The 56,133-nt window shown below is 71.6% G+C and carries 55 protein-coding genes and 4 tRNA genes (1 of these 59 cut by a window edge); 39 read left to right on the top strand and 20 right to left on the bottom strand.

The genetic code is table 11. The features are described from left to right. The 4 genes from cysT to L2K70_RS16165 all read left to right on the top strand — a co-directional run. Positions 1 to 886: sulfate ABC transporter permease subunit CysT (gene cysT / locus L2K70_RS16180; RefSeq protein ID WP_268930632.1), on the top strand; the 886-nt coding region annotated here is incomplete at its 5' end. After that, complete coding sequence (locus L2K70_RS16175) at positions 879 to 1,736, top strand: sulfate ABC transporter permease subunit (protein WP_236403487.1); 858 nt, start codon at positions 879 to 881, stop codon at positions 1,734 to 1,736. The genes cysT and L2K70_RS16175, both read left to right, overlap by 8 nt. Further along, the gene (locus L2K70_RS16170; protein WP_236403485.1) at positions 1,733 to 2,710 is read left to right on the top strand and encodes a sulfate/molybdate ABC transporter ATP-binding protein; all 978 of its coding nucleotides are present in this window, start codon (positions 1,733 to 1,735) and stop codon (positions 2,708 to 2,710) included. The genes L2K70_RS16175 and L2K70_RS16170 overlap by 4 nt, the downstream gene beginning before the upstream one ends. A 58-nt stretch (positions 2,711 to 2,768) precedes the next feature. After that, positions 2,769 to 3,422 carry a cobalamin B12-binding domain-containing protein gene (locus L2K70_RS16165; protein WP_236403483.1) on the top strand — a complete coding sequence of 218 codons (654 nt, stop codon included), beginning with the start codon at positions 2,769 to 2,771 and terminating at the stop codon, positions 3,420 to 3,422. A gap of 154 nt (positions 3,423 to 3,576) precedes the next feature. On the opposite strand, the gene L2K70_RS16160 is transcribed toward L2K70_RS16165, so the two are convergent. Continuing rightward, on the bottom strand, positions 3,577 to 4,068 hold the full coding sequence (locus L2K70_RS16160; RefSeq protein WP_236403481.1) for a YajQ family cyclic di-GMP-binding protein: 492 nt from the start codon (positions 4,066 to 4,068) through the stop codon (positions 3,577 to 3,579). 94 nt (positions 4,069 to 4,162) lie between these two features. Between L2K70_RS16160 and L2K70_RS16155 the strand changes: the two genes are divergently transcribed. After that, positions 4,163 to 4,244 (top strand) — tRNA-Tyr (locus L2K70_RS16155). Between the two features lie 61 nt (positions 4,245 to 4,305). Here the strand turns inward: L2K70_RS16155 and L2K70_RS16150 are convergent. Further along, positions 4,306 to 4,797, bottom strand: coding sequence for a MarR family winged helix-turn-helix transcriptional regulator (locus tag L2K70_RS16150; protein WP_236403479.1), 492 nt, complete (start codon positions 4,795 to 4,797; stop codon positions 4,306 to 4,308). 37 nt (positions 4,798 to 4,834) lie between these two features. Here L2K70_RS16150 and L2K70_RS16145 point away from each other — a divergent pair, with 37 nt between their 5' ends. Genes L2K70_RS16145 through L2K70_RS16130 form a run of 4 tightly spaced genes read left to right on the top strand, consistent with a single transcriptional unit; the run spans position 4,835 to position 8,796 of the window. Beyond that, on the top strand, positions 4,835 to 5,236 hold the full coding sequence (locus L2K70_RS16145; protein ID WP_236403476.1) for a nuclear transport factor 2 family protein: 402 nt from the start codon (positions 4,835 to 4,837) through the stop codon (positions 5,234 to 5,236). A 43-nt stretch (positions 5,237 to 5,279) separates the two neighbouring features. Beyond that, complete coding sequence (locus L2K70_RS16140) at positions 5,280 to 6,521, top strand: AGE family epimerase/isomerase (RefSeq protein WP_236403474.1); 1,242 nt, start codon at positions 5,280 to 5,282, stop codon at positions 6,519 to 6,521. Beyond that, a complete protein-coding gene (locus L2K70_RS16135; protein WP_236403471.1) occupies positions 6,518 to 7,447 on the top strand; it encodes a carbohydrate kinase family protein in 930 nt (309 codons plus the stop codon). The genes L2K70_RS16140 and L2K70_RS16135 overlap by 4 nt, the downstream gene beginning before the upstream one ends. Beyond that, entirely contained in the window at positions 7,444 to 8,796 is a 1,353-nt protein-coding gene (locus L2K70_RS16130; protein ID WP_236403469.1) for an MFS transporter, read from the top strand. Before L2K70_RS16135 ends, L2K70_RS16130 begins: the two co-directional genes overlap by 4 nt. Here the strand turns inward: L2K70_RS16130 and L2K70_RS16125 are convergent. The 5 genes from L2K70_RS16125 to L2K70_RS16105 all read right to left on the bottom strand — a co-directional run bounded on the left by L2K70_RS16125 (position 8,793) and on the right by L2K70_RS16105 (position 12,810). Then, positions 8,793 to 8,993, bottom strand: coding sequence for an RNA polymerase subunit sigma-70 (locus L2K70_RS16125; protein ID WP_236403467.1), 201 nt, complete (start codon positions 8,991 to 8,993; stop codon positions 8,793 to 8,795). The two genes, L2K70_RS16130 and L2K70_RS16125, sit on opposite strands and share 4 nt — an antisense overlap. Positions 8,994 to 9,131: 138 nt before the next feature. Further along, a complete protein-coding gene (locus tag L2K70_RS16120) occupies positions 9,132 to 9,812 on the bottom strand; it encodes a histidine phosphatase family protein (protein WP_236403464.1) in 681 nt (226 codons plus the stop codon). Positions 9,813 to 9,824: 12 nt separating this feature from the next. Beyond that, positions 9,825 to 10,733, bottom strand: a complete 909-nt coding sequence (locus L2K70_RS16115) for a phosphodiesterase (RefSeq protein ID WP_236403461.1) — start codon at positions 10,731 to 10,733, stop codon at positions 9,825 to 9,827. Positions 10,734 to 10,765: 32 nt separating this feature from the next. Then, a complete protein-coding gene (gene fahA, locus L2K70_RS16110; protein ID WP_236403460.1) occupies positions 10,766 to 11,977 on the bottom strand; it encodes a fumarylacetoacetase in 1,212 nt (403 codons plus the stop codon). Then, positions 11,974 to 12,810: a hypothetical protein gene (locus L2K70_RS16105; protein ID WP_236403459.1), complete on the bottom strand. Its 837-nt coding sequence runs from the start codon at positions 12,808 to 12,810 to the stop codon at positions 11,974 to 11,976. The genes fahA and L2K70_RS16105 overlap by 4 nt, the downstream gene beginning before the upstream one ends. 64 nt (positions 12,811 to 12,874) lie before the next feature. Between L2K70_RS16105 and L2K70_RS16100 the strand changes: the two genes are divergently transcribed. From L2K70_RS16100 to L2K70_RS16090, 3 genes are read left to right on the top strand one after another with little or no spacing between them, the layout of a single operon-like run. Continuing rightward, entirely contained in the window at positions 12,875 to 14,110 is a 1,236-nt protein-coding gene (locus L2K70_RS16100; RefSeq protein ID WP_236403535.1) for a homogentisate 1,2-dioxygenase, read from the top strand. Positions 14,111 to 14,143: 33 nt separating this feature from the next. Continuing rightward, positions 14,144 to 15,559, top strand: coding sequence for a glucose-6-phosphate dehydrogenase (gene zwf / locus L2K70_RS16095; protein ID WP_236403458.1), 1,416 nt, complete (start codon positions 14,144 to 14,146; stop codon positions 15,557 to 15,559). Then, on the top strand, positions 15,552 to 17,396 hold the full coding sequence (locus tag L2K70_RS16090; RefSeq protein ID WP_236403457.1) for a glycoside hydrolase family 15 protein: 1,845 nt from the start codon (positions 15,552 to 15,554) through the stop codon (positions 17,394 to 17,396). The genes zwf and L2K70_RS16090 overlap by 8 nt, the downstream gene beginning before the upstream one ends. 21 nt (positions 17,397 to 17,417) lie before the next feature. On the opposite strand, the gene L2K70_RS16085 is transcribed toward L2K70_RS16090, so the two are convergent. Beyond that, on the bottom strand, positions 17,418 to 19,052 hold the full coding sequence (locus L2K70_RS16085) for a sulfatase family protein (protein WP_236403456.1): 1,635 nt from the start codon (positions 19,050 to 19,052) through the stop codon (positions 17,418 to 17,420). A gap of 92 nt (positions 19,053 to 19,144) precedes the next feature. On the opposite strand from L2K70_RS16085, the gene L2K70_RS16080 reads away from it, so the two are divergent. After that, the gene (locus L2K70_RS16080; RefSeq protein ID WP_236403454.1) at positions 19,145 to 20,407 is read left to right on the top strand and encodes a multidrug effflux MFS transporter; all 1,263 of its coding nucleotides are present in this window, start codon (positions 19,145 to 19,147) and stop codon (positions 20,405 to 20,407) included. A gap of 156 nt (positions 20,408 to 20,563) precedes the next feature. Here the strand turns inward: L2K70_RS16080 and L2K70_RS16075 are convergent, their stop codons facing one another. Beyond that, positions 20,564 to 22,480, bottom strand: coding sequence for an ABC transporter ATP-binding protein (locus L2K70_RS16075; protein ID WP_236403452.1), 1,917 nt, complete (start codon positions 22,478 to 22,480; stop codon positions 20,564 to 20,566). Further along, a complete protein-coding gene (locus L2K70_RS16070) occupies positions 22,477 to 24,357 on the bottom strand; it encodes an ABC transporter transmembrane domain-containing protein (RefSeq protein ID WP_236403449.1) in 1,881 nt (626 codons plus the stop codon). Before L2K70_RS16070 ends, L2K70_RS16075 begins: the two co-directional genes overlap by 4 nt. Before the next feature lie 104 nt (positions 24,358 to 24,461). Here L2K70_RS16070 and L2K70_RS16065 point away from each other — a divergent pair, with 104 nt between their 5' ends. From L2K70_RS16065 to L2K70_RS16005, 13 genes are all read left to right on the top strand, one after another. After that, positions 24,462 to 26,873 carry an FdhF/YdeP family oxidoreductase gene (locus L2K70_RS16065; RefSeq protein WP_308195831.1) on the top strand — a complete coding sequence of 804 codons (2,412 nt, stop codon included), beginning with the start codon at positions 24,462 to 24,464 and terminating at the stop codon, positions 26,871 to 26,873. Between the two features lie 58 nt (positions 26,874 to 26,931). Beyond that, positions 26,932 to 27,873, top strand: coding sequence for a pirin family protein (locus tag L2K70_RS16060; protein ID WP_236403446.1), 942 nt, complete (start codon positions 26,932 to 26,934; stop codon positions 27,871 to 27,873). Between the two features lie 62 nt (positions 27,874 to 27,935). Beyond that, positions 27,936 to 29,675, top strand: coding sequence for an MFS transporter (locus tag L2K70_RS16055; protein WP_236403443.1), 1,740 nt, complete (start codon positions 27,936 to 27,938; stop codon positions 29,673 to 29,675). After that, positions 29,654 to 29,887, top strand: a complete 234-nt coding sequence (locus L2K70_RS16050; RefSeq protein WP_236403441.1) for a DUF2652 domain-containing protein — start codon at positions 29,654 to 29,656, stop codon at positions 29,885 to 29,887. Before L2K70_RS16055 ends, L2K70_RS16050 begins: the two co-directional genes overlap by 22 nt. Positions 29,888 to 29,892: 5 nt before the next feature. Beyond that, on the top strand, positions 29,893 to 30,192 hold the full coding sequence (locus L2K70_RS16045; RefSeq protein ID WP_236403440.1) for a hypothetical protein: 300 nt from the start codon (positions 29,893 to 29,895) through the stop codon (positions 30,190 to 30,192). Positions 30,193 to 30,243: 51 nt separating this feature from the next. After that, positions 30,244 to 30,831: a DNA-3-methyladenine glycosylase I gene (locus tag L2K70_RS16040; RefSeq protein ID WP_443689378.1), complete on the top strand. Its 588-nt coding sequence runs from the start codon at positions 30,244 to 30,246 to the stop codon at positions 30,829 to 30,831. 11 nt (positions 30,832 to 30,842) lie between these two features. Next, positions 30,843 to 32,258 carry an amidase gene (locus tag L2K70_RS16035; protein ID WP_236403437.1) on the top strand — a complete coding sequence of 472 codons (1,416 nt, stop codon included), beginning with the start codon at positions 30,843 to 30,845 and terminating at the stop codon, positions 32,256 to 32,258. Between the two features lie 47 nt (positions 32,259 to 32,305). Further along, positions 32,306 to 32,378 (top strand) — tRNA-Thr (locus L2K70_RS16030). Between the two features lie 38 nt (positions 32,379 to 32,416). Then, positions 32,417 to 32,493, top strand: a tRNA-Met gene (locus L2K70_RS16025). 50 nt (positions 32,494 to 32,543) lie between these two features. Then, on the top strand, positions 32,544 to 32,714 hold the full coding sequence (gene rpmG / locus L2K70_RS16020; RefSeq protein ID WP_236403433.1) for a 50S ribosomal protein L33: 171 nt from the start codon (positions 32,544 to 32,546) through the stop codon (positions 32,712 to 32,714). An 89-nt stretch (positions 32,715 to 32,803) separates the two neighbouring features. Further along, entirely contained in the window at positions 32,804 to 33,202 is a 399-nt protein-coding gene (locus L2K70_RS16015) for an FAS1-like dehydratase domain-containing protein (protein ID WP_236403430.1), read from the top strand. After that, positions 33,199 to 33,609 (top strand): MaoC/PaaZ C-terminal domain-containing protein, encoded by a 411-nt coding sequence (locus L2K70_RS16010; protein WP_236403428.1) that lies wholly within the window; start codon positions 33,199 to 33,201, stop codon positions 33,607 to 33,609. The genes L2K70_RS16015 and L2K70_RS16010 overlap by 4 nt, the downstream gene beginning before the upstream one ends. Then, entirely contained in the window at positions 33,602 to 34,663 is a 1,062-nt protein-coding gene (locus L2K70_RS16005; protein ID WP_236403427.1) for a UDP-N-acetylmuramate dehydrogenase, read from the top strand. Before L2K70_RS16010 ends, L2K70_RS16005 begins: the two co-directional genes overlap by 8 nt. A gap of 87 nt (positions 34,664 to 34,750) precedes the next feature. On the opposite strand, the gene L2K70_RS16000 is transcribed toward L2K70_RS16005, so the two are convergent. After that, positions 34,751 to 35,779: an adenosine deaminase gene (locus L2K70_RS16000; protein ID WP_236403426.1), complete on the bottom strand. Its 1,029-nt coding sequence runs from the start codon at positions 35,777 to 35,779 to the stop codon at positions 34,751 to 34,753. Between the two features lie 115 nt (positions 35,780 to 35,894). Between L2K70_RS16000 and L2K70_RS15995 the strand changes: the two genes are divergently transcribed. The 6 genes from L2K70_RS15995 to L2K70_RS15970 all read left to right on the top strand — a co-directional run bounded on the left by L2K70_RS15995 (position 35,895) and on the right by L2K70_RS15970 (position 39,702). Next, positions 35,895 to 35,967 (top strand) — tRNA-Trp (locus tag L2K70_RS15995). A gap of 51 nt (positions 35,968 to 36,018) precedes the next feature. Further along, complete coding sequence (gene secE, locus L2K70_RS15990) at positions 36,019 to 36,276, top strand: preprotein translocase subunit SecE (protein ID WP_308195830.1); 258 nt, start codon at positions 36,019 to 36,021, stop codon at positions 36,274 to 36,276. A 107-nt stretch (positions 36,277 to 36,383) separates the two neighbouring features. Next, a complete protein-coding gene (nusG, locus tag L2K70_RS15985) occupies positions 36,384 to 37,205 on the top strand; it encodes a transcription termination/antitermination protein NusG (RefSeq protein ID WP_236403425.1) in 822 nt (273 codons plus the stop codon). A 216-nt stretch (positions 37,206 to 37,421) separates the two neighbouring features. Continuing rightward, positions 37,422 to 37,850 carry a 50S ribosomal protein L11 gene (gene rplK, locus L2K70_RS15980; protein WP_236403423.1) on the top strand — a complete coding sequence of 143 codons (429 nt, stop codon included), beginning with the start codon at positions 37,422 to 37,424 and terminating at the stop codon, positions 37,848 to 37,850. Positions 37,851 to 37,914: 64 nt separating this feature from the next. Further along, a complete protein-coding gene (rplA, locus tag L2K70_RS15975; RefSeq protein ID WP_236403422.1) occupies positions 37,915 to 38,637 on the top strand; it encodes a 50S ribosomal protein L1 in 723 nt (240 codons plus the stop codon). A 180-nt stretch (positions 38,638 to 38,817) separates the two neighbouring features. Further along, on the top strand, positions 38,818 to 39,702 hold the full coding sequence (locus L2K70_RS15970) for an SCO4651 family lipoprotein (protein WP_236403421.1): 885 nt from the start codon (positions 38,818 to 38,820) through the stop codon (positions 39,700 to 39,702). A gap of 84 nt (positions 39,703 to 39,786) precedes the next feature. Here the strand turns inward: L2K70_RS15970 and L2K70_RS15965 are convergent, their stop codons facing one another. Then, positions 39,787 to 40,776, bottom strand: coding sequence for a DnaB-like helicase C-terminal domain-containing protein (locus L2K70_RS15965; RefSeq protein ID WP_236403417.1), 990 nt, complete (start codon positions 40,774 to 40,776; stop codon positions 39,787 to 39,789). 289 nt (positions 40,777 to 41,065) lie between these two features. Here L2K70_RS15965 and rplJ point away from each other — a divergent pair, with 289 nt between their 5' ends. The 3 genes from rplJ to L2K70_RS15950 all read left to right on the top strand — a co-directional run bounded on the left by rplJ (position 41,066) and on the right by L2K70_RS15950 (position 43,198). Next, a complete protein-coding gene (gene rplJ, locus L2K70_RS15960) occupies positions 41,066 to 41,731 on the top strand; it encodes a 50S ribosomal protein L10 (RefSeq protein ID WP_236403416.1) in 666 nt (221 codons plus the stop codon). 76 nt (positions 41,732 to 41,807) lie between these two features. Continuing rightward, complete coding sequence (gene rplL, locus L2K70_RS15955) at positions 41,808 to 42,203, top strand: 50S ribosomal protein L7/L12 (RefSeq protein WP_210650059.1); 396 nt, start codon at positions 41,808 to 41,810, stop codon at positions 42,201 to 42,203. A 146-nt stretch (positions 42,204 to 42,349) separates the two neighbouring features. Then, on the top strand, positions 42,350 to 43,198 hold the full coding sequence (locus tag L2K70_RS15950; protein WP_236403415.1) for a methylenetetrahydrofolate reductase: 849 nt from the start codon (positions 42,350 to 42,352) through the stop codon (positions 43,196 to 43,198). Positions 43,199 to 43,244: 46 nt separating this feature from the next. Here L2K70_RS15950 and L2K70_RS15945 read toward each other — a convergent pair whose 3' ends face one another. Genes L2K70_RS15945 through L2K70_RS15925 form a run of 5 tightly spaced genes read right to left on the bottom strand, consistent with a single transcriptional unit; the run spans position 43,245 to position 48,217 of the window. Beyond that, positions 43,245 to 43,913 carry a DUF1638 domain-containing protein gene (locus L2K70_RS15945; RefSeq protein WP_236403413.1) on the bottom strand — a complete coding sequence of 223 codons (669 nt, stop codon included), beginning with the start codon at positions 43,911 to 43,913 and terminating at the stop codon, positions 43,245 to 43,247. Then, a complete protein-coding gene (locus L2K70_RS15940; RefSeq protein WP_236403412.1) occupies positions 43,846 to 45,834 on the bottom strand; it encodes an ASKHA domain-containing protein in 1,989 nt (662 codons plus the stop codon). Before L2K70_RS15940 ends, L2K70_RS15945 begins: the two co-directional genes overlap by 68 nt. Positions 45,835 to 45,841: 7 nt before the next feature. Then, positions 45,842 to 46,717 carry a dihydropteroate synthase gene (locus L2K70_RS15935; protein WP_236403411.1) on the bottom strand — a complete coding sequence of 292 codons (876 nt, stop codon included), beginning with the start codon at positions 46,715 to 46,717 and terminating at the stop codon, positions 45,842 to 45,844. A gap of 52 nt (positions 46,718 to 46,769) precedes the next feature. Continuing rightward, positions 46,770 to 47,435, bottom strand: coding sequence for a cobalamin B12-binding domain-containing protein (locus tag L2K70_RS15930; protein WP_236403408.1), 666 nt, complete (start codon positions 47,433 to 47,435; stop codon positions 46,770 to 46,772). Next, positions 47,432 to 48,217, bottom strand: a complete 786-nt coding sequence (locus L2K70_RS15925) for an IclR family transcriptional regulator (RefSeq protein WP_236403401.1) — start codon at positions 48,215 to 48,217, stop codon at positions 47,432 to 47,434. The genes L2K70_RS15930 and L2K70_RS15925 overlap by 4 nt, the downstream gene beginning before the upstream one ends. Positions 48,218 to 48,333: 116 nt before the next feature. Here L2K70_RS15925 and L2K70_RS15920 point away from each other — a divergent pair, with 116 nt between their 5' ends. After that, positions 48,334 to 49,773: a trimethylamine methyltransferase family protein gene (locus L2K70_RS15920; protein ID WP_236403397.1), complete on the top strand. Its 1,440-nt coding sequence runs from the start codon at positions 48,334 to 48,336 to the stop codon at positions 49,771 to 49,773. 106 nt (positions 49,774 to 49,879) lie between these two features. On the opposite strand, the gene L2K70_RS15915 is transcribed toward L2K70_RS15920, so the two are convergent. The 3 genes from L2K70_RS15915 to purU all read right to left on the bottom strand — a co-directional run bounded on the left by L2K70_RS15915 (position 49,880) and on the right by purU (position 53,326). Further along, positions 49,880 to 50,629, bottom strand: a complete 750-nt coding sequence (locus L2K70_RS15915) for an alpha/beta fold hydrolase (RefSeq protein WP_236403395.1) — start codon at positions 50,627 to 50,629, stop codon at positions 49,880 to 49,882. A gap of 91 nt (positions 50,630 to 50,720) precedes the next feature. Beyond that, complete coding sequence (locus L2K70_RS15910) at positions 50,721 to 52,400, bottom strand: formate--tetrahydrofolate ligase (RefSeq protein WP_236403392.1); 1,680 nt, start codon at positions 52,398 to 52,400, stop codon at positions 50,721 to 50,723. A 47-nt stretch (positions 52,401 to 52,447) separates the two neighbouring features. Next, the gene (gene purU / locus L2K70_RS15905; RefSeq protein ID WP_236403388.1) at positions 52,448 to 53,326 is read right to left on the bottom strand and encodes a formyltetrahydrofolate deformylase; all 879 of its coding nucleotides are present in this window, start codon (positions 53,324 to 53,326) and stop codon (positions 52,448 to 52,450) included. A gap of 82 nt (positions 53,327 to 53,408) precedes the next feature. On the opposite strand from purU, the gene L2K70_RS15900 reads away from it, so the two are divergent. From L2K70_RS15900 to betA, 3 genes are all read left to right on the top strand, one after another. Further along, complete coding sequence (locus tag L2K70_RS15900) at positions 53,409 to 54,224, top strand: IclR family transcriptional regulator (protein ID WP_236403386.1); 816 nt, start codon at positions 53,409 to 53,411, stop codon at positions 54,222 to 54,224. A 134-nt stretch (positions 54,225 to 54,358) separates the two neighbouring features. Then, positions 54,359 to 55,849 carry an aldehyde dehydrogenase family protein gene (locus L2K70_RS15895; RefSeq protein ID WP_236403383.1) on the top strand — a complete coding sequence of 497 codons (1,491 nt, stop codon included), beginning with the start codon at positions 54,359 to 54,361 and terminating at the stop codon, positions 55,847 to 55,849. A 13-nt stretch (positions 55,850 to 55,862) separates the two neighbouring features. Continuing rightward, positions 55,863 to 56,133: the 5' end (the start) of a choline dehydrogenase gene (betA, locus tag L2K70_RS15890; protein WP_236403379.1), read on the top strand. Its footprint extends 1,451 nt past the window's final position; only the first 271 of its 1,722 coding nucleotides appear in the window; its start codon is at positions 55,863 to 55,865; the stop codon falls past the right edge of the window.

Raw genomic sequence — 56,133 nt, 5'->3', positions numbered from 1 at the left:
CCCCCCCCCCCCCCCGCGCGCCCCCCCCCCCCCCCCCCCCCCCCCCCCCCCCCCCCCCCCCCCCCCCCCCCCCCCCCCCCCCCCCCCCCCCCCCCGGCCGCGTGCCCTCGGTGCCAGCGCGAGCCTCGGCCTCGGCGTCGGACTGCTCTGGTTCAGCCTGCTGGTGCTGATCCCGCTGTCCGCCGTGGTGGTCGAGGCCTCCGGCGGCGGCTGGGGCACCTACAAGTCCGCGCTCACCAACTCGCAGACCGTCAACGCGCTGCAGCTCACCGTCGGTGTGGCGCTGCTGACGACCGCGATCAACATGGTCATGGGCACGGTCATCGCCTGGGTGCTGGTGCGTGACCGGTTCTGGGGCAAGCGCGCGCTCGACCTGATCATCGACATCCCCTTCGCGATGCCCACGATCGTGGCCGGCCTGGTGCTGCTCGCGCTCTACGGCAGCCAGGGCCCGCTCGGCGTCGAGTTCGAGAACACCCGCAAGGCCGTGTTCCTCGCCATCGCCTTCGTGACCCTTCCCTTCATCGTCCGCACCGTGCAGCCGGTGCTGGAGGAGATGGAGACCGAGGTCGAGGACGCCGCCGCGTCGCTCGGTGCCAACCGGCGGACCATCCTGCGTCGCATCGTGCTGCCCACGCTGGTCCCGGCCATCTTCGCGGGCGCGGCCCTGTCGTTCGCCCGCGGGATCAGCGAGTACGGCTCCCTGGTGCTGCTGTCCGGCAACCTGCCCAACCGCACCGAGGTGACGTCGTACCGCATGGCCTCCCTGCTCGAGGGCGGCAACCGGCCCGCCGCCGCTGCCCTCGCGACGATCATGCTGCTGGTCGCCCTCCTGGCGATCGTGGCGCTCGACATCACCCAGCGAAGGCTGGCGCGCCGTGGCTAGCGTGAGCACCGCGGTCGGGAACCGCTCGCGTACGACGACGTGGCTGCTGCGCATCCTCGTCGTCGGCTACCTCCTCATGCTGGTCGCCTGGCCGACCGGCCTGATCGCGAAGAACACGTTCGAGGACGGCTTCGGCGGCATGCAGCGGGCGCTGGAGGACCCCGACGTCATCCACGCCCTGATCCTGACCGTGAAGGTCTCGGTCATCGCCGTCGCCATCAACCTGGTGTTCGGCGTGGGCATGTCGCTGCTGCTGGTGCGCTACGACTTCCTTGGCAAGCGGGCCCTGTCGGCCCTCATCGACCTGCCGCTGTCCGTCTCGCCCGTGGTCGTCGGCCTGGCGCTGGTGCTCGTCTACAACCCGCGCTACGGCTGGCTGGGCGAGGGACTGCACGAGCGCGGCATCGACATCGTCTTCGCGACGCCCGGCATCGTCATGGCGACCTGCTTCGTCGTGCTCCCGCTCATCATCCGCGAGGTGGTGCCGGTGCTCGAGGAGCTCGGCGACGACCAGGAGCAGGCGGCCCGCAGCCTCGGCGCCAACGGCGCGCAGACGTTCTGGCGCATCACCCTGCCCGGCATCAAGTGGGCGATCGTGTACGGCGTCGTGCTGAGCCTGGCGCGCTCGCTGGGCGAGTTCGGCGCGGTCAAGATCGTGGCCGGTCGCAGCATCGGCAACATGGAGACCGCCACCTTGCTAGTGCAGCGGGAGTACCAGAACTTCCACGAGGACGTCGCCTACTCGGTGTCCCTCCTGCTCGTCGTGGCGTCGGTCCTGTGCCTGATCGTCGTCGCCATCCTGCGGCCCAGCGAGGGCTCGCACGCAGATCCCCAGAAGGAGAACAAGTGAGTATCGAGGTCCGCAACCTGAACAAGCGGTTCGGGGACTTCGTCGCCCTCGACGACGTGAGCGTGTCCCTGCCCTCCGGGCAGCTGACGGCGCTCCTCGGCCCGTCGGGCGGTGGCAAGTCGACCTTGCTGCGCATCATCGCGGGGCTCGACTCCGCCGACTCGGGCTCCGTGTCGATCGAGGGCACCGAGGCCACCCACCTGCCGCCGCAGAAGCGCAACGTGGGCTTCGTGTTCCAGCACTACGCGGTGTTCAAGCACATGACGGTCGCCAAGAACGTGGCCTTCGGCCTCGAGATCCGCAAGCGGCCCAAGGACGAGGTCGTGAAGCGGGTGGACGAGCTGCTCAAGCTCGTGCACCTCTCGCAGTTCTCCCACCGCATGCCCTCGCAGCTCTCGGGCGGCCAGCGCCAGCGCATGGCTCTCGCCCGCGCCCTCGCGGTCGAGCCGACCGTGCTGCTGCTCGACGAGCCGTTCGGTGCGCTCGACGCCAAGGTCCGCAAGGAGCTGCGCGACTGGCTGCGCCGCCTCCACGACGAGGTGCCGGTGACGACGGTCTTCGTGACGCACGACCAGGAGGAGGCCATGGAGGTCGCCGACGAGATCGTGGTCATCAACGAGGGCCGCGTCGAGCAGGTCGGCTCGCCCGACCAGCTCTACGACGAGCCGGCCAACGACTTCGTGATGTCGTTCCTCGGCGAGGTCACCCACCTCGGCGGGGTGTCGCTGCGCCCCCACGACGTCGAGGTCGACGCGGCCCCCACGGCCGCGGGGAGTGTCGAGGGCACGGTCTCCCGGCTGGTCCGGATCGGCTTCGAGGTGCGGCTCAACGTGCTCACGGTCGACGGCGAGGAGGTCTCCGTTGTGCTCACCCGCACCCATGCGCGATCGCTCGGCCTCGAGGAGGGCAGCACGGTGTTCCTCACCCCTGCGGATGGCGCCACGGTGATTCCGCGGATGGTGGCGGCAAGCTGAGCACCTCCGCCCCTGCAAAGGGGGTCCCGGCGTTGCGCACGGCGGCTAGCGTGCGCTCGTGACCATCACCACGACCACCGGCGAGCTGTGGGCCGCGGTCGAGACGTTCGACGCCGAGTCGGCCGAGATCGCCCTCGCCCGGCTGTTCTGGGACGTGCCCCTGTCCGGAGCCGTCACCGGCGTCGTGCTCCCGTTCCTGCGGGAGGTCGGTGACCGCTGGGAGGCAGGGACCTTGTCCGTCGCCCACGAGCACTTCGTGAGCGACATGCTGCGGCGCAAGCTCTCGGCGCTGTCGTCCGTCCCGCCCCAACGAGTGCTCGAGGACGCGACCGCGCCCTCGCCCGTCGTGCTGCTCGCCTGCCCGCCGGGTGAGCGCCACGACCTCGTGCTGCTCTGCGTGGCGCTGCTGCTGCGCGAGCGCGGCGTACGCCCTCGCTTCCTCGGCGCGGACACACCGATCCCGTCCGTGGTGACCGCCGCGCACGCCGCGGGGGCCGATGCGGTCGTGATGGCGGCCACCCGGTCGACGGCGTTCACCGCGCACTCCCAGTCGCTGCGCAAGCTCGCGCAGGACCGCCCCGTCTACCTCGCCGGCCGCGGTGCCGACGAGCAGACCGTCGCCGAGATCGGCGCGATCGCGCTCCCCGACGACCCCGTACGCGCCGTGGTCTTCCTCGTCGGCGAGCTCAACGAGGCCAGCCGCGGCTGGTGAGCCGCATCCGGAAGCCGGTCGGTGACTAGACCACCGGCGTGACGCCGTAGCGCGGGGGCGCGACGACGGTTGACCGGGCAGCGCGCGCACTCTCCAGGGGGACGCGCGCCAGGCTCCGTCGGCCGCACCCTCCCAAGGCGGTCGACGGAGCCGCTCAGCGGTAGTTGGTGAACTGCACCGCGAAGTCGTAGTCCTGCGCCTTGACGAGCTGCTGGACGGCCTGGAGGTCGTCGCGCTTCTTCGACGAGACCCGCAGCTCCTCGCCCTGCACCTGCGCCTTCACGCCCTTGGGGCCCTCGTCGCGGATCAGCTTGGAGATCTTCTTGGCGTCCTCGGAGGTGATCCCCTCCTTGAGCACGATGTCGATCTTGGAGACCTGGCCGGACTGGCGCGGCTCGGAGGTGTCGAGGATCTTGAGGCTCTGGTTGCGCTTGATGAGCTTGTCCTGGAAGACGCTGAGCACGGCGCTCGCACGGTCGTCGGCCGAGGCGGTGATCTCGATCGCCTTCTCGCCCTTCCACTCGATGGAGGCGCCGGTGCCCTTGAAGTCGAAGCGGGTCGCGATCTCGCGGGCGGCCTGGCTGAGCGCGTTGTCGACCTCCTGGCGGTCCAGCTTGCTCACGATGTCGAAGCTCGAGTCGGCCATGGTGGGTGCCTCCTTGGTGGAATTCACGGGGACTGCCGGGGGTGCCCGGCGATTCGTGGCGGTGTCCGTGCCTTGCTATTGTTCCGCACGCCCCGGCAGGTTGCCCGAGCGGCCAAAGGGAGCTGACTGTAAATCAGCCGGCAACGCCTACAGAGGTTCGAATCCTCTACCTGCCACTGGACGGATCCTCGCTCCAGTCGCCAGACCCCCGCACCCGTGCGGGGGTCTCGTGCGTTGTCAGGCGTCGTCGGGGTCCGGCACGGAGCGCGTCCGGACCCGGTCCTCGAGCCCGGTCACGCCCAGCAGTGCGACCAGGGTCGCCCTGGCTGCTTCGAGGTGCTGCGTGCCGACCCGGGCCACCACCTCGGCCTCCATCTCCGCGCGTGCCCGGCGTCCGCAGGCCAGGACGTCCCGGCCGGCAGCGGTCAGCCGCACCCGACGCGCGCGCTGGTCGTCCGGGGTGGTCACGCGCTCGACGTAGCCGAGTCCCTCGAGGTCGCGCACCTGCTTGGACGCGCCCTGCTGCGTCATCCCCAGCGACTCCGCGAGCGCGGAGATCGTCGGCTCGTCCTCCACGAGTCGCTGGATGACGTACCCGTGGGAGGGCCTGACGCCGACGTGGCCGGCCGCCGCGATGCGCTCCAGGACGGAGCGGGCGACGCCGCTCCCTGCGATCGAGGCCAGCGTCGGCAGGTCGAGGTCGCGGGGCTCGATGGGAGCGTTCGACATATTGACAACCTAACTTGTGCAACTTAGGTTGTGCAATATGACCGAGAACGAGCGCAGCATTCGAGACCTCTACGCCGCGATCGAGTCCGGGGCCACCGGCGACGAGCTGCGCCGCTTCTGGCACCCCGACGCCGAGCAGGTCGAGTACCCCAGCGTGATGCGACCGCACGGACACCGCCGCGGGCTCGACGAGATGATCGCCGGGTCCGAGCTCGGGCTGACGATGATCCGCGACCAGCGCTACGACGTGCACACCGTCGTCGAGCAGGGCGACGAGATGGCCGTCCAGCTCACCTGGACCGCGACCGTCGCCCGGGACCTCGGCACGCTGGCGGCAGGCACGCCCCTCGTCTCCCACGTCGCAGCCTTCTATGTCTTCCGCGACGGCCTGGTCCTCCGCCAGAGCTCGTACGACTGCTACGAGCCGATCGCCGGCTGACACCGTGTCGCCGACCTGCGCCGCGGCTGCTTGACTCACCCGGGTGAGCGATCTGGTGCCTCCCTCCGACGACTGGCTGGACGCCGAGTGCCGGCGCCTCCTCGACTTCGGACGACGCGTCGTGCACCCGGTGGGCGGGGCCGCGTGGCTCGACGACGACGGCGAGCCCGACCTGGCGCGGCCGGTGCACACCTGGATCACCAGCCGCACCGTCCACGTGTTCTCGCTGGGCCACCTGCTCGGGGTCGAGGGGTGCGCGCCGATCGCCGCGGCCACGCTCGACGGCCTGCGCACGACGCTCCACGACGCCGAGCACGGGGGCTGGTTCACCGCGGTGGACGCGACCGGCGCCCCGACCGGCACCGCGAAGTCCTGCTACGACCACGCCTTCGTCATGCTCGCCGCATCCTCGGCCGTCGTCGCCGGCATCCCCGGAGCACCGGCGCTGCTCGCCGACGCCACCGCCGTCTTCGAGCGACACTTCTGGGAGGAGCCGGTCGGCCGGGTCGTCGACGAGTGGGACCGGTCCTTCTCCCAGTCCGCCCCATACCGCGGACTCAACTCCTCCATGCACTCTGTCGAGGCGGTGCTGGCCGTCGGCGACGTGACCGGCGAGCGGCGGTGGCACGAGCGTGCCGGGCGCATCGCGTCGTACGTCGTCGCGCTGGCCGAGGCGCACGACGGCCGGCTGCCCGAGCACTTCGGCGCGGACTGGTCGGTCGACCTCGAGCTCAACCGCGACCGGCCCGACGACCCCTTCAAGCCCTTCGGTGCGACGATCGGCCACGGGCTGGAGTGGGCGCGGCTGCTCCTCCACGTCGACGCCACGCTCGGCGACGACGCCCCGGCGGGGCTCCTCGAGACCTCGCGCCTGCTCTTCGCCCGCGCGGCGGCCGACGGCTGGGACGTCGACGGAGCGCCCGGCTTCGTCTACACCACCGACTGGGACGGCATGCCCGTCGTCCGCAACCGGATGCACTGGGTCGCCGCCGAGGGCATCGCCGCCGCCGCAGCCCTCCACCGGCGTACGAGCGAGGAGGCGTACGCCGACCGCTACGCGCAGTGGTGGGCCTACGTCGTGGAGCACCTGCGCGACGCCGACCGAGGCTCGTGGCACCACGAGCTCGACCCGCGCAATCGCCCACAGGCGTCGGTGTGGCCGGGCAAGCCGGACCTCTACCACGCGGTCCAGGCGACCCTCCTGCCGCGACTCCCGCTGAGCCCGAGCCTGGCGAGCGCACTGGCTGTCGGCCGGGGTCGGGCCAGCGGCATGATGGGGGCATGACGGACGCACAACCGCAGGTCCTGGTCATCGGCGAGGCGCTCGTCGACGTCGTCCCGGACGGCACCGGCCAGCCGCAGGACTTCCCCGGCGGGAGCCCGGCCAATGTCGCGATCGCCCTCGCCCGGCTGGGGCGCGACGTACGACTGGTGACCCTGCTCGGCGACGACGACCGGGGTGCGGCCGTGCGCGCGTGGCTCGAGGCGAGCGACGTCACGGTGCTGGCCCGCCCCACCGCCAGCGGCCGGACGTCGAGCGCCGCCGTCACCCTGGACGACACCGGAGCGGCGTCCTACGTGTTCGACCTCGACTGGCACCTCGGCGAGGTGGGGGAGGTGGGCGACGTGCTCCATGTCGGGTCCATCGCCACGGTGCTCGAGCCGGGCGCCGACTCCGTCCTCGACGCGGTCCGCGCGCACCACGGCCGCGCGCTCGTCTCGCTCGACCCCAACGCCCGGCCGGCCATCACGCCCGACCGTGCCGGCCCGGTCGCCCGGGTGGAGGAGCTCGTCGGGCTCTCCGACGTGGTCAAGGTCAGCGACGAGGACCTCGCCTGGCTGCACCCGGACGACGACCCGGTCGCGACCGCCGCCCGCTGGGCGGAGGCCGGGCCCGGGTTGGTGGTCGTCACCCGCGGCGGCGACGGCGCGGTCGCCGTACGGCCCGGTGGGGGGACGTTCGAGGTGCCGGGCGTGCCCGTGGTCGTGGCCGACACCGTGGGCGCGGGCGACACCTTCAGCGGCGTCCTCCTCGACGCGCTCCTCGGCCTCGGCGTGCGCAACGGAGCCGACCTGAGGGCGCTGTCGGACCGCGACGTGCTCGGTGCCGTGACGACGGCCGCGATCGGTGCCGCCGTGAACGTGTCCCGTCCCGGCGCGAACCCGCCCTCGCGGGCCGAGCTCGACGCCGCCCTCGGGACCGGGGAGTGACGCAGTCACGACAGCTGGAGCAGGTCCACGACATCGGGAAGCGGCGAGCCTGGGTCATCTGGGCCGTGTCGCTGGCCGTCTACGTCCTGGCGGTCTTCCACCGCAGCTCGCTCGGCGTCGCCGGGCTCATCGCGGCCGACCGCTTCGACATCACCGCGACCAGCCTGGCGACGTTCACGGTGCTGCAGCTCGTCGTGTACGCCGGCATGCAGGTGCCGGTCGGCGTGCTGCTCGACCGGTTCGGCTCGCGCGCGATGCTGATCTGGGGGCTGGTGCTGATGACGGCCGGCCAGCTCGCCTTCGCCTTCGCCGAGTCGTTCGCGGCGGCCGTCGCCGCCCGGGCGGTGCTGGGTGCGGGCGACGCGATGATCTTCGTCAGCGTGATCCGCATCGTGACGGTCTGGTTCCTGGTGCGGCAGGCGCCGATGGTCACCCAGCTGACCGGGCTCACCGGGCAGCTGGGCGCGATCGCCGCGGCCGGACCGCTGTCGTACCTGCTCCACACCCTCGGCTGGACGCGCGCCTTCGCGCTGACGTCCAGCGTCGGCGTCGTCCTGCTCGTCGCGGTGCTCGCGCTGGTGAAGGACTCGCCCTACCGGCGCGGTGACGTGGTGGCGATCAAGCTGCGCGCGCTCGCGCAGTCCGTCCGGACGGTGTGGGGGAACCCCGGCACGCGGCTGGGGATGTGGTCGCACTTCGTCTCGCAGTTCTCCGCGACCGTCTTCGCGCTGCTGTGGGGCTACCCGTTCCTGGTGCAGGGGCTCGGCTGGTCGGCGGGAGCGGCCAGCACGCTGCTGATGGCGATGACGGCGTGGGCGGTGGTCAGCGGGCTCGTCACGGCGCGACTCGTCGCGCGGCTGCCCTACTACCGCTCGTTCATCGTGCTGGGCGTGGTGGCTGCCATGGTCGCGGCGTGGACGGCGGTGCTGCTGTGGCCCGGTGCGGCGCCGACGTGGCTCGTGGTGCTGATGGCCTTCGCTGCCGCCAGCGGCGGGCCAGCGTCGATGGTGGGCTTCGACCTCGCGCGGTCCTTCACGCCCGCGCACGCGATCGGTCGTGCCAACGGCCTGGTCAACGTCGGCGGCTTCACCGCCTCGCTGCTGGTGATGGCGCTCATCGGGGTGATGCTCGACCTGTCGGCGAGCGGTGGCATGGCGTCGTACACGCTCGGCGACTTCAAGCACGCGATGGCCGTGCAGTACGCCTTCTGGGCGCTCGGCGCCGTCCAGGTCCTGCGCTACCGCCGCCGCGGCCTCGCGCACCTCGCGCGCGTCCACCCCGGCTCGGTCGAGCAGATGCGTGCCGGGCAGCCCTTCGTGCACCCGGGCATCGGGACCGAGGGCGTCTAGCCGACCTTGCGGTACTTCCGGTGCATCGTCTGCCGGGTGACGCCGAGCAGCGTGCCGATCTCGGCCCAGCTGAGGCCCGAGTGTCGAGCCCGTCGTACGGCGACCTCCTCGCGCCGCGCGATCTCGCGCTTGGCCTCGCGGACCGCGGCCAGCTCGTCGTACACGCCGCCGCCGTCGGTGCCCACCGATGTCCTCATGACGTCAGCATATGCTGACGCACCAACCCAGGCTCCGGTGAACTTGTCGGCCGAGTCCTACGGTTGTCAGCCGAGATCTCGGCCGACAACCGTGGTGGTCACCGGACATCCGGTGACTCCAGATCCGGCCGACCCCGCTCAGCCGACCGCGCCGTCGTCGTCGGGGTCGAGGTCGCCGGTGGGGTCCTCGGCGGTGGGGTCCTCCAAGAGCTCACCGCCGACGGGGTGGCCCTGCCACGAGACCATCCGCCAGCCCGAGTCGGGGTCACCGTCGAGCACGATGAGGGCGGTGTTGTGGAGCGGCTGGGTGGCCGGGGGAGCATCGGGGTGGGGCTCCATGCGGGTCGAGGCCCAGGTGCGGAGCGCGGCACCGTGGCTGACCACCAGTACGGCGTCGTGGCCGGCCTCGACGATCGTGCGGACGGCGCGGTCGAAGCGGGCCAGGAACTCCTCCCCGGTCTCGCCGCCGGGCATGCGGTGGTCCAGGTCGCCGCCCAGCCACGTCGCGACGGCACCGATGTAGCCCGCGACGGCGTCGTGGTCGGACCGCATCTCGTAGTCGCCCGCCTGGATCTCCTCCAGCCCGTCGAGCTGGGTGAGTGGCAGCCCGCGATCCGCCGCGGTCGGGGCGGCCGTCTGGTGCGTCCGCACCCGGCTCGAGACGTAGACGGCGTCGATCCGCTCGTCGGCGAGCGCCCGGGCGGCGGCGGCCGCCTGGGCGCGCCCGAGGTCGGTGAGGTCGAGGCCGGGGTGTGCGGTGTCGAGCTCGCCGGAGACGTTCGCGTGCGTCTGGCCGTGCCGCATCAGCAGGAGTCGCAAGGGGAGGGATCCTCAGGAGTTGAAGGGGGAGGTCTTCGACGAGGCCAGCTCGACGGCCTCTTCGAGCGAGACGCCCTCGAGCGCCTCCTCGATGTCTGTGCCGACGTGGCTGACCTCGGTGCCGCGCTCGAGCGGGACGAGCGTGTGCACCAGGCGGTCGTCGTAGGTGTGGACCATGGTGAAGGCCTGGTTGGCGTCGACGCCGGAGACGAAGCGGTCGACCGGAGCCGGGTCGCTGGTGTAGCAGGTCGCCGAGGTCACCGAGACCGGCACGCCGGCGAAGGTCGACCACGTCGACAGGTGGAGGTGGCCGGCCAGGATGCCGCGCACGTCGGTGCCGGTGATCACGTCGGCCAGCGCCTGCTGGTCGTGCAGCTCGATGAGCTCGGCAGCCCGGAGCATCGGGAGCGGCAGCGGCGGGTGGTGCATGGCGAGGAGGGTGCCGTGCTCCGCGGGGGTGGCCAGCTCCTCGGCCAGCCACGCCAGCTGCTCGGGCTCGAGCGTGCCGTGGTGGTAGCCCGGCACGCTGGTGTCGAGGGCGATGATCCGCAGCCCGTCGACGTGGTGGACCCGGTCCTGGAACCCGTCGTCGTCGGAGTCGAAGAGCCCGCGCGCGAAGGGCGCTCGCTCGTCGTGGTTGCCCATCGTCCACACGACGATCGCGCCCATCGCGGCCGCGGCGGGCTCCACGATCGAGCGCAGGGTCGCGTAGGCGTCAGGCGCGGCCTGGTCGGCGAGGTCGCCGGTGAAGACGAGCGCCTGCGGAGAGGGTCGTACGGCGCCGAGGCGCTCGATCGCGCGACGGAGGTTGGCGACGTTGTCCACGACGCCGTAGTGCAGGCCGCCCCCGGTGATCAGGTGCGGGTCGGAGAGGTGTGCGATCGCGTGCCGCGGGGCGGCGTACTGGCCGAGCTGTTTCACGCGCGCCAGCCTAGGCGTCGGGCACGAGTGGACTAGCGCGCCGGCAGGATGCGACCGGAGACCTCGCCGAGGGTGATCCGGCCGCCCCCGGTGCCGGGCGCGGAGTAGCGCAGCACGACCTCGTCGCCGTCCTCGAGGAAGGTCCGCTCACGACCGCCGGCGGTGAACGGCTCCTTTCCGCCCCAGCTCAGCTCCAGCAGCGACCCGCGCTGGTCACGCTCCGTGCCGGAGATCGTGCCCGATGCCCAGAGGTCGCCCGTGCGCACGCTGGCGCCGTTGACCGTCGTGTGCGCGAGCATCTGGGCCGGTGACCAGTACATCGCCCGGTACGGCGGCCGCGCGACGACCTCGCCGTCGAGCACCACCTCGACCTCGATGTCGAGCCCGGCCGGGCCGTCGACCACCAGGTAGTCGAGCACCTCGGGGTCCTGGCCGGGCAGGTCGGTCCAGGCGGCGTCGAGCGCGGCGAGGGGCGTCACCCACGCGCTGATCGAGGTGGCGAAGGACTTGCCGAGGAAGGGACCGAGCGGGACGTACTCCCACGCCTGGATGTCGCGCGCCGACCAGTCGTTGACGCCCACGACGCCGAAGGTGTGCCGGGCGAAGTTGGCCGTGCCCACCCGCTCGCCCATCGCCGAGGGCACGCCGACGACGAACCCGAGCTCGGCCTCGATGTCCAGCCGCTGCGAGGGTCCGTAGGTGGGGGACTCCTCGGTCGGCGCCTTGCGCTGCCCGCTGGGACGTACGACGTCCGTGCCCGACACCACGACCGTGCCGGAGCGCCCGTGGTAGCCGACCGGCAGGTGCTTCCAGTTGGGCAGGAGCGGCTCGTCGTCGGGGCGGAACATCCGCCCGACGTTGGAGGCGTGGTGCTCGGAGGCGTAGAAGTCGACGTAGTCGCCGACGGTGAACGGCATCAGCATCCGCACCGAGTCGACCGGGGAGAGCGCCGGCTCGACGAGGTCGCGCTCGGTCTCGTCAGTCAGCAGGCCGGTGATCCAGGCCCGGGTCGAGTCCCAGACCGCCGGTCCGGCGGCCATGAACGGGTTGAGCGTCGGCTGGTCGAGGAGCGCGTGCGTGTCGACCATGTCGGCCGCCGCGACGATGCTCAGGTCGAGCACGAAGTCGCCGATGCGCACCGCGACGCGCGGGTGCTCGCCGGAGCGCGCGAAGACGCCGTAGGGGAGGTGGTCGACGTCGAAGCCGGAGCCGGCGGCTCCGTCGACCCAGGTCCGTGCCGTCATGGGGTGTCCACCACTTTCTCCACCAGTCCGAGTGAGATGAGGTCGTCGAGGGGCTCGGTCACCGAGCAGGAGCCGAAGGAGGTGAACCACCGGCGCGCCGAGGAGATGTCGGCCGCGGCCAGCGCGGCGCCGTCGCGCTCCTCGAGGGTCGCGGTCGCGTCGTCCACCGATCCGCCGTCCCACAGCACCTGGGTCGCGACGAGCACGTTGAGGAACCCGTGTGCCCCTCCGCCCTCGGGGGCGTGGCGCACGGCGCGGTGCAGCCCGGCGGTCGCCTTGAAGCGCGTCTCGCGGTCGAGTGCGGCGTCGATCCAGGCGGCGACGGTGGGCGACTCGGGGATGAGGTCGTGGTCGACGTGGCCGAGCCGGAGCTTGAGCCGGTGCTCGCAGGCCGCGACCTCGTCGGCGGCGGCGAGCCACGACGCGGTCGGCGGACCCGGGACCTCGATGAAGATCGGTACGTCGACCTCGGCGGCGCGGGCGGCCGCGTCGATCCGCCGGACGTTGCCGACGGGATCGTCGCTGTCGCGCACGGCGATCTCGACCGCGGCGACGTCCAGTCCGAGCCTGCGGGCCGCGCCCAGCGGGCCCGCGAGCTGCCCGGCGCCACCGGTGACCACGACCGACAGGGGTGCGGCGACGCCGCGGACCAGCGGCAGGTCGGTGTCGCGGAGCACGAGGCTCCCGACCAGGTCGCCGTACCACTCCTCGCGGCGTTCACCGTAGGTCGCGGTCGCCTCGTGGAGCGGGGCGTCGCCCGGCGGGAAGATCGCTGCGTCGTCGATCACCGCGTGCCACTGCGACGGAAGTGGGTGTGTCGGGGGAGCTGCCACGCCGCTACTCTAGCCATCGGATAGCGGACGCGAGCGTCCGATGATCGGACGAACGGAGCGGTTGATGGCCCACTACCGAGCAGTCGGACGGCTGCCCCGCCAGCGCCACACCCAGCTGCGCGACGAGGACGGCCACCTGTTCCGCGAGGAGCTCATGGGCGAGGAGGGCTTCTCGTCCGACTCCTCGCTGCTCTACCGCCGGGGCGTGCCGAGCGCGATCACCGACAGCACCGTCTGGGAGCTCGCCGACCAGTCGCGGACCCCCAACCACCCGCTCAAGCCCCGTCACCTCAAGCTCCACGACCTCGAGACCGGGACGTGCCCGGTCGAGGGACGGCGCCTGGTCCTCGGCAACAACGACGTGCGCATCGCCTACGTCGTCACCGGCACCGACCCCTCGCCGCTCTACCGCAACGCCATCGGCGACGAGTGCGTCTACGTCGAGTCCGGCTCGGGACGGGTCGAGACGGTCTTCGGCACCGTGGCCTACCGCGCGGGCGACTACGTGATCGTCCCGCGGGCGACCGACCACCGCTGGGTGCCGGCCGAGCCGTCGCGCCTCTACGCGATCGAGGCCAACAGCCACATCCACCCGCCCAAGCGCTACCTGTCGCGCTTCGGGCAGATGCTCGAGCACGCGCCCTACTGCGAGCGCGACCTCCACGGACCCGAGGGCCTCGACGAGCTCGTCGAGTCGTGCCGCGACCTCACCGACGTCGAGGTGCTCGTGAAGCACCGGACCAGTGCGGGCATCGTCGGCACGCGGCTGACGTACGCCACCCACCCCTTCGACGTGGTCGGCTGGGACGGCTGCCTCTACCCCTACACGTTCAACATCGAGGACTACATGCCGATCACCGGCAAGGTCCACCAGCCGCCGCCCGTGCACCAGGTCTTCGAGGGCTGGAACTTCGTGGTCTGCAACTTCCTGCCCCGCAAGGTCGACTACCACGAGCTCGCGATCCCGGTGCCCTACTACCACTCCAACGTCGACTCCGACGAGGTCATGTTCTACGTCGGCGGCGACTACGAGGCACGCAAGGGTTCCGGCATCGACGTCGGGTCGATCAGCCTGCACCCCGGCGGCCACGCCCACGGCCCGCAGCCCAGCGCGATCGAGGCCTCGCTGGGCGCCGAGAGGTTCGACGAGTCCGCGGTCATGGTCGACACCTTCGCGCCGCTCGAGCTCGGCGAGGGCGGCCTGGCCGCGGAGGACCCGGCCTACGCCTGGACCTGGGCCGGTCGCGGACCCGCCGCGGACGGCGACGACGGTGGACCGGCGGTGTTCAGCAACAGCTGACCCCCTCCTTCGGGTGGTCGTTAGCGTGGCCGCATGACGACCGAGCTGGCGCCCTGCGCCTTCGTCCTGTTCGGCGCCCGCGGCGACCTCGCGGCGCGCAAGCTCTTCCCGGGCCTCTACCGGCTGGCGGCGGCGGGGCGGATGCCGCGCGAGTACGCCGTCATCGGGAGCGGCCGGCACTCGCCGGGGTCGGACGACGACTTCCGGTCCGAGGTGCGCGACGGGCTGCGCGAGTCCGTGGACGACCTCGACGACGACCTGGTGCGCGACCTGCTCGACCGGGTGACGTTCCGGACCTCCGACGCCGACGACGGCTCCGAGCTCGCGGACCACGTGCGCGAGGTCGAGGCGTCGCTGGGCGACCCCGGCGACGTCCTCCGCCTGGTCTACCTCTCGGTCCCGCCCACGGCGATGTCCGGGATGGTGGCGATGCTCGGCCGCGAGGGCCTCGACGAGAGGGCGCGCCTGGTGATCGAGAAGCCGTTCGGCCTCGACCTGGAGTCCTTCGACGACCTCGACCGTGACGTGCACGAGGTCTTCGACGAGGACCAGGTCTTCCGCATCGACCACTTCCTCGGCAAGGAGGCCGTGCAGAACCTGCTCGCCCTACGCTTCGCCAACGCCCTGTTCGAGCCCGCGTGGGACCGCCGCAGCATCGCCTCCGTGCAGGTCGACGTGCCCGAGACGCTCGCCATGGAGGGCCGGGGCTCGTTCTACGAGTCCACCGGAGCCCTGCGCGACATGGTCTCGACGCACCTCTTCCAGATCCTCGGCGCGGTGGCCCTGGAGGACCCCGGGGAGTGGTCCGCGGACGCCGTACGACGCGCCCGGTCCGCCGTGTTCGCCGACGTCCGCCCGCTCGACCCCGCGCGGGTCGTGCTGGGCCAGTACGACGGCTACCGCGACGAGGACGACGTCGACGAGGACTCGACCGTGGAGACGTTCGTCGCGCTCGAGGCCTGGGTGGACAACGACCGCTGGCGCGACGTCCCCTTCCTGCTGCGCACCGGCAAGGCGATGGCCGAGACCCGTCGTACCGTGACGCTCCGCTTCCGCCACCCGGACTCGACAGTGTTCGCACCCGTCCCGGCGGTCGACGAGCTGGTGCTCGAGCTCACCGACGAGGCCCAGGTGCACGTCGAGCTCCTCGGCAAGCGGCCCGGTCCCGAGATGGAGCTGGCGCCGGCCACCATGCGGCTCGACCTCGGCGAGGAGCTGCCCGACGACGACCCGCTCGAGGCCTACGAGCGGTTGCTGCTCGACGTGATGGAGGGTGACCACACGCTGTTCGCCCACGCCGACGAGACCCGGCGGCTGTGGGAGGTCTGCCAGCCGGTCCTCGACGACCGGCCCGACCCCCTGCCGTACGACGAGGGCTCGTGGGGACCGGACGCCGCGCTGGAGCTGCCGCCGGGCGGCTGGCGCCTGGGCGGGCCTGACGGTGACTGAGCACGACGGCCCGGCGATCGCCGAGCACGGCCTCGTCGGCGACCTGCGGACGGCGGCGCTGGTCGCCACCGACGGCACCATCGACTGGTTCTGCCCCGGGCGGTTCGACGCGCCGAGCGTGTTCGCCGCCGTCCTCGACCCGGACGCCGGGCACTGGCGGCTCGGGCCGGACGACCCCGAGGCGCGCAGCCGGCAGTACTACCACCCCGAGACCAACATCCTCGTCACCCGCTTCATGACCGACCGCGGGGTCGTCGAGGTGCAGGACTTCATGCCCGTCCTCCGCGCGCACGACGAGACGCACCGCCAGCGGCTGGTCCGCCGGGTCGTCGGGCTGCGCGGGTCAGTGGAGCTGACGATGCACATGGCGCCGCGCCCCGACTACGGCGCGACCGAGCCCGACCTGGCCGTCGAGGACGACGTCGTGCGTTTCGCCGACGGCGACGTCCACCTCGCGCTGTCCAGCACGGTCGACCTCGACGTCGACGACCACGCCGCCACCGCGCGCCTGGCCCTCGGCGCCGGCGAGGCCGCGCTCTTCGTGCTCGAGGTGCTCGAGCCGGGCGAGGAGCCGCGCGGCTGCAGCGAGGACGACGTCGAGGAGCTGTTCGACGGCACCGCCGCGTTCTGGCGGGGCTGGCTCGCGCAGAGCACCTACACCGGACGCTGGCGCGAGTGGGTCGACCGGTCCGCGCTCACCCTCAAGCTGCTGTGCCACGAGCCCACGGGCGGCATCGTCGCGGCGCCGACCACCAGCCTCCCCGAGAGCATCGGCGGCACCCGCAACTGGGACTACCGCTACGTCTGGGTCCGCGACGCGGCCTTCAGCGTCTACGCGCTGCTGCGGCTCGGCTTCACCGCCGAGGCCGCTGCGTTCGTCCGCTTCCTCTCCGAGCGGCTGGGGGAGGCCGAGGACGACGACGACCTCGGCCCGCTCCGGGTGCTCTACGACCTCGACGGCACCCATCCGCACGAGCGGGTGCTCGACCACCTCGCCGGCCACCGCGGCTCGCGCCCGGTGCGGGTGGGCAACGCCGCGGTGGACCAGCTGCAGCTCGACGTCTACGGCGAGCTGATCGACTCGGTCTACCTCTTCGACAAGCACGGGAGGGGCATCAGCCACGACGCCTGGAGCGACCTGCGCCGCATCGTGTCGTGGCTGATGGACAACTGGGAGCGTCCGGACGCGGGCATGTGGGAGATCCGCTCCGGACCGCGCACCCACACCACGTCGCTGGTGATGAGCTGGGTGGCGGTGGAGCGGATGATGCGGGTGGCGCGCCGGCGTGGACTGCCGGGCGACCTGACGGAGCTCGCCGCCACCCGCGACCTCATCTACGCGCGGGTGATGGAGGACTGCTGGAACGACGACCTTCAGGCGTTCACCGCCTTCCCCGACAGCGACGTCCTGGACGCCGGGACGCTGCTGATGCCGATGGTCAAGATGCTCGCGCCGGACGACCCGCGCTTCCTCTCCACGCTCGAGCAGGTCGAGCAGCGGCTGGTGACGGACAGCCTCGTGCTGCGCTACGACCCGGAGCTGTTCGGCGACGGGGTGTCGGCGGCACAGGACGGTGACGGCGCCGACGCCACCACGGCCGAGGAGGGCACGTTCTCGCTGTGCTCCTTCTGGTACGTCGAGGCGCTCACGCGCGCCGGGCGCCTGGACGACGCCCGGCTCGCGCTCGAGAAGATGTTCACCTACGCCAACCACCTCGGGCAGTACGCCGAGCAGGTCGGCCTCAACGGCGAGCAGCTCGGCAACTTCCCCCAGGGCTTCACCCACCTGAGCCTGATCAGCGCGGTGATCAACCTCGACCGGATGCTGGGCGACTGACCCGCGGCGTCGAGGCCCTCGTCAGGACCGCAGGCGCGCCGGCATCGGGGCCTGGCACGCCCCGCCGGTGCAGTTGCGGAGCCTGGCCAGCGTCTTGGCCAGCGCGGCCTGGTCGGCGGCGTACGCCCTGGTCCCGGCGACGTTGGTCAGCTGTCCCGGGTCGGTGCGCATGTCGTAGAGCTCGACCTCGTCGCTGGCGTGCTCCACGTAGAGGTAGCTGCGCGTGCGCACGCCCTGCGAGAAGCGCTGGGCCGTCGGGCCGGGGTCCTTGGCCGAGAGCCGCGGCCCCGACTCGTCGAGGTCGGCGACCACGTCGCGCGGCCCGGTCTCGGTGAGGACGGCGCGGTCCCATCCGCGGTCACCCGTGCGGGCGACGTCGAGCATGTTGCGGCCGTTGAGCGGGAAGTCGACCGTCGTGCCCGCGGCCGCGAGGATCGTCGGCGCGAAGTCGATCGACGTGAACGGGTCCGTGCGCACCTCGCCCGCCGGGATCCCGGGGCCGCGGACCAGCAGCGGCACCGCCAGCGCAGGCTCGTACGGGAGGATCTTGCCCTGCCGGATGCGGTGCTCGCCGAGGAAGTAGCCGTTGTCGGAGGTGAAGGCGACGATGGTGTCGTCGAGCTCGCCGGTCGCCTCGAGCGCGGCGATGGTGCGCTCGACCTGGTCGTCGACCACGGACAGCGCCTCGGCGCGCTGCCGCGCGGTCTCGAGGAGCCCGGCCTGCTCCGCCGCGTTGAGCGGCGGCAGGTCGCGGATGAAGAACGGCTTGTCGCTGACGTCGTCCTCGCCGGCGGCGCCCGGCGCCTCGGTCAGCACGGCGTCGAAGCGACCGCGCACCTCCGCGGGCCGGGCGGTGGTCTGGAAGCGTGTCGTCGCGCCGTCGTCGCGCTTGATCGGCTTGGGGTCGTCGGGCTCGCCCGGCTGCCCGTGGTGCGGCGCGACGTAGTTGGCCCAGAAGAAGAACGGCACGTCGTCGCCGGCGTTCTCGGTGATGATCTGCGTCGACAGGTCCCCGAAGACGTTGCTCTGGTAGCGGCCGGGCTCGAGGTAGAACTCGCCGTTGTCGTTGAGGGTGGTGTTGAAGAAGCGGTAGGTGCCGCCGTCCTTGTCGGGGAACTCCGGCCCCGGCCCGCCGTCGATCGCACCGCGCCAGTCCGACCAGCCCGGCGGGATGTACGTCGTCGAGGTCGGCGAGCTCCCGTCGGGTGCCGGCTGGGCGCCGTACCCGTTGAGGTACTTGCCGAGGAAGGCGGTCTCGTAGCCCGCGCGCTGCAGCCACACCGGGAGCGTCTCGGCGTCCTCGAGGACCTTGAAGCCCCACGGCTCGGCGTGCGACCAGACCTCGTGGTTGTGGGTGTAGAGCCCCGTCAGGAACGACGAGCGGGCCGGGCAGCAGAGCGGGTAGGGCGAGAAGCTGTTCTCGAAGGTGACGCCCGCGTCGGCGAGGAGCGCGCGGGTCTTCGGCATGTGGACGAGCTCGTCCTCGCGCATGTCGTCGACCGTGATCACGACGACGTTGGGCTGTCCGGCGGACAGCGACGCGGGTGTCGCGGCGGGGGCGGCGGTGCTCGCCGGTGTCCCCGTGCTGCCAGGCAGAACAATGGCGAGCAGTGCGGTCGCGGAGGCGACCGCGGTCGCCGTGAGGTGTCGAGGCATGGATGCCCTTCCCGAGACGAAGGTGACATTGTCGACTGAGATACTACGATTCAGGGGTGGCGATGACGGGCGGGCGGCCGTCGGGTGATCTCATGGCGGACGTGACACCACCTCGGGACAGCGCCTCCACGCTCGCGCCCCGAGTCGTCGCACTGATCCCGTTCGTGCTGGCGATGCTGTCGATGATCGGGCCGTTCAGCATCGACACCCCGTTCCCGGCGTTCGCGCGGATGGGGGAGGAGCTCGCGGCCTCGACTGGGCAGCTCCAGCTGGTGGTGACCGTCTACATGCTGGCCTTCGCCGCGATGAGCGTCTTCCACGGCCCCCTGTCCGACGCGATCGGCCGGCGTCCGGTCATCGTCGGCTCGCTCGCGGTGTACGGCGTCGCGTCCGTCGCGTGCGCCTTCGCGCCGACGCTCGGGTGGCTGCTCGTCGGTCGCGTGGTGCAGGGACTGGCGGCCGGTGGCTCGACCATCGTGAGCCGCACGATCATCCGCGACCTCTTCGACGGACCGGAGGCGCAGCGGCTGATGAGCCAGGTCGCGGTCATCTTCGGCATGGCGCCGGCCATCGCTCCGATCGTCGGTGGCCTGCTGATCCAGGTAGGGCCGTGGGAGACGGTCTTCTGGTTCATGGCCGCGCTCGCCCTCGTGCTCCTGACCGTGACGGTCGCCCTCCTGCCCGAGAGCCACCCGCCCGAGCGCCGCGTGCCGCTCCGGGTCGGTGAGATCGTGACCGGCCTCGTCACGGTCTTCCGCGTACCGGCCTTCCACCGGATGGCCTGGGCGGGCACCCTCGTCTTCGGCGCGCAGTTCCTCTACATCGGCGGCGCGGCCATCTTCGTGGTCGACCTGCTCGGCGAGGGGGAGCTCGACTTCTGGAAGCTCTTCGTCCCGATGATCGGCGCGATGGTCGTCGGCTCGGTCGTGAGCGGCCGCCTCGGCAGGTCGTGGACCAGCTCGCGGCTGGTGTCGGTCGGGTACGCCGTCAGCACCTTCGGAGCGGTGCTCGGGATCGTCGTGGCGCTGACCCCGGCGGGCGAGGTGCTGCCCTGGGCGGTGGCCGGTATCTCGTTCGTCGCCTTCGGCAACGGGCTGGCCTTTCCCAACATCCAGCTCCTGATGCTCGACCTCGTCCCGACCCGCCGCGGCGCCGTGATGTCGGCCTCGACGTTCATCACCCTGGTCTTCAACGCGGTCAGCGCGGCAGTCGTCGCGCCGGTCGCGGGTCGGTCCGTCCTCGGCTTCGCCGTCGCCGCCGCGGTGTCCGTCCTCCTCGGCTGGGGCTGCTGGCGCTGGCACCAGCACGCCGCCCGCCGCGCGGTGGCCGCGGCCGCACCGACCCCCGGCGCCTGAGAGCCGTGGGCGACACGGCCGGATCGCTTCAGCGATGCTCGCGCCGACGGCGTACTTGGCACCCGAATTTCACGGTTGTCTGCCGAGATCTCGGCTGACAACCGTAGGAGTCACCGGACATCCGGTGACTCCAGAGGTCCCGTCCCGCCCGTCTGCTCAGGAGGTCCAGGCGCGCCAGAGGGCGGCGTACTCCCCGTCGAGGTCGAGCAGCTCGTCGTGACTGCCCAGCTCGACGATGCGCCCGTCGATGACGACCGCGATGCGGTCGGCGTCGTGGGCGGTGTGGAGGCGGTGGGCGATCGCGACGACCGTACGTCCCTCGAGCAGGTTGTTCATGGAGCCCTCGAGGGTGCGGGCGGTGCGCGGGTCGATCAGCGAGGTCGCCTCGTCGAGGACGAGGGTGTGCGGGTCGGCGATGATCAGCCGGGCCAGCGCGACCTGCTGGGCCTGCGCCGGGGTGAGCGCGAACCGTCCGGAGCCGATCATCGTGTCGAGCCCCTGCGGCAGCCGCTCGACCCAGAGCAGCGACCCGACCGCGCTGAGCGCCTCGCGCACGTCGTCGTCGCTGGAGTCCTCGCGTGCGAGCACGATGTTGTCGCGCACCGAGCCGATGAAGACGTGGTGCTCCTGGGTGACGAGCGCGACCTCGGTGCGCAGCACCTCGAGCGGCAGGTCGACGAGCTCGACGCCGCCGACGCTGGCCGAGCCGGTGCGCGGGCGGTTGATCCCGGAGAGCAGCCGGCCGAGGGTGGACTTGCCGGACCCGCTGGGCCCGACGACGGCGAGCCGCTCGCCGGGAGCGAGTCGCAGGTCGACGCCGTGCAGCACGTCGTGGCCCTCGCGGTAGGCGAACCGCAGGTCCGCAGCCACCAGGTCGACGCCGTCCGGCAGCCGGTCGCCGGGCGTGCGGTCGGGCCTCACCTCAGCGATGCCGAGGAGCCGGCTGGTCGACGCCGCGCCGACCTGGAGCCGGTCGACCTCGCCGATGAGCCGGTCGAGCGGGTCGGCGAGCGCCTCGACGTAGAGCACGGCCGCGGTGATCTGGCCGAGGTCCACCCAGCCCTGCGAGTAGGCGTACGCACCCACGAGCAGGGTGATCACCCGCGGGGTCTGGAAGGCGAAGTTGAGCGCCGCGAAGAGGATGTTGCGCAGCGTCATCGTGTAGCGCTCGGCCTGCGCCGACACCGCGATGTCGTCGTCGCCGGCCCGCACGCGCCGGCCCGACAGGCCCAGCGACTCGACGGTGCGCGCGCCCTCGACGGTCTCGGTCAGGGTCGTGTTGATCCGGGAGTACGTCGACCCCTCGGTGATGTAGCCCTTCGGCGCCCGCTGCAGGTAGGTGCGCACCGCCCACGCCGAGGTCGCGAAGGTCAGCAGGGCGGGGACCGCGAGGACGACCGAGTTGAGGAGCATCGCGCCGATCGACATCACGACCGTGAGCAGCGAGATGATCGCCATCGGGACGCCATACTGCACCGAGCGGCTCATCGTGCCGACGTCGCGGGTCACGCGGGTCACGAGGTCGCCGGTGCTGGCGCTCTCGACGGCGCCCAGCGGCAGCCGCAGGATCGTGCGCACGATGAACTCGCGCGCGGTCGAGAGGAGGTCCTGGCCGAAGAGGGTCGAGGTGCGCTGGGCGACGAAGGTGAAGAACGACTGCGCCAGCACCACGCCCACGATCACCAGCGCCAGCTGGCCCAGCGGGCGGCCGGTGCCCTCGATGGTCGTGTTGACCAGCTCGCCGAGCAGCCGCGGCACGACGAGCCCCGCCCCCGCGGCGAGCGCGTTGAGCACCACGAGCGCGGCGAAGGCCCGCTTGCGGGCGCGGAACAGGTCGCGGAAGAAGGCGAGGACCTCCGCGTTGCCGGCCACCGGCCAGCCCCGCTCGGGGTTGCGCGAGGCGGCGTAGACGTCCTCGGACCGCTGACGGCGTACGGCGTGCCGGTGCCGGAAGGCGTGCCACCGCTCGCCCCAGGAGGCGGCGGTCGGCGGCACCAGGTCGGGCGGCACCACAGGTGGGTCGAGGGTGCGGTCGCGCCAGGTGTCGGGCGAGGTCGCGAGCAGGTCGGTCACGACGGGACCTCCTCGTCCATCGACCGGACGACGACGTCGCGGTAGGCGGCGTCGTTCGCCAGGAGCTCGGCGTGGTCACCCTCGGTGACCACCTGGCCGTCGCGCAGCAGCACGACGTGGTCGGCGTGGTGCAGCCACAGCGGCGAGACCGTGCACACGACCGTCGTACGTCCGCGGCGCAGGTCGCTGACCCGCTCGGCGATGCGGGCCTCGGTGTGGGCGTCCACGGCCGACGTCGGCTCGACGAGGACGAGGACCGGGGCGTCGGCGGCGAGCGCACGGGCCAGCACGACGCGCTGGCGCTGGCCACCGGACAGGCCGCGGCCGCGCTCGTCGAGCTGGCCCTGCCAGCCGTCCGGGAGCGCGTCGTAGACGTCCTCGGCGTTGGCGACGCGCAGGGCCTGCTCGGCCTGCTCGCGGGTCAGGGTCCCGTGCGGGTCGATGGCGTCCTGGAGGGTGCCGGCGAACAGGCTGCTGCCGGTGTCGCTCACCAGCACCTGACGCCGTACGTCGACGAGGCTGGCCTCGGACAGGTCGACACCACCCAGCCGCACGCCCCACTCGCGAGTGGCGGCCTCCTCGTCCCGCGCGGCGATCCGCGCTCGACGGCGTTCGCGGTCGGCCCGGGCCCGGCGGGCGGCGCGGCCCTTGAGTCCCTCGCCGTCGTCCTCCCCGACCGGGTCGGTGTCGGGAGGGAGGTAGCGGCCGAGGCGGTCGGCGAGCGCCGCACTCTGCTCGGGGACCGCGCTCACGACGACGGTGAGCAGCCCGGGCCGGGCGGTGAAGCCGCTGAGGTCGTCGACCATCTCGCGGCTGCCGTCGAGGGGCTGCGGGTCGTCGGGGTCGCGCCAGGGCGGGCGCTGCTCGAAGATCGCGATCGCCTTGCGGGCGCTGACCAGCGCGCGCGTGCCCTTCTGGGCGAGCTCGAAGAAGGTGCGGATCGGGCCGACCATGAAGAGGCCGTAGCCGAGGAAGCTGACCAGCTGGCCCACCGTGAGGTCGCCCGACTGCACCTGCCGGGTGCCGAGCCAGACCAGCGTGACGAGGAAGACGCCGGAGAAGAGGACGCCTGTCGCCTCGACCGCGGCCTGCCAGATGCCCGAGGAGACGCCGGCCTTCCGGGCGTGCTGGGACTGGGCGGCGTAGTTGCGGCCGAAGGTGTCCTCGCCGCCGATGCCGCGCAGGATCCGCAGCCCGCCGACGATGTCGGTGGCGAGCGAGGTCAGCTCCGAGTTGCGACTGCGCTCGACCTGCTGGCGCCGGTGCAGCGGCCGCAGCAGCGGCATCGCGGCCACGACGAGGACGGGCGCGGCCACCAGGACGACGACGCCGAGCTCCCACGACATCGTCAGCACGATCGCGGCGACGGCGAGGTAGGAGACGAGCTGGGCGGCCGAGCGCGCGAGGATCTCGGTGAGCGCCCCGAACTCGTCGGAGTCGCTCGACGACACGCTCAGCACCTCGCCGGTCGGTGAGCGGCGCGGCAGCACGTGGCCCATCTGGGCGACCTTGCGGGTCACCATCTGCGTGGTGCCGTAGAGGCTGATCAGCCAGCTGCGCACGACCAGGGTGTGGAAGACGACGCCGAAGACGCCACCGACGAGCACGACGGCGAGCATCACCGCCGCCCACCCGAGCAGCGCGCTCGTCGAGCCGGCGAGGATGCCCTCGTCGACCGCGCGACCGAAGATGTAGGGGCCGAAGGTCAGCGGCAGCAGCCACAGGAGGCATGACAGCGTCGACCAGGCGATGACCTGCCACTGCTGGCGCAGCATCCAGCGCAGGAACGCCGCAGGCGTCCGGGTGTCGGGGTCCGGCGAGGGCGCGGCGTCGGTCCCGGTGAAGAACGTCGCGGTCCGGGGTGGGAAGTCCTGCATGTCGCCACGACCCTAGGCGCGCAGGGTGTGCGGGCACGAACCCTTGAACGCGCCAGCCCCTCCGGGCGGTGTGCGCTTATGAGGCGAGGTGCAGGATGGGGGTCGTGACCTTCCTCTCCCAGCTGCGAGGCGCGCCGGCCAAGCTCCGCAACGAGGCCCGCCAGGTGCCCACCCACGACATCGACGAGACGGAGGTGGAGGTCGACTCGACCTCGCACGCCGCCGCGGGCGCGACCGCCGTCGCCGTCGCCATGAGGCGCGCGGTCGGCCAGATGGGCCCGGTCCGCACGGCGTCGTCGCTGCTGCGCCTCAACCAGGTCGACGGCTTCGACTGCCAGGGCTGTGCGTGGCCCGATCCGGCACCCGGTCACCGGCACACCGCCGAGTTCTGCGAGAACGGCGCGAAGGCCGTCGCCGAGGAGGCGACCAAGCAGCTGCTCGACCGCGAGTTCTTCGCCACCCACTCGGTCGAGGACCTCGCCGGCCGGACGGAGTTCTGGCTCGGCAAGCAGGGCCGCATCACCGAGCCGATGGTGCTGCGTCCCGGCGCCACCCACTACGAACCGATCTCGTGGGACGACGCCTTCGCCACCATCGCCGGTCACCTCCACCGGCTCGACAGCCCCGACCAGGCGACGTTCTACACGTCCGGCAAGACGTCCAACGAGGCGGCGTTCGTCTACCAGCTCTTCGCGCGCTCGCTGGGCACCAACAACCTGCCGGACTGCTCCAACATGTGCCACGAGTCGTCCGGCTCGGCCCTCGTCGACACCATCGGCATCGGGAAGGGATCGGTGAGCCTGGAGGACGTCCACCAGGCCAAGCTGATCCTCGTCGTGGGCCAGAACCCCGGCACCAACCACCCGCGCATGCTGTCGGCGCTGGAGGAGGCGAAGTCCCGCGGCGCGAAGATCATCGCGGTCAACCCGCTGCAGGAGGCCGGGCTCGTCCGCTTCAAGAACCCGCAGAAGGTCAAGGGCCTCACGGTGGGCACCGCGATGGCCGACCTGCACCTGCCGATCCGCCTCAACGGCGACCTGGCCTTCTTCCAGGCCGTCGGCTCGCTGCTGGTCGAGTGGGACGCGCTGGACCACGACTTCCTCGAGCAGTACGCCACTGGCTTCGAGGAGTACGCCGCCCACGTGGCGGACCTCGACTGGGCGAAGGTCGAGGCCTCCACCGGCCTGACCCGCGAGCAGATCACCGAGGCCGCCCGCATGGTCGCGGACTCGCCGGCGACCATCACCTGCTGGGCGATGGGCATCACCCAGCACCACAACGCGGTCGCCACGATCAAGGAGATCGTCAACGTCGCGCTGCTGCAGGGCAACATCGGCAAGCCCGGTGCCGGCGTGTGCCCGGTGCGCGGGCACTCCAACGTCCAGGGCGACCGCACCATGGGCATCTGGGAGCGCGTCCCGGACCACTTCCTCGACGCGATCCGCGACGAGTTCGGCTTCGAGCCGCCCCGCGAGCACGGCCTCGACACCGTCGGCTCGATCCAGGCGCTGCGCGACGGGAAGATCCGGGTCTTCATGGGGATGGGCGGCAACTTCGTGGGTGCCGCGCCCGACACCGAGGCCACCGAGGCGGCGATGCGCAACGCGGCCCTGACCGTGCACGTCTCCACCAAGCTGAACCGCTCGCACGTGGTCCACGGCTCCGAGGCGCTGATCCTGCCGGTGCTCGGCCGCAGCGAGAAGGACCTCACCGGCGGCAAGGTGCAGCGCATCACCGTCGAGGACTCGATGTCGGCGGTCCACGCCTCGCACGGCCCGCTCGACCCGCCGTCGGAGCACCTGCGCTCGGAGGTCGACATCATCTGCTCGCTGGCCATCGCGACCCTCGGCGAGGGCTCGCCCGTGCCGTGGGCCGCCTTCCGGGACGACTACACCGAGATCCGCCGCCGCATCGCCCGCGTGGTCCCCGGCTGCGCGTCCTACGAGGAGAAGGTCGACGAGCCCGGCGGCTTCGTCCTGCCCCACCCCCCGCGCGACAACCGGGTCTTCGAGACCGAGAGCGGCAAGGCCGTGCTCACCTCCACGCCGCTGGAGGTCCTCGAGGTCCCCCGCGGGCGGTTCCTCCTGCAGACGATGCGCTCGCACGACCAGTTCAACACCACGATCTACGGCCTCGACGACCGCTACCGCGGGGTCAAGGGCGGTCGGCGGGTCGTCTTCGTGAACCCCGACGACCTGCGTGACCTGGGCTACGCCGAGGGCGACGTCATCGACCTGGTCAGCGAGTGGAAGGACGGCGTCGAGCGCGTCGCCCGGTCCTTCCGGATCGTGTCCTACGACCAGCCGCGCGGCTGCGTGGCTGCCTACTACCCCGAGGCCAACGCCCTGGTCCCGCTCGACTCGACGGCCGAGAAGAGCAACCAGCCGGTCTACAAGTCGATCGTGGTGCGCCTCGACCGCCCGGGCGAGGCGGGTCAGGGCACGGGTCCGTCCCGGGGCTCGGGTGCGCAGGGCTCGGGCTCGCTGCGCGACGACGAGCCGACTCACCTGAGCTGAGCGTCCGCACCGGGTGAACCGCCCCGCGGGTTCACCCGTCCGGGTAGCGTGGCGCACGATGACCACGCACATCGAGGTGCTCACTCCGCGCGAGGTCCCGCTGGGGGGTCCCCGTGCCATGCGCGTACGACGCACGCTCCCGCAACGCCACCGGTCCCTGATCGGGGCCTGGTGCTTCGTGGACCACTACGGACCCGACGAGGTCGACGAGACCGGCGGCATGGTCCTCCCCGCGCACCCGCACACCGGGCTGCAGACGGTGAGCTGGCTCTTCGACGGCGAGCTCGAGCACCGCGACTCGGTCGGCAGCCTCGCCACGGTGCGCCCCGGCGAGGTCAACCTGATGACCGCCGGACGCGGGATCAGCCACACCGAGGTGTCCACGCCCGGCACGACCGTGCTGCACGGCGCCCAGCTCTGGGTCGCCCTGCCCGACGCCAGCCGGCACTGCGACCCCCACTTCGAGCACTTCGCCCCCGAGCCGGTCCGCGGCCCGGGCTGGGAGGCCCGCGTCTTCATCGGATCCGCCTTCGGCACCTCCTCGCCGATCACCACCTACAGCCCCCTCCTCGGGGCGGAGGTGATGCTCGCGACCGGCGCCAGCCTCGACATCGAGGTGGACGCGTCGTTCGAGCACGGCGTGCTCCTCGACGTCGGGCTCGTCGAGGTCGAGGGCCAGGAGCTCAAGCCCAGCGAGCTCGGCCACCTCGACCCCGGGCGTACGACGATCACGGTGACGGCCCGGGAGGAGGCCCGGCTGCTCCTGCTCGGCGGCCCGCCCTTCGGGGAGCCGATCGTGATGTGGTGGAACTTCATCGGCCGCGACCACGACGAGATCGCCGCCTACCGCGAGGAGTGGCAGCAGCAGATCACCGACGACGGCGACGTGGTCGGGGACGGCCGTGCGGTCGGGGACGGTCGCTTCGGGCGGGTCGACCTCGCCCTGGCGCCGATCCCGGCGCCCGAGATGCCCAACGTCAGGCTCAAGCAGCGCCGCTGAAGCCGGTCATTCTCCGACCGATCTTGACCCACCGGCGAAGCTGTCGGCCCTACAGTCGCCAGATGGGGGAGTCGGGGCCGCGCGTGCGCCTGGCCGACGCCGCGTCCGCCTTCTCCAGCAACGCCCGCAACCCGGACCTCCGGCGCGCCCAGCTGAGCTTCCTCGGTGCGTGGACCGCCGAGTGGGCCTTCACCGTCGCGCTCGGCATCGTGGCCTATCGCGACGGCGGAGCGGGCGCGCTCGGGCTCGTGGGACTGCTGCGCATGCTGCCCTCGGCGCTGCTCGCGCCGGTCCTCTCGCCCTTCGCGGACCGCGGGAGGCGTGAGCGCGTCCTCGTGGTCGTGTCCACCGCCCGGGGAGCCGCGACGACTGCCGCAGCCGCGGTGGCGGCGCTCGGCGGGGCGCCCGTGGCGATCTACGCACTCGCCGTGCTGTCGACCATCGCCGCGACGCTCTTCCGGCCCGCCCACTCCGCCCTGCTGCCCTCGCTGTGCCACACCGGCCACGAGCTCGCCAGCGCCAATGTCGTCCGCGGCATGCTCGACTCGCTCGCCACCCTCGTCGGCCCGCTCCTGGCCGCCGTCCTCCTCGAGGTCGCCGACGTCGACGTGGTGTTCGCGGTGGCGGCCGCTGCCTCGTTCTGGTCCGCTGCGCTCCTCCTCCGGCTGCAGTACGACGCTCCGCCGCGACCACCGGCCCTGCGGCCCCACCTCGCCCGTGAGGCGCTCGAGGGGCTCGGCGCGGTCGCCCGCAACCGGGACCTGGCGCTCGTCCTCGGCCTCGCCGCCGCACAGTCCCTCACGCGTGGCGCGCTGACCGTCTTCTCGGTCCTGGTCTCGATCGAGCTCCTCGGGCGCGGCGAGCCCGGCGCCGGGACGCTGATGACCGCGGTCGGTGTCGGCGCGGTCGGCGGCTCGCTCGCGGCCTCCCTCCTGGTCGGCACGAGACGCCTCGGGGCGTGGTTCGCCCTCGGCGTCACCCTGTGGGGGCTGCCGCTCGTGCTGGTCGGACTGGTGCCCCATGACCTGCCGGCCCTCGTCTTCATGGCCCTCATCGGGGCCGGCAACGCGCTGATCGACGTCGCCGGTTTCACCCTCCTCGGCCGGATGGCGCCTGACGAGGTGCTCGCGCGCGTCTTCGGAGTGCTCGAGAGCCTGGTGGCGGTGTCGATCGGGGTGGGCGCGCTCGTGACGTCGTGGCTCGTCGGGAGCTGGGGCCTGCGCCCGGCCCTGGTCGCCGTCGGCCTGGTCTGCCCGGTGCTGGCCGCGGCGGCGTGGGTCAGGCTCCGGGCGCTCGACCACGCGGTCGGCGCCCACGACGACGAGGTCCGCCTCCTCCAGCGGGTCCCGATGCTGCGCACGCTGCCGCTGCCCTCGGTCGAGCAGCTCGCGCGCGGCCTCACGACGCTCGACGTACCGTCCGGCACCACGCTGTTCGAGCGCGGCGACGTCGGCGACCGCTACTACGTCGTGGAGGCCGGCGCCGTCGACGTGGTCGGCGACGGGACGGTGATCGCCTCCCTCGGGCCCGGTGAGGGATTCGGCGAGATCGCCCTCCTGCGGCGCAGCACCCGCACCGCCACGGTCCTCGCCACGGTCGACTCCCGACTCCGGTCGCTGGGCTCCGAGCACTTCCTCGCCGTGGTCCTCGGCTACGCCCCCAGTGCCCTGGCGGCCTCCGCGGGGGTCGAGCACCTGCTCGAGCGCTACGACCCCGACCGTCCCGACCACGACCGACCCGACCGTCCCGATCACGACGGTTCCGACCACGAAGGTGAGCCATGGCATCGACCCAGGGACTGATGATCATCGCTGACATCGGCGGCTACACGACCTACATGCGCACCCATCGCATGTCCTTGGCCCACGTCGAGCGTCAGTACGTCGCGCACAACCTCTGTCCCTGCGGAGGGTGCAAGGAGGCCGAGGACCTCACCCTCACGTTCGTCGCGCACGTGGGCGAGGTGGCGACCCAGAGGATCCGCGACCGGTTGAAGCTGGTCGGGACGACGTGATCCTCGTGCACCGACTCCTCAAGAACGCGGTGCCGATCCGTGAGTACGTGCTGATGACCGAGGACCTCTACGGCACGGGATCGGTGGCGCTGCCCGCCACGGTCGGCGAGGTCGAGACCGATCTCGAGGGCTTCGGAGCGGTGAGGTCCTACTACGTCGGCGTGGCCGACCTGAGACCCGGCGAGCCGCCGCTGCCCGCTCCGGGCTGGCGCGGACGCCTCGGTCGCACGGTCCACGCCGCCGGGGCGGGGCTCCCCTACGTGCTGGGTCGCACCGGCAGGCGTCCGGTCGCGTCGGCCCGCTGACGCGGCGCTGTCGGTGGGCTGCGCGAGGATGCCTCCCATGGAGACGGCGCAGTGAGCGGGGTGCCGGCGGTCGTCGGCGAGGACGGCGTCGCCCGCTGCCCGTGGGCGAGCGGCGACCCGGTCAACAGGGCCTACCACGACACCGAGTGGGGCATGCGCGTCTCCGGCGAGGCTGCCCACCTCGAGCGGCTCACGCTCGAGGCCTTCCAGTCTGGCCTGTCGTGGCTGACGATCCTCACCAAGCGGCCCCACTTCCGCCGGGCGTTCGCGGGCTTCGACGCCGACGCCGTCGCGGCCTACGACGAGGCCGACGTCGAGCGGTTGATGGCCGACCCGGGCATCGTGCGCAACCGCCGCAAGGTCGACGCCGCCATCGCCAACGCGCGGGCGACCGTCGCGCTTCGCGACGACGGCGGGCTCGAGTCCTTCATCTGGTCCTTCCGGCCCGACCCGCTCCCCGCCCCGCGCACCACCGCCGACCTCCCGACCACGTCGGCGGAGTCGGTGGCGCTCGCGATGGCGCTGAAGAAGCGCGGGTTCGCCCACGTCGGCCCCACCACGATGTACGCCCTCATGGAGGCGATCGGGCTCGTCGACGACCACCTCGAGGGGTGTCACCGCCGCGGCTGCGCTGGCTAGTCTGCGTGACCATGCGCGTGCACGCCTTCTCCGCCGACGACGCCCTCTCCGACCTCGACGCCACCGGGCTGGTCGAGGCCTACCGCGCCGGCACGCTGTCCGTCCCGGAGGTCATCGACGCGGCGATCGCCCGCACCGAGCAGGTCGACTCCACCCTCGGCGCCGTCGCACACGCGGCGTACGACCGGGCGCGCGCGGAGGCGCGCGATCCCCGTCCGGGCTGGTTTGCCGGGGTGCCGACGTTCGTCAAGGACAACGTCGACGTCGCCGGGATGCCCACGCAGCACGGCGCCGACGCGTTCCGTGCCCAGCCGGCGAAGGCCGACGGCGACTTCGCCCGGATGTACCTCGCGACCGGCCTGGTGCCGCTCGGCAAGACCCAGCTCTCCGAGTTCGGCTTCTCCGGCGCGGCCGACCACGTCCGGCTCGGCCCGGTCCGCAGCCCCTGGCACACCGACCACTACGCCGGTGCCTCGTCGGCCGGCTCGGCGGCCCTCGTCGCTGCCGGTGCCGTCCCGATCGCCCACGCCAACGACGGCGGGGGCTCGATCCGCATCCCCGCCGCGGTCAACGGGCTCGTCGGCCTCAAGCCGACGCGCGGGCGGCTGGCGCAGGACCGGATGATGCGCGACATGCCCGTGCGGATCGTCTCCGACGGCGTGCTGACCCGCAGCGTGCGCGACACCGCCGCGTTCTACCGCGAGGCGGAGAAGATCTGGCGCAACCCGCTCCTAGCGCCGATCGGCGACATCACCCGCCCCAGCAGGGCGAGGCTGCGGGTCGCCGTCGTCACCCAGGGCATCGGCCGCGACTCGAGCCCGGAGGTGCGCGAGCTGACCCTCCGAACCGCCGCCCTCCTCGAGGAGCTCGGCCACCACGTCGAGGAGATCGACAACCCGGTGCCGGCCGGCTTCCCCGACCACTTCGTGCGGTTCTGGTCGTTGCTCGCCTACGCCATCGCCAAGCGCGGCCGCAAGGACTTCGGCGACACCTTCGACGCCACGAAGCTCGACAACCTGACCCTCGGGCTCGCCCGGCACGCGGCCCGAAACCTCCACAAGCAGCCGATCTCGATCGCCGTCCTGCGCGCCTCGCGCCGCGTGGCGGCCAAGCACCGCGAGCAGTACGACGTCACGCTCACGCCGACCCTCGCGACCGAGACACCGCGGGTCGGCCACCTGCGCCCCGACCAGGACTACGACGAGATCATGGACCGGCTCATGGACTGGGTGGCCTTCACGCCGCTCCAGAACGCGACCGGCGAGCCGGCCATCTCCCTGCCCCTCGCGACGACCGCAGCCGGGCTCCCGCACGGGATGATGCTGGGCGCCGGAGCGGGTCGCGAGGCCCGGCTGCTGGGCCTGGCCTACGAGCTCGAGGAGGCCGTCGGATGGCCCCGGATCCAGGCGCTGGACGAGGTGTCCTGAGCCGATTTCTCATCGCGGCTGGGGCGTGTGTATCGTTCTCCGTCGTTGCCCCTTTAGCTCAGTCGGCAGAGCGTCTCCATGGTAAGGAGAAGGTCTACGGTTCGATTCCGTAAAGGGGCTCTGGATCGGACCTCCCCCCGGGGGCGTCCGGCCTCCGCGGCGGGGTAGCTCAGGTGGTTAGAGCACACGGCTCATAATCGTGGTGTCGCGGGTTCGAGTCCCGCCCCCGCTACCACCAAAGTCTGCAGCAGCCTCCCGCACCACCCGCTAGGAAAAGGTTCTCCCATGGCCAGCAAGTCTTCTGACGTTCGCCCCAAGATCACGCTCGCGTGCACCGAGTGCAAGGAGCGCAACTACATCACCAAGAAGAACCGCCGCAACGACCCCGACCGCATCGAGCTGAAGAAGTTCTGCCCGCGCGAGCGTCGTCACACGATCCACCGCGAGACCCGCTGACGCCTGCGCGTCGCCGCACCCGACCCGTCCGAGCACCTCGGACGGGTTGCTGCGTTTGTGGAGCACGAGGCGTGTCCTAGGCTCGGGACATGCCCGTCGACCCCTCGCTCGTGGGGCGTGACTTCCCCGCCCCGGCGTCCCTGACCGTGACCCCCGAACGGGTCGGCGCCTTCGCGCAGGCCGTCGGCCACCCGGGTGACGACGTCCCCCCGACCTTCCCGATCGTGCTCGCGTTCGACGCGATGATGGCGTTCCTCGACTCCGAGCAGATCGACCTGCACCGCATCGTCCACGGCGAGCAGCGCTTCGCCTACGCCCGCCCGCTGGTCGTGGGCGACGAGCTCTCCGCGACGCTGACGGTCTCGGGGCTGCGCCAGATCGGCGGCGCCGACATCATCGCCACCACCAGTGAGATCGCCGATGCCACCGGTGCGGTCGTCTGCACCGGCAAGGCCACCCTCGTCCACTCGTCGGGATCGGACGCATGAGCATCGTGTTGACGGCCGGGGACGTCCTCGAGCCCAAGGCCTTCACCGTCACCCGCGCCGACCTCGTGGCCTACGCCGACGCGAGCGGCGACCACAACCCGATCCACCAGGACGAGGAGGTCGCCCGCAGCGTCGGCCTGCCCGGGGTGATCGCCCACGGCATGTACACCCTCGCGCTAGTCGGGCGCGCGGTCGCCGATTGGACCGACGGCGCGGAGGTCGTGGACCTCGGCGCGAAATTCACCAGCCCCGTCGTCGTACCTGCAGAGGGGGGCGCGGAGGTCGTCGTGGCCGGCACCGTCAAGTCGATCGCCGACGGCATGGCCACGCTCGCCCTCGAGGTCACCTGCGAGGGCCAGAAGGTGCTCGGCATGCCGAAGGCCGTCGTGAAGCACGCCGGTGCCTGAGCCGGGACCGGTCCTCGGGGACCACACGACCCTCCGCCTCGGCGGTCCCGGGCGCGAGTGGGTGCGCGCGACCACCGAGGACGAGCTCGTCGCGGTCGTCTCGGAGGCCGACGCCGCAGGCACGCCCGTCCTGGTGCTCGGTGGCGGCTCCAACCTCGTCGTGGCCGACGCGGGCTTCGACGGCCGCGTCGTCGAGGTCGCCACCAGCGGACTGACGTCCGACGTCGACGACTCCGGCGACCCGACCTGCTCGGGCGCGACGGTGACGGTCGCCGCCGGCGAGTCCTGGGACGGTCTCGTCGCCACGGCGGTCGATCGCGGCTGGGTCGGCGTCGAGGCCCTCTCCGGCATCCCGGGCTCGGTCGGTGCCACGCCCATCCAGAACGTCGGCGCCTACGGCCAGGAGGTCTCGCAGACCATCGCCCGGGTGCGCGTGTGGGACCGCTTCCTGCGCGGCGTGCGGACCTTCGCCGCGGCGGAGTGCCAGTTCGGCTACCGCTCCAGCCGCTTCAAGGCCGACCCCGGTCGCCACGTCGTCCTCGACGTCACCTTCCAGCTCCGGCAGGGCGCGCTCGGCGCACCGGTCCGCTACGCCGAGCTCGCCCGGGTGCTGGAGGTCGAGGAAGGGCAGCGCGCCCCGCTCGCCGACGTACGCGCCGCCGTGCTCGACCTGCGCCGCGGCAAGGGCATGGTGCTCGACGCCGCCGACCACGACACGTGGAGCGCCGGGTCCTTCTTCACCAACCCGTTCCTCACTCCGGAGCAGGCCGCCGGTCTGCCGGCCGACGCCCCGCGCTGGGAGCAGCCCGACGGCACCGTGAAGTCCAGCGCCGGCTGGCTGATCGAGCACGCCGGCTTCGGCAAGGGGTTCTCCTCCGCGACCGCGGGGGACCGGGTGTCGCTGTCGACCAAGCACACCCTGGCGCTCACCAACCGCGGCGGTGCCACCACCGACGAGCTCCTCACCCTCGCCCGCGAGGTCCGCGACGGCGTCCGCGAGGCGTTCGGCGTCACGCTCGTCAACGAGCCGGTGACCGTCGGCTGCTCCCTCTGACCTTCCTCGGGCATCTAGGGACGTTCCGGTTGGTGATCGGGACCTCCGACCTACCAGAACGTCCCCAGGTACCGAGCCGCGGGGACGTCACGACAGCCAGGTGGCGATGTCCCGCTTCGCTGCCTCGACCACGTCCGACGGGGCCAGCGAGGCCTCGAACGACATCTCGGCCAGCCGGGCGAGGGTCCGGTCGTCGAGGTCGTGCGCGGCGCGCATCGTGGCGTACTGGCCGGCGAGCTGCGAGCCGAACAGCAGCGGGTCGTCGGCACCCAGCGCGACCGTCGCGCCGGCCGCGAGCAGCTGGGGGAGGGGTACCGAGGTGAGGTCGGAGTAGACCCCGAGCGAGACGTTGGAGACCGGGCACACCTCGAGCGCCACCCCGGCCTGCACGACCCGGTCGAGGAGCTCGGGGTCCTCGACGCTCCGTACGCCGTGGCCGAGCCGCTGGGCGCCGAGGCTGTCCAGGCACTGGCGCACGTGCTCGGGGCCGCGCAGCTCGCCGCCGTGCGGGACCAGGAGGAGCCCGGCGCGCTCGGCGATCCGGAACGCCCCGGCGAAGTCGGAGGTGCTGCCGCGTCGCTCGTCGTTGGACAGCCCGAACCCGACGACCCCGCGCCCGGCGTACTGCCCGGCCAGGCGGGCCAGCGTGCGCGCGTCGAGCGGGTGCCGGGTCCGGTTGGCGGCGATGACCAGCGCGATGCCGAGGCCGGTGCGCTCGGAGGCGTCGCGGACGCAGTCCAGCACCAGGTCGGTGAACTCGGTGATGCCGCCGAAGCGGGCGGCGTAGCCACTCGGGTCGACCTGGATCTCCAGCCACCGGCCGCCGTCGCGGACGTCGTCCTCGGCCGCCTCGAGCACCAGACGTCGTACGTCGTCGGGCGTGCGCAGCACCGATCGCGCCACGTCGTAGAGGCGCTGGAAGCGGAACCAGCCCTTCTCGTCGGCAGCGCTCAGCCGCGGCGGCCAGTCCTCGACCAGCGAGTCGGGCAGCACGATCCCGTCACGCTCGGCGAGCTCGAGGAGCGTGCCGTGCCGCATCGACCCCGTGAAGTGGAGGTGCAGGTGGGCCTTCGGCAGCGCCGAGACGTCCCGGTGCCGCCCCGTGCTGTTCCCCACGCATCCAGCCTGCCACGCCTCGGTTCGACGGCGCTGGCCCCCTCCCCGTATGCTTCCCGTTTGGTGGATCCGCCAGATGCTTCGGCATGCCCCGGACGGGGTTCTGGTCCATCGGAGGGCACTAGCTCAACTGGCAGAGCATCGGTCTCCAAAACCGAAGGTTGGGGGTTCAAGTCCCTCGTGCCCTGCGAGACACACTGCACAGCAACACATCCAGGATTGGCGAGAAGGTGGGAAACGTGGCCGACGGCAACGCGGTTCAGGACCGGCGCGACTCGCGCGGCGACGACCGTGGGCGCACCAGCCCCGTCACGTTCATGCGCCAGGTGGTGGCCGAGCTCCGCAAGGTGGTCTGGCCGACCCAGCAGCAGCTGATCACCTACTTCTTCGTCGTGCTCGTCTTCGTCGTCGTGATGATGGCGCTCGTGACGGTGCTCGACCTGGCCTTCGGCAAGCTCGTCTTCGCGGTCTTCACCGGTGGCACCTCGACGCAGTGATCCCACGGCCCCCGCGTGGTCGCGGCACCACCGCACACGCCCGGGTCAACCCGGCCCCGGCCCGCTGACGGCCCCGGCCCCATCAACGAGAACGTACGGAGTGAGACGTGTCTGAGAAGAGTGACGTGGACCAGGTCGACGCAGTCGACGACCAGGTCGACGGTGCGGTCGAGGCCGGCGACGAGGTGACCACCGAGGACGCCGCCGAGACGAGCGACGAGACCACCGACGCGACGACCGACGAGACCGTCGAGGACACCGCTGACGAGTCCGACGAGTCCGACGGCTCCGACGAGCCCGAGGGCGACGACGACCCGCTCGAGGCGTTCCGCCGCGAGCTGTGGGCCAAGCCCGGCGACTGGTTCGTCGTGCACACCTACTCCGGCATGGAGAAGCGGGTCAAACACAACCTCGAGAACCGCATCATCTCCCTCAACATGGAGGACTACATCCACGAGATCGTGGTCCCCACCGAGGAGGTCGCGGAGATCAAGAACGGCCAGCGCAAGATGGTCACGCGCACCGTCCTGCCCGGCTACGTGCTCGTCCGCATGGACCTCACCGACGAGTCCTGGTCGGCCGTGCGCCACACGCCGTCGGTCACCGGCTTCGTGGGCCACAGCCACCAGCCCGTCCCGCTCAGCATGAGCGAGGTCGAGGACATGCTCGCCCCGGCCGTCGTGCACGCCGCCGAGGTCGAGGCCGCCGCGTCGGGCGAGAAGGGCGCCGGCGCCCCCCCGCGCAAGCCGGTCGAGGTCGCGGACTTCGACGTCTCCGACTCCGTCATGGTGGTCGACGGCCCGTTCGCCACGCTCCACGCGACGATCACCGAGATCAACGCCGAGTCGCAGCGCGTGAAGGCCCTCGTCGAGATCTTCGGCCGCGAGACCCCGGTCGAGCTGTCGTTCTCGCAGATCCAGAAGGTCTGAGCGCAAGGGCCGAGCTTGCGAGGCCCTCGATCAGCGAAGAGGTCGAGGAGCGTCGACCCGGGCGCGCCGCGAAGCAAGCGGCCGGCTGACGCGTCTCGAGACCCGTGAAGTCCCGATTTCACGACCAGCCCGACTGAGGGCGACAATGCACAGAGCGACAACCCGTGGCAGAGGACGTACGTCCTCGTCATGACCACACGAGAAGAAGGAAGAGCAATGCCTCCCAAGAAGAAGATCGCCGCACTCGTCAAGGTGCAGCTGCAGGCCGGTTCGGCCACCCCGGCCCCGCCGGTCGGTACGGCGCTCGGCCCGCACGGCGTCAACATCATGGACTTCTGCAAGGCCTACAACGCCCAGACCGAGTCCATGCGCGGCAACGTCATCCCCGTCGAGATCACCATCTACGAGGACCGCACGTTCGACTTCATCACCAAGACCCCGCCGGCCGCCGAGCTCATCAAGAAGGCCGCCGGCCTCTCCAAGGGCTCGGGCGTCCCGCACAAGGACAAGGTCGGCAAGCTGACCAAGGACCAGATCCGCGAGATCGCCACCACCAAGCTGCCCGACCTCAACGCCAACGACATCGACGCGGCGATGAAGATCGTCGAGGGCACTGCCCGCTCGATGGGCGTCACGACCGACTGACACCGTGGGAGAGCCGCGCTGGCTCGCTGAACCACATCCTTCGCACCACAGAAACGAGAAGACCATGCAGCGCAGCAAGACCTACCGCGCGGCGGCGGAGTCGTTCGACCAGGACGAGATCTACGCCCCGCTCGCAGCCATCAAGATCGCCAAGGGTGGCTCCAAGAAGAAGTTCGACGAGACCGTCGACGTCGTCATGCGACTGGGTGTCGACCCGCGCAAGGCCGACCAGATGGTCCGCGGCACCGTCAACCTGCCCCACGGCACCGGCAAGACCGCTCGCGTCCTCGTGTTCGCGAACGCCGACAAGGCCGACGCCGCCCGTGAGGCCGGCGCCGAGTTCGTCGGTGGCGACGAGCTCATCGAGAAGGTCGCCGGCGGCTGGCTCGACTTCGACGCCGTCGTCGCGACGCCCGACATGATGGGCAAGGTCGGCCGCCTCGGTCGCGTCCTCGGCCCGCGCTCGCTCATGCCGAACCCGAAGACCGGCACGGTCACCCCGGACGTCGCCAAGGCCGTCACGGACATCAAGGGCGGCAAGATCGAGTTCCGCGTCGACCGTCACGCCAACCTGCACTTCATCATCGGCAAGGCCTCGTTCTCCGAGGTCCAGCTCGCGGAGAACTACGCCGCGGCGCTCGACGAGGTGCTGCGGCTCAAGCCGGCCAGCTCGAAGGGCCGCTACATCAAGAAGATCACCGTCTCGACGACGATGGGCCCCGGTGTCCAGGTGGACCCCAACCGCGTCAAGAACGTCGCTGCCGAGGACGAGGCCGCCCAGGCCTGATCGTCGCCCCGGCGCACCACGACGGCCCGGTCACCCACGCGGGTGGCCGGGCCGTCGTACGTCTCGATCCGGTCCCGATCCGTGCGGATCGACGCGGACAGGTCGTTTCGGCGTGGAAGCATCGGGTAGGAAGCAGGCACGTCCACCGACGTCTCGTCCGCACCACACCCAGGAGCTCCCATGCGCGTCCACTCACTCTCCCGCCGTCTCGGCGCCGCAGCCCTGGTGCTGACCGTCGGTGCGGGCGTCTCGGCCTGCGGCAGCGACTCGGGCGGCTCCGAGGACTCCTCGAGCTCGGCGAGCGACGGCTCGGGTTCGGACGACTCCGCCACCGACGAGGCCACCGACTCGAGCGACGACTCGACCGACACCTCTGGGGACGAGTCGGCCGACGGGTCGCTCACCGAGCTGTCGGCCGACGACTTCTACCCGACCGTGCTGGGTGCGCTGCAGGACGCCGGGACGTTCCGGTTCACCACCACCTCCGAGTCGGCCGGCCAGTCGCAGGAGATGAGCGGCGAGGCGCGCTTCGGGGACGACGGCGTCGAGATGAAGGCGAGCGGCACCGGCGCCCAGGCGATGGACATGATCCTCATCGACCAGGCGATGTACATGAAGTCCGACGCCTTCGGTACCGGTGACAAGTGGCTCAAGATCGACCTGAGCGACCCGAACTCGCTGTTCGGGATGATCGGCAAGGCGACCGATCCCGAGGTCATGTTCAAGGCGATGGAGTCGCCCAAGAAGCTCGAGCTCGTCGGGACCGAGGACGTCGACGGGGTGGAGACCAACCACTACCGGATCACGATGGACCCGACCTCCTACCTCAAGGCGATGGAGTTCCCGGCGGCGATGGCCGACATGCTCCCCAAGGAGCTGGTGACAGAGATGTGGGTCGACGGCGACAACCTGCCCCGCAAGTTCACCCAGACGACCGAGATCAAGGGCGTCGCCGGTGGTCCGGCCACGACCAGCAACACCGAGGGCACCTACTCCGACTTCGGCACCGACGTCGACATCGAGGCGCCGCCCGCCTCCGAGGTCACCGAGCAGCCCGGCATGTGACCGGCCAGACCGACACGGCAGAGGGGCGCCACACCGCAAGCGGTGCCGGCGCCCCTCGGCCGTCTCGGCGCATTCGCCGTCGGCTCACTCGCGGAAGATGCGCTCGTCGATGAGCTGCTCCTTGACCTCCGAGCCCTCGGACTCGTAGCGGCCCTGGTCGAAGCGGGTCTTGAACTGCAGCACCGCCCCGTCGCGGCCGAAGCGGTTCTTCTCGATCGTCAGGACCGCCCAGTCCTTGAAGCGCTCGGCGTTGCCGACGTCGTAGGTGAGGTGGTGGCGCGCGACGATGTCGAACTTGTTGTTGAGCACCAGCACCACGTCGGCCTCGTAGGCCAGCGCGCTGGAGCCCCGGAGGTCGTTGGCGCGCATCCGGCGACCGGACCGCAGCGCTTCCTTGTCGGCCGCCGCGATCGCGAGGACGGGTGCGCTGATGTCGATCGCGATGTCCTTGAGGCCCTCGACGACCTCGGTGGAGCGTGCCTCGACGTCCTCCTGCGACGACTTCACCTTCTGGAGGTAGTCCACGACGACGAGCGGTGTGGTGCCGGCCAGCTCGCGGACGGCCTCGATGGCGGCCTGGATGGCGGCGAGGTCGGTGCGCGTGCCGGTCGAGCGGTGCACGAAGAGCATCTCGGAGTACTGCGAGACCCTGGCGAGCGCCTCGACGCCCGACGGCACGGACTCGAGGCGGTGGTCGAGCGAGCTGACCCAGAGGTCGTCGAAGATCGACCGGATGCTCGTCATCCGCACCATGTCGGAGTCGTCGAGCTCGCCCGCCTCCATGGCGAGGAGCTTCTGGGTCATGTCCTCGGCGTCGTGCTCGTAGGAGAAGTAGAGCACCGGGCGACCGGATGCGGCGTTGTTGCGGGCCACCTGGAGGGCGAACGTCGACTTGCCGAGGCCCTGCGGCCCGGCGAGCAGGATCAGGGATCCCGCGCGCATGCCGCCACCGATCAGCGGGTCGAGGCCGCCGAACCCGGTCTTCCAGACCCGGCCCGCGGCGTTGCGGCCGGTGAGCATGCGTTCGTCGCTGCGGGCGAGCGAGGCCCCGACGGTCGTGAGCTGTTGGTCCACGGGGACCATTGCACCAGTGTTGGTGCCGCCGCGGGTGCCGAATGGGTCGTTTGATCGACCCGGCCCGCGATTTGTGCGGTCCGCACGGGGGTGCGTACAGTTCCCTCTCGAAACCCAAGACCGCAGGTTCACCGCGGGCTCCAACGCCCGGGGTGCGAAGGTTCGCAGCAGCGGACGACCGGCGCAGGTGACAGAGCAGCGGCGCAAGCCGCACCACGCCCTGAGCCTGTGCTCGGGGCGTTCGTCGTCTGTGGGCCGGACGCCGGTGGTCGACACCGGAAGGAGACCCATGGCGCGGCCAGAGAAGACTGCCGCCGTCGCAGAGATCGTTGAGTCCTTCAACGACTCCGCCGGCGCTGTGCTGACCGAGTACCGCGGTCTCACCGTGAAGCAGCTGCAGGACCTGCGGCGCTCCCTCGGCGAGAACGCCAACTACGCCGTGGTCAAGAACACGCTTGCCAAGATCGCCGCCAACGAGGTGGGCATCGACGGCTTCGACGACCTGCTGACCGGCCCCACCGCCATCGCCTTCATCAATGGAGACGTGGTCGAGGCCGCCAAGGGTCTGCGTGACTTTGCCAAGGCAAACCCCGCTCTTGTGATCAAGGGCGGCGTCCTCGACGGCAAGCCCCTCGACGCCTCGGAGGTGGCCAAGCTGGCCGACCTCGAGTCGCGCGAGGTGCTGCTGGGCAAGCTCGCGGGCGGCATGCTCGCCTCGCTGTCCCAGGCCGTCTACCTGCTCAACGCGCCTCTCGCCCAGGCCGCCCGTCTCGCGGGTGCGCTGCAGGCCAAGGCCGAGCAGGACCCCTCGATCCTCGCAGGTGGTGCCGGCACGCCGGCTGCTCCGGCTGCCGAGGACGCCCCGGCCGAGGAGGTCCCCGCTGCCGCGGAGGCCACCGAGACCGAGGCGACCGACGAGTCGGCCGACCAGGCCGCCGAGTCCACCGACGCCTGACCGGGCCGACGTACACCACCTGAAACCCGGCGCGCCGCACACCGCGAGCGGGCCACACACGGAAGGAAACGCCACCATGGCGAAGCTCAGCACCGACGAGCTCCTTGACGCCTTCAAGGAGATGACCCTGATCGAGCTCTCGGAGTTCGTGAAGCAGTTCGAGGACACCTTCGGCGTGACCGCCGCCGCCCCCGTCGCCGTGGCCGCCGCCCCGGCCGCCGGTGGCGCTGCCGGTGGCGACGCCGCTGCCGCGGAGGAGAAGGACGACTTCGAGGTCGTCCTCGAGGCCGCCGGCGACAAGAAGATCAACGTCATCAAGGAGGTGCGCGCCCTGACCTCCCTCGGTCTGAAGGAGGCCAAGGACCTCGTCGAGGCCGCCCCCAAGACGATCCTCGAGAACGCCAACAAGGAGACCGCGGACAAGGCGAAGGAGGCCCTCGAGGCCGCCGGCGCCACCGTCACCGTCAAGTGACGATCCGCTAGTCGCGCTCCGAGGGGCGGCCACCGCGAGGTGGCCGCCCCTCGCTGCATTTCAGCGGTACGACGCCTCTGTCGCGGGGGGCCGGGACGGACTACCATCAGGTCACCCCCAGTGCGCATCACGAAATGAGTTGCTTCATGCGCAACAAGCGTCACGCCGCCACGATGACCCGGCTGCTGGAGAACGCCCGCTACGAGGTGCTCCCCACCGCCACCACCGAGGACAAGGTCCTCGAGCACCTGCCGCGCGAGCGGACGATCACGGTCACGGCCTCGCCCTCGAAGGGGCTCGAGGCGACCTTCGACCTCACCGAGCGGCTCGCCGGGCACGGCTACCCGGTCGTCCCGCACATCGCCGCACGGATGGTCACCGGTCGCTCGGAGCTGCAGGAGATCGTGGCCCGGCTCGTCGGCAAGGGGGTCACCAGCGTCTTCGTGCCGGGTGGCGACGCAGAGGCTGCGGGCGACTACCCCGACGCACTGGCCCTGCTCGAGGACCTCAAGGAACTCGGCTCGCCCTTCGCGCACGTCGGCATCACGGGCTACCCCGAGTCCCACCCCACCATCCACGACGACCTCACGGTGCAGTCCATGTGGGACAAGCGCCGCTACGCCACCCACATCGTCAGCAACCTGACCTTCGACCCCGCCGGCGTGCGCGACTGGGTCGGGCGGCTGCGCCGCCGTGGCGTGACGATGCCCGTCCTGCTCGGCATGCCGGGTCCCGTCGAGCGCGCCAAGCTGCTCGGCATGGCGACGCGGATCGGGGTCGGGGAGTCGACCAAGTTCCTCGCCAAGAACAAGGGCCTGTTCGCCCGGCTCGCCGCGCCCGGCGGCTTCACGGGGGAGAGCTTCCTGGAGAAGTGCGCACCGGCGCTCGGCGAGGAGGGCGCCCTGGTCGAGGGGCTCCACGTCTTCACGTTCAACCAGATCGGCGAGACCGAGGCCTGGCGCACCGACCTCCTCGCCCGCCTGCGCGGTATCTAGGGACGTACTGGTAGGTGGTCCGGGCCCTTCGCCTACCAGAACGTCCCTAGGTACGTGGCGCGACGAGGTCGGCGAGGGCCTGCTCGAGGCCGTGGTCGCCGGTCTCCACCACGGTGAGCGGGAGGCCGATCCGGGCCGCGGCCTCCTCGGCCAGCGTCCGCAGCTCGCCGTCGGGCTGCTGCGCGAGCCACACGACCCGGGTGTAGTTGCCGAAGTAGGTGTCGCGCAGCTCGGGGTAGCGATCGAGGCCCATCTCCTGCACCACGGTCCGGACGAACGACCGGACGAGGAAGTCGGTCAGCAGGTAGGTGCCGGGCTGCTGGTCGAAGAACCTCTCCAGCCGCGACGGCCCGGCGTAGACGTCGTAGCAGTGCAGCCCGGGCAGCCGCTCCAGGCCGAGCTCGCGGCACACGTCGTCGAGCGCACCGTAGGTGCCGCAGTCGGCGTAGCCGATCACCGTGCGGTCGTACGACGTCGCCAGCCGCGCGGCGAGCGCGCGCACCTCGCCCGCGATCTGCTGCGGGTGGTTGTGCAGCAGCGGCGGCAGGGGGTGCACGTCGACCGGCCAGCCGTTGCGGTCCACCACCGCGGCCGCGGGCTGGGCGATCGCGCCGCACGCGATCAGCGCGACCCGGCCGCCGGCGGTCTCACGAGCGGAACGAGAGCTGCTCGACGAAGGCGTCGTTGAAGTCGGGACGGTCCGAGAGCTCGACATAGGTCACCTCCTCGAGCAGCGCCAGCGCACCGGCCCGCTCGCGCACCGACAGCACGGCCATCTTGGCCCCCTCGCCCGCGACGTTGCCGGCAGCGACGATGCGCAGCACGGGCAGCTGGGGGACCAGTCCGATGCGGACGGCCGAGGCGGGCGAGAGGTAGCTGCCGAACGACCCGGCGAGCAGCACCTGCTGCACGTCGCGGTGCTCGAGGCCCAGCTCCTCGAGCAGCAGCGACCAGCCGGTCGAGATCGCCGCCTTGGCGAACTGCAGCTCACGGACGTCGCGCTGCGACAGGTAGACCGTCTCGGCCGGCTCGCTGTCGGGAGATGGCCGGTGGAGCACGAAGATCCGCTCCTCGCCGATCCGCGCCAGCCGGTCGGCGAGCGCAGGCGCGACCTCCTTCGCGTCCTCGTCCGGCACCAGCCGGCCGGTGGAGTCGAGCAGCCCGACGCGGACCAGCTCGGCGACGGCGTCGACGAGCCCGGACCCGCACAGTCCCTTGGCCTCGACGTCCCCGATCACGCCGAGCGTGACCGCCGGGTCGTCCCCGGTGGCGTGCGCGTCGAGCTTGATGACCTCGATGGCGCCGTCGGCGGCGCGCATGCCGCAGCGGATGGCGCCACCCTCGAACGCCGGACCGGCGGGCGCAGCGGTCGACAGGATCCTCTCGCCGTCGCTCAGCACGATCTCGCAGTTGGTCCCGACGTCGATGAACAGCCGCGTGCGCTTGTCGCGGTCCATCCCGGTGGCGAGCATCCCGGCGACGATGTCGCCGCCCACGTAGGCGCCGAGCGCGGGGAAGAAGAAGGCGCGCGCCCTCGGGTGGAGGTCGAGCCCGATGTCGCTGGCCAGGACCGAGGGCGGCTGGGCCGCGGACATCACGAACGGGGCCACGCCGAGGGGCTCCGGGTCGATGCCGAGCGCGAGGGCCGTCATGGTCGCGTTGCCGGCGACCGCCACCTCGTAGACGTGCTGCGGGTCGATCCCCGCCTCCCGGCAGACCTGCGCCGCGAGGGACGCCAGCGTGCTGCCGGCCGCCTGCTGGAGACGACCGAGGGCGTCGGCATCCATCATCGTGGCGCTGATGCGGGTGATCACGTCGCCGCCGAACGGCTGCTGTGCGTTGAGCATCGAGCTGACGCCCAGCGGCGTGCCGGTGCCGACGTCGAGCAGCGTGCCAACCACCGTGGTGGTGCCGAGGTCGAAGGCGATGGCGTAGCGCTCGCCGGTCGTGTCGCCGGGCTCGACGTCGATGAGGTCCTCGTCGACGATCACCGCAGTGACCTTGAAGTCGGACTGGCGCAGCACGGTCGAGAGGCGCCGGAGCACGTGGAGGTCCGCGGTGAGCTCGAGGTCGTCCATCGCGTCGGTGAGCCGCACGATGTCCGTGCGCTGGTCGGCCAGGGTCGCCTCGGCCAGCTCGACGTACCGCTTCTGCAGGGCCGGGCGCAGGATCACCTGCCGGCCGATCCCGACGGTGGCGGCCTTGGGCCGCGTCGTCAGCGGCGGCACCTCGACGCTCAGGTCGCGCGTCGCGTGGACCAGGCAGCCCAGGCGCCAGCCGTCGGAGAGCTGGGCCGCGGTGAACGTGCGGGCGTCGTGCCGGGTGACCGGCACCTCGACGCCCGAGGTGATCTGCACCTTGCACTTGTGGCAGGTGCCATGGCCACCGCAGGTGGAGTCGATCGCGATGCCGTTCCACGACGCGGCGTCGAAGACGGTCACGCCGGGCGGGACGCGTACACCGCGCTGCGCCGGTGGCTGGGCGGCCCCGTCCTCGGCGAGGGTGTGCACGGTGAAGGACAGGTCGACGCGGCCGGTGCCGTCGTGCGGCGCCGGCTCGGCGCCCGGCCTCTCGATCAGGCCCTCCCGCGCGACGTCGGCGAGCGAGAAGTCCGGGCCCTCGGGGGGTTGGGTCACTCTCTGATCATCCCTCGGCGGCGGCCTGCTTGGCGCGGTGGGCGCTGATCCACGCCATGCCCCAGTCGTCGTGGCCGAGGAACACGTCGGCGGCCTTGACCGCCTCCACGATCTGCGGCGTGCGGGTGTCCATGATCGCGCTGGTCAGCCCGGACGTCATCGCCATCGGCAGCCACGTCGCGTTGAGGGTGTGCCGACCGGGCATGCCGAAGGACACGTTGGACGCGCCGCAGGTCATGTTGACGCCGAAGTCGTCGCGGATGCGCCGCATCACCTCGAACGTGACCAGCGAGGTGGTGGTGTCGGCGCCGATCGGCATGGCGAGCGGGTCGATGACGATGTCGGCCTGCGCGATGCCGTACTCCTCGGTGGCGACGCGGACGATCTTGGCCGTCAGGTCGACCCGCTTGTCGGCCTCCATCGGGATCTCGTCGTGGTCGTTGGGCAGCGCGATGATCGCGGCGTCGTACTTCTTGACCAGCGGCAGGATGAGCTCGAGCCGGTCGTCCTCGGCCGTGACCGAGTTGACCAGGGCCCGACCCTGGTAGACCGACAGGCCGGCCTCGAGCGCCTCGACGACCGAGGAGTCGATGCAGATCGGCAGGTCGGTGAGCTCCTGCACCATCGTGACGGCCGTGGCGAGCAGCTCGGGCTCGTCGGTCAGCGGCACGCCCATGTTGATGTCGAGCACGTCGGCGCCGCCCTCGACCTGGGCCTTCACGTCGCGCTCAATCGCGGAGAAGTCGCCCGCGCGGAGCTGCTCCTGGAAGATCCGGCGGCCGGTGGGGTTGATGCGCTCGCCGATCAGGCAGAACGGCCGGTCGTGGCCGAGCACGACCTCCTTCGTCGCCGAGCGGAGGACGGTGTGGAGCGGCTCGCTCATCAGACGGGGTCCCTGTTCGAAGCGGAACGGAGTGAGCATTCGAATGGGGTGTTCATGCCGGGACCTTCGCGCGCTTCTCCTCGAGCAGGCTCTTGGCGCGCTTCACGGTCTGGGACGCGTCGGCCGCGTAGCCGTCGGCGCCGACCGCGTCGGCGTACTCCTGCGTGACGGGGGCGCCGCCCACCATCACGATCACGTCGTTGCGCATGCCGGCCTTCTCGAGCGCGTTCATGTTGGCCTTGAACATCGGCATGGTGGTGGTCAGGAACGCCGAGAAGCCCACGATGTCGGGCTGGTGCTCGTCGATGGCGGCGACGAACTTCTCGGGGGCGACCTGCACGCCGAGGTCGATGACCTCGAAGCCCGCGCCCTCGAGCATGATGTTGACGAGGTTCTTGCCGATGTCGTGGACGTCGCCCTTGACCGTGCCCATGAGGAACTTGCCGATCGTCTGCACGCCGGTCTCGGCGAGCAGCGGGCGCAGGCGCTCCATCGCGCCCGCCATCGCGCGGCCGGCGATGAGCATCTCGGGGACGAAGAAGTCGCCGCGCTCGAAGCGCGCGCCCACCTCCTCCAGCGAGGGGATCAGGGCGTCGAAGAGCAGCGTCTGCGGCTCCATCGAGATGTCGAGCCCCTGCTCGGTCAGCTCGAGCACCTTGGGCGCGTTGCCGACCAGGGTCTCCTCGTAGAGGGCTCTCAGGATGTCCTCGGGGGTCATGCGACCACCTCCTCGGTGCGTGTGGATCGATGGGCGTGCGAGCCGCGCAGCACGGAGGTCAGCGCGGCGGACTGGTCGAGGAGGTGGCGGCCGAGCTCGTCGAGCCGTCCCTCCAGCCGGGGCGTCGGCCCCGAGATCCCGAGTGCGGCGATGACGTCGCGGTGGACGTCGAGGACGGGTACGGCGACCCCGGTGAGGCCGATCTCGAGCTCGTCGAGGGTCAGGGCCCAGCCCCGCTCCCGGGTGCGTACGCCGTCGCGGCGCACGGCGGCCCGGTCCGCCAACGTGGCCGGCGTGGGGCGCTCCAGCGCGCCGCCCGGCAGGCCGAGGACGTCCCAGGCGAGGAAGACCTTGCCGAGTGCGGAGGTGTGGGCCGGCACGTCGACCTCGGTCCAGTCGCGGGTGCCGAGGAGGTAGGTGGAGTCGACCTGGGCGACCTGCACGACCCGGTCGCCGCGCGCGACGCTGAGGTGGACGGTCTCGCCGGTCTCCTCGCCGATGGCCTCCATGACGGGGCGGGCGAGCCGGACGAGCTCGGCCCACGGGTCGTGCCGCGCGGCGTAGAGCCAGAAGAGCCGGCCGGCGACGTAGAGACCGGCGGCGTCGCGCTCGAGCAGGCCCGCGCGCTCGAGCGCGGTGAGCATCCGCGAGGTCGTCGACTTGGCCAGCCCGCTGGCGTCCTGGAGGTCGGCGAACGTCATCGGCTCGTCGGCGTGGACGACCGCAGCGACCAGGTCGGCGGCGCGGTCCAGCGCGCGCGTGCCGGTGGCGGTGTCGCTCACGACGGGCTCCTGTGCGGACGGGATGCGGACGGGGGTTCCCTCTGGTTCCATGATGTGGAACCGTGGTTCCACATCATGAGGCTAAGAGCCCGCCGAGTCGAGGTCAAGGAGGATCCGTGTTCCGCAACACGATGCCGCGCTACGAGGTGCTGTCCGAGGAGGCGATGGCCACCCTCGACAAGGGGTGGCGCAAGCTGATGACCGAGCTCGGCGTGGAGTTCATGGACGAGCGCGCGCTCGAGCTGTTCCGCAAGGCCGGCCAGCGGGTGGAGGGCAACACCGTCTTCCTCGATCCCGACTTCGTGCTCGAGCAGGTCGCGAAGGCGCCGCGGGAGTTCGACGTCCAGGCGCGCAACCCCGAGCACAACATCCACATCGGCGGCGACTCGATGGCCTTCGGCGCGGTCTACGGCCCGCCCTTCGTCCGGCAGGGCGACGTACGCCGGGACGCGACGATGGAGGACTTCCGCAGCTTCACCAAGCTGGCCCAGTCCTACGCGGTGCTCGACTCCGCCGGCGGCGTGATCTGCGAGCCCAACGACACCCCGCTCGACAGCCGCCACCTCGACATGACCTACGCGCTGCAGACGCTGACCGACAAGGTCTACATGGGCAACGTCGTCTCGGGCGTCAACGCCGCAGACACGATCGCCATGACCTCGATCCTCTTCGGCTCGCGCGAGGCGATCGAGCAGACCCCGGCGACGATCTCGCTGATCAACTGCAACTCGCCCCTGCGCTGGGACGACCGGATGCTCGAGGCGCAGTTCGAGTACTCCGGCGCCGGGCAGCCCGTCGTCCTCACGCCGTTCATCCTGATGGGCGCGATGTCGCCGGTCACGATCCCCGCCGCGCTCGTGCAGCAGATCGTCGAGGCGCTCTCGGGCATCGCGCTGTCCCAGCTGATCCGGCCCGGGACGCCGGTGATCTTCGGGTCGTTCCTCTCCAACATCGACATGCAGTCGGGCTCGCCGACGTTCGGCACCCCGGAGTCCGGGCTCGGCCTGCTCTGCACCGGCCAGATCGCGCGCCACTTCGGGCTGCCGTTCCGCACCGGTGGCGGCCTGACCTCGTCGCAGGTCGCCGACGCGCAGGCGGGCTACGAGGCGCTGATGACCCTCATGCCGACCTTCCTCGCCGGCGCCAACTGGGTGATGCACGCCGCGGGCTGGCTCGAGGGCGGCCTGGTCGCCGGCTACGAGAAGTTCATCGTCGACATCGAGCTGCTCCAGATGCTGCGACACGAGTTCACGCCGCTGGAGATCGACGAGGCGTCGATGGCCTTCGACGCCCACCAGGAGGTCGGCCACGGCGGGCACTTCCTCGGTGCGATGCACACGATGGAGCGGTTCCGCACGTGCTTCTACCGGCCGCTGCTGTCCTCCTCGGAGAACTACGAGCGGTGGATGCGCAACGGCGGGCACGACGCCAACGCCCGCGCCGAGGTCGCCTACCAGAAGACGCTGGAGGACTACGAGCAGCCGCCGCTCGACGACGCGATCCGCGACGAGCTGCAGGACTACGTCATCCGCCGTCGCGCGGAGCTCGGCGACTGACCCGCCCCCGGCGTGCGGCGTCGCACGTCGGGCGGCGTCGTACACGTGTCCGGGAGGTGGCCCTCGGATCGACCGGTGAAGGGCCACCTCGCGGACACGTGTGGGGTCAGGGCGCCGGGCGACCGAGGAACTCGACGAGGCGCGCGGTCAGCTGGGCGGGTGCGTCCTCCTGGGCGAGGTGCCCGGACCCCTCCAGCCAGTGCAGCTCGGCACCGGGGATGGCCGCGGCCAGCTGCTCGCCCTTCTCCGGCGGGAGCCAGGTGTCCTCGGTGCCCCAGCAGACCGAGGTCGGGATCGTGATGCCGGCATACATCGGCTCGAGCTCGTCGGTCCAACGCTGGTCGTTCTGCGCCATCTGGCGGTAGAGCGCCGCCTGTCCAGCCGCTCCCAGCCACGGAGCGACGTACGACGACAGGGTGGCGGCTGACAGTCCGCGGTGGCTCGCCGTCGCGATGTAGCCGCGCACCAGACCCTCGTGCGCCTCGGCGGGCAGCTGCCCCAGGACGTCCCCGTGCTCCTGCGCAAGTCGGAACAGCCCAGTTCCCCACGGGGCGTGGGTGACGGTGTCGACCAGTGCGAGCCGGTCGTAGGCGGCCCCGTGGAGCAGGTGCGCGCGCAGTGCGACGGCGCCACCGAAGTCGTGGGCGACCACCGCCGGCGAGGCGAGGTCCCAGTGGCGGAGCAGCGCGGCGAAGACAGCACCCTGCGAGCGGAGGGAGACGTCCTGGTGGTCTCTCTTCTTCGAGGCTCCGTAGCCCGGCATGTCCCAGACGTGGACGGTGTGGCTGGCGGCCAAGGCAGGCGCGACGTCACGCCAGACGTAGGACGAGAACGGCGTCCCGTGCAGCAGCACCACGGCGGGGCCTGAGCCGAACCGGTCTCACGCGACGTCACCCTGCTCGCTGCTGAACATGCGGCGCAGCGCCCACTCGGCCACCGGACGATCCTCAGCTCAGCCCGATGAGGGTGCCGTCGTCGGCGAGGTCGATCCGGGAGGCCGAGGGATCGCGGGGGAGGCCGGGCATGGTCATCATGTCGCCGCAGACCACGACGACGAACCCGGCGCCCGCGGAGAGGCGCACCTCGCGGACGTGGAGCTCGTGGCCCGACGGCGCCCCGAGGAGCGTCGGGTCGGTGGAGAAGGAGTACTGCGTCTTGGCGACGCAGACCGGCAGGTCGCCGTAGCCGTCGCGCTCGATGCGCTGGAGCCGGCGGCGGGCCTTGGCGTCCCACGTCACCTGCCCGGCGCCGTAGAGCCGGGTCGCGATCGCCTCGACCTTCTCGGTGAGCGACAGGTCGTCGTCGTACGTGAACGAGAACTCGTACGGCGACCCGTCCTCGAGCGCCGCCAGCACGCCCTCGGCCAGGTCGCGAGCACCGGCACCGCCGTCGGAGAAGTGGGTCGCGGGGAAGGCGCGCACTCCTTCGTCGGCCACGAGCTCGACCACCCGGGCGACCTCGGCGTCGGTGTCGGTCGGGAACCGGTTGACGGCCACGACCGGCTGGATGCCGTAGACCTCGCGGATGTTGGACAGGTGCCGTCGCAGGTTGGCCATGCCCGCCTCGACCGCGCCGAGGTCCTCGGTGCCGAGGTCGGCGAGCGCCACGCCGCCGTGGTACTTCAGGGCGCGGACGGTGGCGACGACGACGGCCACGTCGGGCCGCAGGCCGGACTTGCGGCACTTGATGTCGACGAACTTCTCCGCGCCGAGGTCGGCGCCGAAGCCGGCCTCGGTCACGACGATGTCCGCCAGCCGCAGGCCGGCGCGCGTCGCCATCACCGAGCTGCAGCCGTGGGCGATGTTGGCGAACGGCCCGCCGTGGACGAAGGCGGGCGCGCCCTCGATCGTCTGGACGAGGTTGGGCGCGAGGGCGTCGCGGAGCAGCGCCGCCATCGCGCCGTGGGCGTTGAGGTCGCGCGCGGTGACCGGCATGGTCGACCTGGTGTAGCCGATGACGATGTCGCCGATGCGGCGCTTGAGGTCGGCCCACGACTCGGTGAGGCAGAAGATCGCCATCAGCTCGGAGGCGACCACGATGTCGAAGCCGTCGGAGCGCGGGAAGCCGTTGGCGTGGCCGCCGAGCGCGACGGTGACCTCGCGCAGCGCGCGGTCGTTCATGTCGAGCACGCGCTTCCACGTCACGCTGCGCACGTCGATGTCGAGCTCGTTGCCGTGGTGGACGTGGTTGTCGATCAGCGCGGCGAGCAGGTTGTTGGCCGCGGCGATGGCGGCGAAGTCGCCGGTGAAGTGGAGGTTGATGTCGGTCATCGGCACGACCTGGCTCCAGCCGCCGCCGGCCGCGCCGCCCTTCATGCCGAACACCGGGCCCATCGACGGCTCGCGCAGGCAGGCGACGACCCGGTGGCCGAGGCCGTGGAGCGCGTCGGTCAGGCCGACGGTCGTCGTGGTCTTGCCCTCCCCGGGCGGCGTCGGCGAGAGCGCGGTGACCAGCACGAGCTTGCCGAGGGGCCGGTCGGCGAGCGAGGTGAGGTAGCCGATGTCGACCTTCGCCTTGAAGTGGCCGTAGGGCACGAGGTGCTCCTCGGCGATGCCCAGCGTCTCGGCCGCGACCTCGCGGATCGGGCGCAGGACGGCGGCGTTGGCGATCTCGATGTCGGACTGCATGCCTGCTCCCTCGATTGCGGCGTGGCGGTGGGTGTGGAGGCGTTCCCTCAGCGGAAGACGACGGTGCGGTCGCCGTTGAGGAGGATCCGCGACTGGGCGTGCCAGCGCACGGCGCGCGAGAGCACCTGTGCCTCGACGTCGCGCCCGGCCGCGACGAGCTGGTCCTGGTCGTAGCCGTGGTCCACCCGCAGGACGTCCTGCTCGATGATCGGTCCCTCGTCGAGGTCGCCGGTGACGTAGTGGGCGGTCGCGCCGACGAGCTTCACGCCGCGGTCGAACGCCTGGTGGTAGGGCCGCGCCCCCTTGAAGCTCGGCAGGAACGAGTGGTGGATGTTGATCGCCCGGCCCGTGAGCTGGCGGCACAGGTCGTCGGAGAGCACCTGCATGTAGCGCGCCAGCACGACCAGGTGGGTGCCGGTCTCGTCGACGAGCTCCATCAGCCGCTTCTCGGCATCCGCCTTCGTGTCCGGTGTCACCGGGACGTGGTGGAAGTCCAGGCCGTACGACCTCACGAGCGCGCCCGCGTCGGGGTGGTTGGACACCACGGCGGGGATCTCGATCTGGAGCGAGCCCGTGCTGGCCCGGAAGAGCAGGTCGTTGAGGCAGTGCAGGTGCTTGGACACCATGATCAGCGTGCGCGTCGGTGCCGCGGCCGCCCACAGCTCGTAGTCCATCCCGAAGCGCTCGGCGACCGGGGCGAACGCCGTGCGCAGCTCGTCGGCGCTGCGCTCGTCCGCGACCACGAAGCCGATGCGCATGAAGAACCGGTCGGTCAGGCGGTCGCCGAACTGCTGGCTCTCGATGATGTTGCCGCCCTGCTCGACGAGGAACCCCGACACGGCGTGGACGATGCCCGGACGGTCCGGGCAGGAGAGGATGAGGACGTGCTCGGCGGCGCTCCCGGTGGCGCTGGGGACGGATGACATGCGGCTCCTGGGTGGTGGTGCTGTTGCGCTCGACGGAACGCAGTCTGCGATACGCAACAGCGACTGCGCTAGTCTCAGGCCCATGTCGGACGTGGTCGAGCTCCCCGAGCAGGTCGGCGCGACGGGTGGCAGCACTGCTGTCACCGGTGCCGGGGTGCAGTCCGTGGACCGCGCGCTCGGCATCCTCGAGGTGCTCGCCCGCACCGGCGAGTCCGGGGTGACCGAGCTCGCGGTCGAGCTGGGCGTGCACAAGAGCACGGCCTTCCGGCTGGTCGCCACCCTGGAGGCCCACCGGCTCGTCGAGCAGACCTCCGACCGCGGTCGCTACCGCCTCGGCATGGGCATCCTGCGCCTGGCCGGCGCGACGACCGCGCGTCTCGACCTCGTCCAGGAGGCGCGCCCGATCTCACGTCAGCTCGCGGCCGACACGGGGGAGACGGTCAACATCGCCGTGCTCGCGGAGAGCTCGGCGCTCTACCTCGACCAGGTCGCGGGCTCCTCCGCGCTGCAGCCGCACAACTGGGTCGGCCAGCACATCCCGCTGCACGCGACCAGCAACGGCAAGGTCCTGCTCAGTGGTCTGGACGAGCAGGCGCTCGACAGCGCCCTCGGCAAGCTGGCGTCGTACACCTCCCACACGATCACCTCGCGCGGGAAGTTCCGCGACGAGCTCGCCCGGGTCCGCGAGCAGGGCTATGCGGTCGCCGTCGACGAGCTCGAGGTCGGGCTGACGGCCGTCGCCGCCCCGATCCGCAACGCGCACGGCGACGTCGTCGCCTCGATGAGCGTCTCCGGGCCGTCGTTCCGGCTGCCCGAGGACCGTGTCGCGGAGGTCGTACGGCTCGTGGTGGGCGCCGCGGCCGAGGTCTCGCACCGCCTCGGCTGGGGTCACCGTTAGGCCACGATGTCCACACCACCCGTGGAAATGCTTGACGCGACGGGGGCTTCCCCGCATCCTTCGATCGTCTGACCGGTTGCGCTCGGAGCAATCGGTTGCGAGATACGCAACAACAAGCCGAGGGCAGGGAACGCGTGCCGGATCTCTACGTCGATGGAACGTGGGTCAGCGCGCGCTCGGGTGAGTGTCGCGAGATCCGCTGCCCGGCGGACGGCTCCCTGGTCGGGACCGTCGACGAGGCGGGCGAGGCCGACACCGAGGCCGCCATCGACGCGGCGCACCGGGCCTTCCACGACGGACAGTGGCGGGCGACGTCGAGCCGTGAGCGTGGCGACCTGCTGCTGCGGCTCGCGGACCTGCTCGAGCGCGACACCGCGGAGGTGGCGCGGATGGAGTCGCTCGACACCGGCAAGCGCCTGGTCGAGTCCGAGTACGACGTCGCGGACGTGGTCTCGGTCTTCCGGCACTACGGCCGGATCGCCGCCGAGGAGTCGGGCCGGATGGTCGACACCGGCAACCCCGACGTGGTCAGCCGGATCGTCCACGAGCCGATCGGCGTGTGCACGCTCATCACGCCGTGGAACTACCCGCTGCTCCAGGTGTCGTGGAAGGTCGCACCGTGCCTGGCCGCGGGCAACACCTTCGTCCTCAAGCCGAGCGAGCTCACGCCGCACAGCGCGATCCACCTGATGCGCCTGCTGGAGGAGGCCGGGCTTCCCGCCGGGGTCGGCAACCTCGTCCTCGGTGCCGGCGCGACCGCCGGTGCGCCGCTCTCGACGGACCCGCGGGTCGACATGGTCTCGTTCACCGGCGGGCTCGAGACCGGACGCCGGATCGGTGCCGCGGCGGCCGCGACGGTCAAGAAGGTCGCGCTGGAGCTCGGCGGCAAGAACCCCAACATCGTCTTCGCCGACGCCGACCGCGACGTGGCCCTCGACTACGCCCTGACGGCGGTCTTCCTGCACTCCGGCCAGGTCTGCTCCGCCGGGGCCCGGTTGATCGTCCAGGAGTCCATCCACGACGAGTTCGTCGACGCCCTCGTCGCCCGCGCGGAGGGCATCCGACTCGGCGGCCCCTTCGACGAGCTGGCCGAGACCGGACCGCTCACCAGTGCGGCGCACCGCGACAAGGTGGAGGCGTACGTCGCCCGCGGGCTGGCCGAGGGTGCGCTGCTGCGCTGCGGCGGCGCCCGGCCCGACGACCCCGCGCTGGCCGACGGGTTCTACTACCTGCCGACGGTGCTGGACGGCTGCACGACCTCGATGTCCGTGACGCAGGACGAGTCGTTCGGTCCGGTCCTGACGGTCGAGACGTTCCAGGACGAGGACGATGCCGTCGCGATCGCCAACGACAGCATCTACGGCCTGGCCGGTGCGGTGTGGACCCGCGACGCCGGTCGCGCGGAGCGGGTCGCGGGCCGACTGCGGATGGGCACGGTCTGGATCAACGACTACCACCCCTACGTCCCGCAAGCGGAGTGGGGCGGCTACAAGCAGTCGGGCACCGGGCGCGAGCTCGGGCTGGCCGGCCTGGAGGAGTACCGCGAGACCAAGCACGTGTGGCACAACATCCGGCCCGCGGTGCAGCACTGGTTCTCGCCCACGTCACCGGACAGCGCGGAGTAGGACGGGACTGGACATGGGCGCGGACCGGTACGACGTCGTCATCGTGGGTGGTGGGTCCGCCGGTTGCGCGCTCGCGAACCGCCTCTCGGCCGACCCGTCGGTCTCCGTGCTGGTGCTCGAGGCGGGGCGCACCGACCGCTTCGACCCGCTGATCCACGCCCCCGCCGCGCTGCCGTTCCCGATCGGCAACCCGCTCTACGACTGGAGGTACGAGACCGAGCCGGAGCCGGCGATGAACGGTCGCCGGGTCTACCACGCGCGGGGCAAGGTGCTCGGCGGCTCGT

It is taken from the genome of Nocardioides potassii (genome assembly GCF_021648885.1).
GTDB classification, from domain to species: domain Bacteria; phylum Actinomycetota; class Actinomycetes; order Propionibacteriales; family Nocardioidaceae; genus Nocardioides; species Nocardioides potassii.
This window is presented reverse-complemented; position numbering and strand designations above follow the sequence as displayed.

Excerpts from the sequence above, each read along its gene's own strand:
- L2K70_RS16160 (WP_236403481.1), bottom strand. The coding sequence starts at position 4,068 with ATGGCCGACTCGAGCTTCGACATCGTGAGCAAGCTGGACCGCCAGGAG.
- L2K70_RS16150 (WP_236403479.1), bottom strand. The coding sequence starts at position 4,797 with ATGTCGAACGCTCCCATCGAGCCCCGCGACCTCGACCTGCCGACGCTG.
- L2K70_RS16145 (WP_236403476.1), top strand. The coding sequence starts at position 4,835 with ATGACCGAGAACGAGCGCAGCATTCGAGACCTCTACGCCGCGATCGAG.
- L2K70_RS16135 (WP_236403471.1), top strand. The coding sequence starts at position 6,518 with ATGACGGACGCACAACCGCAGGTCCTGGTCATCGGCGAGGCGCTCGTC.
- L2K70_RS16125 (WP_236403467.1), bottom strand. The coding sequence starts at position 8,993 with ATGAGGACATCGGTGGGCACCGACGGCGGCGGCGTGTACGACGAGCTG.
- fahA (WP_236403460.1), bottom strand. The coding sequence starts at position 11,977 with ATGACGGCACGGACCTGGGTCGACGGAGCCGCCGGCTCCGGCTTCGAC.
- L2K70_RS16100 (WP_236403535.1), top strand. The coding sequence starts at position 12,875 with ATGGCCCACTACCGAGCAGTCGGACGGCTGCCCCGCCAGCGCCACACC.
- zwf (WP_236403458.1), top strand. The coding sequence starts at position 14,144 with ATGACGACCGAGCTGGCGCCCTGCGCCTTCGTCCTGTTCGGCGCCCGC.
- L2K70_RS16085 (WP_236403456.1), bottom strand. The coding sequence starts at position 19,052 with ATGCCTCGACACCTCACGGCGACCGCGGTCGCCTCCGCGACCGCACTG.
- L2K70_RS16080 (WP_236403454.1), top strand. The coding sequence starts at position 19,145 with ATGGCGGACGTGACACCACCTCGGGACAGCGCCTCCACGCTCGCGCCC.
- L2K70_RS16070 (WP_236403449.1), bottom strand. The coding sequence starts at position 24,357 with ATGCAGGACTTCCCACCCCGGACCGCGACGTTCTTCACCGGGACCGAC.
- L2K70_RS16060 (WP_236403446.1), top strand. The coding sequence starts at position 26,932 with ATGACCACGCACATCGAGGTGCTCACTCCGCGCGAGGTCCCGCTGGGG.
- L2K70_RS16055 (WP_236403443.1), top strand. The coding sequence starts at position 27,936 with ATGGGGGAGTCGGGGCCGCGCGTGCGCCTGGCCGACGCCGCGTCCGCC.
- L2K70_RS16050 (WP_236403441.1), top strand. The coding sequence starts at position 29,654 with ATGGCATCGACCCAGGGACTGATGATCATCGCTGACATCGGCGGCTAC.
- L2K70_RS16035 (WP_236403437.1), top strand. The coding sequence starts at position 30,843 with ATGCGCGTGCACGCCTTCTCCGCCGACGACGCCCTCTCCGACCTCGAC.
- rpmG (WP_236403433.1), top strand. The coding sequence starts at position 32,544 with ATGGCCAGCAAGTCTTCTGACGTTCGCCCCAAGATCACGCTCGCGTGC.
- L2K70_RS16015 (WP_236403430.1), top strand. The coding sequence starts at position 32,804 with ATGCCCGTCGACCCCTCGCTCGTGGGGCGTGACTTCCCCGCCCCGGCG.
- L2K70_RS16010 (WP_236403428.1), top strand. The coding sequence starts at position 33,199 with ATGAGCATCGTGTTGACGGCCGGGGACGTCCTCGAGCCCAAGGCCTTC.
- rplK (WP_236403423.1), top strand. The coding sequence starts at position 37,422 with ATGCCTCCCAAGAAGAAGATCGCCGCACTCGTCAAGGTGCAGCTGCAG.
- rplA (WP_236403422.1), top strand. The coding sequence starts at position 37,915 with ATGCAGCGCAGCAAGACCTACCGCGCGGCGGCGGAGTCGTTCGACCAG.
- L2K70_RS15970 (WP_236403421.1), top strand. The coding sequence starts at position 38,818 with ATGCGCGTCCACTCACTCTCCCGCCGTCTCGGCGCCGCAGCCCTGGTG.
- rplJ (WP_236403416.1), top strand. The coding sequence starts at position 41,066 with ATGGCGCGGCCAGAGAAGACTGCCGCCGTCGCAGAGATCGTTGAGTCC.
- rplL (WP_210650059.1), top strand. The coding sequence starts at position 41,808 with ATGGCGAAGCTCAGCACCGACGAGCTCCTTGACGCCTTCAAGGAGATG.
- L2K70_RS15950 (WP_236403415.1), top strand. The coding sequence starts at position 42,350 with ATGCGCAACAAGCGTCACGCCGCCACGATGACCCGGCTGCTGGAGAAC.
- L2K70_RS15945 (WP_236403413.1), bottom strand. The coding sequence starts at position 43,913 with ATGTCGAGCTCTCGGACCGTCCCGACTTCAACGACGCCTTCGTCGAGC.
- L2K70_RS15935 (WP_236403411.1), bottom strand. The coding sequence starts at position 46,717 with ATGAGCGAGCCGCTCCACACCGTCCTCCGCTCGGCGACGAAGGAGGTC.
- L2K70_RS15930 (WP_236403408.1), bottom strand. The coding sequence starts at position 47,435 with ATGACCCCCGAGGACATCCTGAGAGCCCTCTACGAGGAGACCCTGGTC.
- L2K70_RS15910 (WP_236403392.1), bottom strand. The coding sequence starts at position 52,400 with ATGCAGTCCGACATCGAGATCGCCAACGCCGCCGTCCTGCGCCCGATC.
- purU (WP_236403388.1), bottom strand. The coding sequence starts at position 53,326 with ATGTCATCCGTCCCCAGCGCCACCGGGAGCGCCGCCGAGCACGTCCTC.
- L2K70_RS15900 (WP_236403386.1), top strand. The coding sequence starts at position 53,409 with ATGTCGGACGTGGTCGAGCTCCCCGAGCAGGTCGGCGCGACGGGTGGC.